At 64.8% G+C, this 55257-nt stretch carries 58 protein-coding genes (2 of these 58 cut by a window edge); 27 read left to right on the plus strand and 31 right to left on the minus strand.

What is annotated here, in order from left to right:
• The 4 genes in view from SynA15127_RS09695 to SynA15127_RS09710 are tightly spaced (at most 44 nt apart) and all read left to right on the plus strand, a layout consistent with a single transcriptional unit that may run on beyond the window.
• Positions 1-352: the 3' portion of a 2-deoxyribose-5-phosphate aldolase gene (locus SynA15127_RS09695; RefSeq protein WP_186483886.1), read on the plus strand. It extends 326 nt beyond the left edge of the window; 352 of the gene's 678 nt are visible here — the last part of the coding sequence; its start codon lies beyond the left edge, outside the window; its stop codon occupies positions 350-352.
• Between the two features lie 4 nt (positions 353-356).
• On the plus strand, positions 357-1166 hold the full coding sequence (gene recO / locus SynA15127_RS09700; RefSeq protein WP_186483887.1) for a DNA repair protein RecO: 810 nt from the start codon (positions 357-359) through the stop codon (positions 1164-1166).
• 44 nt (positions 1167-1210) lie between these two features.
• Positions 1211-2518, plus strand: coding sequence for an MFS transporter (locus SynA15127_RS09705; protein ID WP_186485684.1), 1308 nt, complete (start codon positions 1211-1213; stop codon positions 2516-2518).
• Between the two features lie 34 nt (positions 2519-2552).
• On the plus strand, positions 2553-3722 hold the full coding sequence (locus SynA15127_RS09710; RefSeq protein ID WP_186483888.1) for a glycosyltransferase family 4 protein: 1170 nt from the start codon (positions 2553-2555) through the stop codon (positions 3720-3722).
• 2 nt (positions 3723-3724) lie between these two features.
• Here SynA15127_RS09710 and proC read toward each other — a convergent pair whose 3' ends face one another.
• The 6 genes from proC to der form a co-directional block, all read right to left on the minus strand.
• The gene (gene proC / locus SynA15127_RS09715) at positions 3725-4537 is read right to left on the minus strand and encodes a pyrroline-5-carboxylate reductase (RefSeq protein ID WP_186483890.1); all 813 of its coding nucleotides are present in this window, start codon (positions 4535-4537) and stop codon (positions 3725-3727) included.
• Between the two features lie 11 nt (positions 4538-4548).
• Complete coding sequence (locus SynA15127_RS09720; protein ID WP_186483892.1) at positions 4549-5112, minus strand: cell division protein SepF; 564 nt, start codon at positions 5110-5112, stop codon at positions 4549-4551.
• A gap of 106 nt (positions 5113-5218) precedes the next feature.
• Entirely contained in the window at positions 5219-5881 is a 663-nt protein-coding gene (locus SynA15127_RS09725) for a YggS family pyridoxal phosphate-dependent enzyme (protein WP_186483893.1), read from the minus strand.
• 4 nt (positions 5882-5885) lie between these two features.
• Positions 5886-6152, minus strand: coding sequence for a PipX family protein (locus SynA15127_RS09730; protein WP_043692244.1), 267 nt, complete (start codon positions 6150-6152; stop codon positions 5886-5888).
• Between the two features lie 15 nt (positions 6153-6167).
• A complete protein-coding gene (locus tag SynA15127_RS09735; protein ID WP_186483895.1) occupies positions 6168-7076 on the minus strand; it encodes an energy-coupling factor transporter transmembrane component T in 909 nt (302 codons plus the stop codon).
• 3 nt (positions 7077-7079) lie between these two features.
• A complete protein-coding gene (der, locus tag SynA15127_RS09740; RefSeq protein WP_186483896.1) occupies positions 7080-8447 on the minus strand; it encodes a ribosome biogenesis GTPase Der in 1368 nt (455 codons plus the stop codon).
• A 118-nt stretch (positions 8448-8565) separates the two neighbouring features.
• On the opposite strand from der, the gene SynA15127_RS09745 reads away from it, so the two are divergent.
• Positions 8566-8949, plus strand: coding sequence for a L,D-transpeptidase (locus tag SynA15127_RS09745; RefSeq protein WP_186483898.1), 384 nt, complete (start codon positions 8566-8568; stop codon positions 8947-8949).
• A gap of 10 nt (positions 8950-8959) precedes the next feature.
• Here the strand turns inward: SynA15127_RS09745 and SynA15127_RS09750 are convergent, their stop codons facing one another.
• The gene (locus SynA15127_RS09750; protein ID WP_186483900.1) at positions 8960-9427 is read right to left on the minus strand and encodes a DUF1823 family protein; all 468 of its coding nucleotides are present in this window, start codon (positions 9425-9427) and stop codon (positions 8960-8962) included.
• A gap of 6 nt (positions 9428-9433) precedes the next feature.
• Here SynA15127_RS09750 and dusB point away from each other — a divergent pair, with 6 nt between their 5' ends.
• On the plus strand, positions 9434-10426 hold the full coding sequence (dusB, locus tag SynA15127_RS09755; RefSeq protein ID WP_186483901.1) for a tRNA dihydrouridine synthase DusB: 993 nt from the start codon (positions 9434-9436) through the stop codon (positions 10424-10426).
• The gene (locus tag SynA15127_RS09760) at positions 10423-12429 is read left to right on the plus strand and encodes a glycosyltransferase (protein WP_186483903.1); all 2007 of its coding nucleotides are present in this window, start codon (positions 10423-10425) and stop codon (positions 12427-12429) included. The genes dusB and SynA15127_RS09760 overlap by 4 nt, the downstream gene beginning before the upstream one ends.
• On the opposite strand, the gene cobI is transcribed toward SynA15127_RS09760, so the two are convergent.
• Positions 12402-13112, minus strand: a complete 711-nt coding sequence (cobI, locus tag SynA15127_RS09765; protein WP_186483904.1) for a precorrin-2 C(20)-methyltransferase — start codon at positions 13110-13112, stop codon at positions 12402-12404. The two genes, SynA15127_RS09760 and cobI, sit on opposite strands and share 28 nt — an antisense overlap.
• A gap of 68 nt (positions 13113-13180) precedes the next feature.
• Between cobI and SynA15127_RS09770 the strand changes: the two genes are divergently transcribed.
• From SynA15127_RS09770 to SynA15127_RS09810, 9 genes are all read left to right on the plus strand, one after another.
• Entirely contained in the window at positions 13181-13741 is a 561-nt protein-coding gene (locus SynA15127_RS09770; protein WP_186483906.1) for an acireductone dioxygenase, read from the plus strand.
• A gap of 20 nt (positions 13742-13761) precedes the next feature.
• A complete protein-coding gene (locus tag SynA15127_RS09775) occupies positions 13762-14142 on the plus strand; it encodes a glutamyl-tRNA amidotransferase (RefSeq protein WP_186483908.1) in 381 nt (126 codons plus the stop codon).
• A gap of 100 nt (positions 14143-14242) precedes the next feature.
• Positions 14243-14770: a L,D-transpeptidase gene (locus tag SynA15127_RS09780; RefSeq protein ID WP_186483909.1), complete on the plus strand. Its 528-nt coding sequence runs from the start codon at positions 14243-14245 to the stop codon at positions 14768-14770.
• On the plus strand, positions 14770-15291 hold the full coding sequence (locus SynA15127_RS09785) for an isoprenylcysteine carboxylmethyltransferase family protein (RefSeq protein ID WP_186483910.1): 522 nt from the start codon (positions 14770-14772) through the stop codon (positions 15289-15291). Before SynA15127_RS09780 ends, SynA15127_RS09785 begins: the two co-directional genes overlap by 1 nt.
• A 47-nt stretch (positions 15292-15338) precedes the next feature.
• Positions 15339-16283: a glucose-1-phosphate thymidylyltransferase RfbA gene (gene rfbA / locus SynA15127_RS09790; protein ID WP_186483912.1), complete on the plus strand. Its 945-nt coding sequence runs from the start codon at positions 15339-15341 to the stop codon at positions 16281-16283.
• Positions 16273-16863 carry a dTDP-4-dehydrorhamnose 3,5-epimerase gene (rfbC, locus tag SynA15127_RS09795; protein ID WP_186483914.1) on the plus strand — a complete coding sequence of 197 codons (591 nt, stop codon included), beginning with the start codon at positions 16273-16275 and terminating at the stop codon, positions 16861-16863. The genes rfbA and rfbC overlap by 11 nt, the downstream gene beginning before the upstream one ends.
• Positions 16860-17738 (plus strand): dTDP-4-dehydrorhamnose reductase, encoded by an 879-nt coding sequence (gene rfbD / locus SynA15127_RS09800; protein WP_186483915.1) that lies wholly within the window; start codon positions 16860-16862, stop codon positions 17736-17738. Before rfbC ends, rfbD begins: the two co-directional genes overlap by 4 nt.
• A 5-nt stretch (positions 17739-17743) precedes the next feature.
• Positions 17744-18862 carry a dTDP-glucose 4,6-dehydratase gene (gene rfbB, locus SynA15127_RS09805; RefSeq protein WP_186483916.1) on the plus strand — a complete coding sequence of 373 codons (1119 nt, stop codon included), beginning with the start codon at positions 17744-17746 and terminating at the stop codon, positions 18860-18862.
• Positions 18862-21435, plus strand: coding sequence for a glycosyltransferase (locus tag SynA15127_RS09810; protein WP_186483917.1), 2574 nt, complete (start codon positions 18862-18864; stop codon positions 21433-21435). Before rfbB ends, SynA15127_RS09810 begins: the two co-directional genes overlap by 1 nt.
• Here SynA15127_RS09810 and SynA15127_RS09815 read toward each other — a convergent pair.
• On the minus strand, positions 21407-22690 hold the full coding sequence (locus tag SynA15127_RS09815) for a sulfotransferase family protein (protein ID WP_186483918.1): 1284 nt from the start codon (positions 22688-22690) through the stop codon (positions 21407-21409). The genes SynA15127_RS09810 and SynA15127_RS09815 overlap by 29 nt on opposite strands.
• Positions 22687-23484, minus strand: coding sequence for a hypothetical protein (locus SynA15127_RS09820; protein ID WP_186483919.1), 798 nt, complete (start codon positions 23482-23484; stop codon positions 22687-22689). Before SynA15127_RS09820 ends, SynA15127_RS09815 begins: the two co-directional genes overlap by 4 nt.
• A gap of 53 nt (positions 23485-23537) precedes the next feature.
• Between SynA15127_RS09820 and SynA15127_RS09825 the strand changes: the two genes are divergently transcribed.
• Positions 23538-24218 carry a hypothetical protein gene (locus SynA15127_RS09825; protein WP_186483920.1) on the plus strand — a complete coding sequence of 227 codons (681 nt, stop codon included), beginning with the start codon at positions 23538-23540 and terminating at the stop codon, positions 24216-24218.
• Positions 24219-24336: 118 nt separating this feature from the next.
• Here SynA15127_RS09825 and SynA15127_RS09830 read toward each other — a convergent pair whose 3' ends face one another.
• The gene (locus tag SynA15127_RS09830) at positions 24337-24894 is read right to left on the minus strand and encodes a hypothetical protein (protein WP_186483921.1); all 558 of its coding nucleotides are present in this window, start codon (positions 24892-24894) and stop codon (positions 24337-24339) included.
• A gap of 79 nt (positions 24895-24973) precedes the next feature.
• On the opposite strand from SynA15127_RS09830, the gene SynA15127_RS09835 reads away from it, so the two are divergent.
• Positions 24974-27886: a rhamnan synthesis F family protein gene (locus SynA15127_RS09835; protein ID WP_186483923.1), complete on the plus strand. Its 2913-nt coding sequence runs from the start codon at positions 24974-24976 to the stop codon at positions 27884-27886.
• Here the strand turns inward: SynA15127_RS09835 and SynA15127_RS09840 are convergent.
• From SynA15127_RS09840 to SynA15127_RS09855, 4 genes are read right to left on the minus strand one after another with little or no spacing between them, the layout of a single operon-like run.
• Positions 27866-29107, minus strand: a complete 1242-nt coding sequence (locus SynA15127_RS09840) for a sugar ABC transporter (RefSeq protein WP_186483925.1) — start codon at positions 29105-29107, stop codon at positions 27866-27868. The two genes, SynA15127_RS09835 and SynA15127_RS09840, sit on opposite strands and share 21 nt — an antisense overlap.
• Positions 29100-29921 carry an ABC transporter permease gene (locus SynA15127_RS09845; RefSeq protein ID WP_186483926.1) on the minus strand — a complete coding sequence of 274 codons (822 nt, stop codon included), beginning with the start codon at positions 29919-29921 and terminating at the stop codon, positions 29100-29102. The genes SynA15127_RS09840 and SynA15127_RS09845 overlap by 8 nt, the downstream gene beginning before the upstream one ends.
• On the minus strand, positions 29915-30694 hold the full coding sequence (locus SynA15127_RS09850) for an ABC transporter ATP-binding protein (RefSeq protein ID WP_186483928.1): 780 nt from the start codon (positions 30692-30694) through the stop codon (positions 29915-29917). Before SynA15127_RS09850 ends, SynA15127_RS09845 begins: the two co-directional genes overlap by 7 nt.
• Complete coding sequence (locus SynA15127_RS09855) at positions 30675-31298, minus strand: DUF1997 domain-containing protein (RefSeq protein ID WP_186483930.1); 624 nt, start codon at positions 31296-31298, stop codon at positions 30675-30677. The genes SynA15127_RS09850 and SynA15127_RS09855 overlap by 20 nt, the downstream gene beginning before the upstream one ends.
• Before the next feature lie 41 nt (positions 31299-31339).
• On the opposite strand from SynA15127_RS09855, the gene SynA15127_RS09860 reads away from it, so the two are divergent.
• Complete coding sequence (locus SynA15127_RS09860; RefSeq protein WP_186483931.1) at positions 31340-32737, plus strand: class II fumarate hydratase; 1398 nt, start codon at positions 31340-31342, stop codon at positions 32735-32737.
• 2 nt (positions 32738-32739) lie between these two features.
• Here SynA15127_RS09860 and SynA15127_RS09865 read toward each other — a convergent pair whose 3' ends face one another.
• Entirely contained in the window at positions 32740-35508 is a 2769-nt protein-coding gene (locus tag SynA15127_RS09865; RefSeq protein ID WP_186483933.1) for an RNA helicase, read from the minus strand.
• A 306-nt stretch (positions 35509-35814) separates the two neighbouring features.
• Between SynA15127_RS09865 and SynA15127_RS09870 the strand changes: the two genes are divergently transcribed.
• Positions 35815-36135, plus strand: coding sequence for a DUF3303 domain-containing protein (locus tag SynA15127_RS09870; RefSeq protein WP_186483934.1), 321 nt, complete (start codon positions 35815-35817; stop codon positions 36133-36135).
• A 1-nt stretch (position 36136) separates the two neighbouring features.
• On the opposite strand, the gene SynA15127_RS09875 is transcribed toward SynA15127_RS09870, so the two are convergent.
• Complete coding sequence (locus SynA15127_RS09875) at positions 36137-37066, minus strand: bile acid:sodium symporter family protein (RefSeq protein WP_186483936.1); 930 nt, start codon at positions 37064-37066, stop codon at positions 36137-36139.
• Positions 37067-37120: 54 nt separating this feature from the next.
• Between SynA15127_RS09875 and SynA15127_RS09880 the strand changes: the two genes are divergently transcribed.
• The 5 genes from SynA15127_RS09880 to SynA15127_RS09900 are packed head-to-tail and all read left to right on the plus strand — an operon-like array spanning position 37121 to position 40494.
• A complete protein-coding gene (locus SynA15127_RS09880; RefSeq protein WP_186483937.1) occupies positions 37121-38248 on the plus strand; it encodes an 8-amino-7-oxononanoate synthase in 1128 nt (375 codons plus the stop codon).
• A complete protein-coding gene (locus tag SynA15127_RS09885) occupies positions 38245-38937 on the plus strand; it encodes an alpha/beta hydrolase (protein ID WP_186483939.1) in 693 nt (230 codons plus the stop codon). The genes SynA15127_RS09880 and SynA15127_RS09885 overlap by 4 nt, the downstream gene beginning before the upstream one ends.
• Entirely contained in the window at positions 38934-39686 is a 753-nt protein-coding gene (locus SynA15127_RS09890; RefSeq protein ID WP_186483941.1) for a methyltransferase domain-containing protein, read from the plus strand. Before SynA15127_RS09885 ends, SynA15127_RS09890 begins: the two co-directional genes overlap by 4 nt.
• Positions 39683-40342 carry a dethiobiotin synthase gene (gene bioD / locus SynA15127_RS09895; RefSeq protein WP_186483943.1) on the plus strand — a complete coding sequence of 220 codons (660 nt, stop codon included), beginning with the start codon at positions 39683-39685 and terminating at the stop codon, positions 40340-40342. The genes SynA15127_RS09890 and bioD overlap by 4 nt, the downstream gene beginning before the upstream one ends.
• On the plus strand, positions 40339-40494 hold the full coding sequence (locus tag SynA15127_RS09900) for a hypothetical protein (protein WP_186483944.1): 156 nt from the start codon (positions 40339-40341) through the stop codon (positions 40492-40494). The genes bioD and SynA15127_RS09900 overlap by 4 nt, the downstream gene beginning before the upstream one ends.
• Before the next feature lie 19 nt (positions 40495-40513).
• Here the strand turns inward: SynA15127_RS09900 and SynA15127_RS09905 are convergent, their stop codons facing one another.
• Entirely contained in the window at positions 40514-40789 is a 276-nt protein-coding gene (locus tag SynA15127_RS09905; protein WP_186483946.1) for a hypothetical protein, read from the minus strand.
• 29 nt (positions 40790-40818) lie between these two features.
• On the opposite strand from SynA15127_RS09905, the gene bioA reads away from it, so the two are divergent.
• Positions 40819-42129, plus strand: coding sequence for an adenosylmethionine--8-amino-7-oxononanoate transaminase (bioA, locus tag SynA15127_RS09910; protein WP_186483948.1), 1311 nt, complete (start codon positions 40819-40821; stop codon positions 42127-42129).
• A gap of 1 nt (position 42130) precedes the next feature.
• On the opposite strand, the gene SynA15127_RS09915 is transcribed toward bioA, so the two are convergent.
• Positions 42131-42400 carry a DUF3143 domain-containing protein gene (locus SynA15127_RS09915; protein ID WP_186483949.1) on the minus strand — a complete coding sequence of 90 codons (270 nt, stop codon included), beginning with the start codon at positions 42398-42400 and terminating at the stop codon, positions 42131-42133.
• The gene (locus SynA15127_RS09920) at positions 42342-42863 is read right to left on the minus strand and encodes a J domain-containing protein (RefSeq protein ID WP_255475465.1); all 522 of its coding nucleotides are present in this window, start codon (positions 42861-42863) and stop codon (positions 42342-42344) included. Before SynA15127_RS09920 ends, SynA15127_RS09915 begins: the two co-directional genes overlap by 59 nt.
• A 48-nt stretch (positions 42864-42911) precedes the next feature.
• Between SynA15127_RS09920 and rsmG the strand changes: the two genes are divergently transcribed.
• A complete protein-coding gene (gene rsmG / locus SynA15127_RS09925; protein WP_186483951.1) occupies positions 42912-43646 on the plus strand; it encodes a 16S rRNA (guanine(527)-N(7))-methyltransferase RsmG in 735 nt (244 codons plus the stop codon).
• 10 nt (positions 43647-43656) lie between these two features.
• On the opposite strand, the gene SynA15127_RS09930 is transcribed toward rsmG, so the two are convergent.
• The 11 genes from SynA15127_RS09930 to SynA15127_RS09975 all read right to left on the minus strand — a co-directional run.
• Complete coding sequence (locus SynA15127_RS09930; protein WP_186485686.1) at positions 43657-44814, minus strand: aldo/keto reductase; 1158 nt, start codon at positions 44812-44814, stop codon at positions 43657-43659.
• Positions 44815-44858: 44 nt separating this feature from the next.
• Positions 44859-45248: a ferredoxin gene (locus tag SynA15127_RS09935; RefSeq protein WP_255475659.1), complete on the minus strand. Its 390-nt coding sequence runs from the start codon at positions 45246-45248 to the stop codon at positions 44859-44861.
• Positions 45249-45250: 2 nt separating this feature from the next.
• Positions 45251-45643 (minus strand): DUF1257 domain-containing protein, encoded by a 393-nt coding sequence (locus tag SynA15127_RS09940; protein ID WP_186483955.1) that lies wholly within the window; start codon positions 45641-45643, stop codon positions 45251-45253.
• Positions 45643-45846: a DUF2997 domain-containing protein gene (locus SynA15127_RS09945; RefSeq protein WP_043692349.1), complete on the minus strand. Its 204-nt coding sequence runs from the start codon at positions 45844-45846 to the stop codon at positions 45643-45645. Before SynA15127_RS09945 ends, SynA15127_RS09940 begins: the two co-directional genes overlap by 1 nt.
• 83 nt (positions 45847-45929) lie before the next feature.
• Entirely contained in the window at positions 45930-46733 is an 804-nt protein-coding gene (locus SynA15127_RS09950) for a HEAT repeat domain-containing protein (protein WP_186483956.1), read from the minus strand.
• Between the two features lie 31 nt (positions 46734-46764).
• On the minus strand, positions 46765-46890 hold the full coding sequence (locus SynA15127_RS13580) for a hypothetical protein (protein WP_255475466.1): 126 nt from the start codon (positions 46888-46890) through the stop codon (positions 46765-46767).
• A gap of 3 nt (positions 46891-46893) precedes the next feature.
• Positions 46894-48657: a sodium:solute symporter family protein gene (locus SynA15127_RS09955; RefSeq protein WP_186483957.1), complete on the minus strand. Its 1764-nt coding sequence runs from the start codon at positions 48655-48657 to the stop codon at positions 46894-46896.
• Positions 48658-48666: 9 nt separating this feature from the next.
• Positions 48667-49719 (minus strand): 23S rRNA (adenine(2503)-C(2))-methyltransferase RlmN, encoded by a 1053-nt coding sequence (rlmN, locus tag SynA15127_RS09960; protein ID WP_186483959.1) that lies wholly within the window; start codon positions 49717-49719, stop codon positions 48667-48669.
• On the minus strand, positions 49716-49868 hold the full coding sequence (locus tag SynA15127_RS09965) for a high light inducible protein (protein WP_043692364.1): 153 nt from the start codon (positions 49866-49868) through the stop codon (positions 49716-49718). The genes rlmN and SynA15127_RS09965 overlap by 4 nt, the downstream gene beginning before the upstream one ends.
• Positions 49869-49902: 34 nt before the next feature.
• Complete coding sequence (locus SynA15127_RS09970; protein ID WP_186483961.1) at positions 49903-53985, minus strand: DNA-directed RNA polymerase subunit beta'; 4083 nt, start codon at positions 53983-53985, stop codon at positions 49903-49905.
• Between the two features lie 46 nt (positions 53986-54031).
• Positions 54032-55257: the 3' portion of a DNA-directed RNA polymerase subunit gamma gene (locus tag SynA15127_RS09975; protein WP_186483962.1), read on the minus strand. 679 nt of this gene lie beyond the right edge of the window; 1226 of the gene's 1905 nt are visible here — the last part of the coding sequence; its start codon lies off the right edge, out of view; it ends in the stop codon at positions 54032-54034.

Consider the following 55257-nt stretch of genomic DNA (forward strand, 5'->3'; position numbering starts at 1 on the left):
CGACTCCGGCCGCTTCGCCGAGGACCTGGCCGCTCTATGTGATCTAGGCCTGCCCCTGCGGGTGGTGCTCGACATGGCCAGGCTCAGCGACGCGCAGCTGGAACTGGCGGTGGAAGCGGCGATCGATGCCGGGGCCAGCGGTGTGCTCACGGGAAACGGTTTCGGTCCCGCCTGCCATCCGGATCAGGTGAGCCAGCTGAAACAGCTCTGTCGCGGCCGCTGCGCGATCAAGGCCGCTGGCGGGATCCACAGCCTGGAGCTGGTGCACGATCTGGTAGCAGCCGGCGCCAACCTGCTCGGCACCAGCAGTGCTCCTCAACTGCTCCAGGCCCAGCGACAGCCCATCGGTTGACCCCATGGCGGAACGACGGCTGGAAGGGCTCGTCCTGAAGGTGGGTCCCCTGGGGGAGCACGACCGGCTGCTCACTCTGCTCAGCGAGGCGGAGGGGGTGAGCCGGCTGGCGGTCCCTGGGGCGCGACGTCCGAAGAGCAGCCTGGCCGCCGCTGCTCCGCTCACCCTCCTGGAGCTTCAGGTGGGAGGCCGCAGCGGACTGGCCCGGGTGCGGCAACTGCGCGTCCAGCGCAGTTTCAGCGGCCTGGGCCGGCGGCTGGAGACCCTGGCTGCCGCTCAGGCCCTAAGTGATCTCTGCCTGCTGATGGGCGCCGATGACGATCCGATCACCGGAATGCTGGCGACCCTGATGCTGCATCTGGAGCGGCTCGAGCAACGGGCCGAGGCCCCGACCATGGTGCTGGCGAGCACCGTTCAGGGCTGTGTCCACCTGCTGAGCCTCGGGGGCTACGGGCTGCCGCTGCAGAGCTGCTGCCGCAGCGGCGCCCCGCTGGATCCACCCATCGGTCAGTGGGACTGGCGTTGCAGCCTTCTGCCCGAGGACGGCTTCGCGATCGGGGCGGAACCCACGGCGCGGCTGATGCTGAATCCATCGGAGCTGGCCCTGCTGCAGCGGCTGCCCCGCCCGGATCTGCCCTGCCGACGCTCCGGGGAGCTGATGGGCCCCGAACCGGTTTGGCTCAGGCTGCTCTCCGTCGTGGAGCTCTGGATCCGCAGCCATCTGCCGAGAGGCAGCCGGGCGTTGCCGATGCTGCGGGAATCTCTGGCTCACCCTGCGGTGAGCGATCATGTGCCCGACGCGGGCGGATCTTGAGCGGCACGGTTTCCAGCGCGCAGGATGAGGGACGCCAGGGTCTGATGGCCGTTGTGCGGCTCGAGGACTTCCGCCGGCTCTGGATCGGCCAGATCTTCTCCCAGCTGGCGGACAAGTTCTACATCGTGCTGATGGTGTTCCTGATCGCCCAGCACTGGGTGAGTCAGGACGCTCAGAGCAGCGGCGCCATGGCGGAGGTCGCCTCCGCCATCCGCATGGACATCGAGACCAGAGCTCAGCGCATCACCCTGCTGGCGACAGGCATCTACGTGGCCAACACCGTGCCCGCCGTGCTGCTGGGAATGCTGGCGGGGGTCTGGGCCGACCGCTGGCCGAAACGGCGGGTGATGGTGGCCTCCAACGCCATGCGGGCCCTGCTGGTGCTGCTGGCCCCTGTCTGCCTTCTGCCGGGTCCTGAACTGCTCGGGCTCAGCTGGGGGTACTGGGCCCTGCTGCTGATGACCTTCCTGGAGTCGGTGCTCACCCAGTTCTTCGCCCCGGCGGAACAGGCGGCCATTCCGCTGCTGGTGCCGAACAAACTGCTGCTGGCGGCCAATTCGCTGTATCAGGCCACCAGCATGGCGGCCACCATCGTGGGCTTCGCCCTCGGTCAACCGATCCTGCGACTGCTCAATCAGAGCCTCGCCAGCCTGGGACTGTCGGGAGGTGAATTCCTGCTGCTGCCGTTCTGCTATGGCATGGCGGCTCTTAGCCTCAGCACCATCCGTCTGCGCGAGACCCCCTCGCGGCCGAACAACATCGGCATCGGGGAAGAGATCCGTGAAGGACTGCAGGTGCTGGTGAAACGGCCGACCGTGCGGCGGGCCATGCGCAATCTGGTGCTGCTGTACAGCCTGCTAGCCGCGATGTACGTGCTCGCCATCAGCCTGGCGGGTTCGATCAGCAGCCTGGGGCCCACGGGATTCGGCAGCCTGCTGGCCATGAGTGGCCTGGGTATGGCGATCGGAGCGGTGCTGACCGCCCAGCTCGGGCATCGCATCAGCCGCCACCATCTCGGAGCCGCCGGACTGGCTGCCATCACCTGCTGCCTGGTGCTGCTCGGCCAGCTCCAGGGGCGCCTGCTGATCACACTGAGCCTCTGCATCCTGCTCGGCATCGGTGCCGCCCTGGTGGCGATCCCAGCCCAGACGACACTGCAGGAGGACACCCCGGAACGGGAACGGGGCCGCGTGTTCGGCCTGCAGAACAACCTGATCAACATCGCCCTCAGCCTGCCGCTGGTGCTGGCGGGGACCCTCGTGAGCAGCGTCGGACTCAGGCCGGTGCTGCTGCTGCTGGCGACCCTGGCCCTCGGCGCGGCAGTGCTGGAGAGACCCTGGAAGCGCTGCTAACTTGCTGCCTTGCCAGAGGAGGACCGCAGAGCGCTTGGTGCAGATTGCCTGGCTGGGTAAAAAATCTCCGTTCTGCGGCAATGTCTCCTACGGCCTGAGCACCACGCAGGCCCTGCGTGAACGCGGTCACCAGACTCACTTCATTCATTTCGACAATCCCCGCAGCCCGGAAAGCGGTTCCACCTCACTGCTGGCCAATGATCCGGATGTGAGCCTGCCCTACCTGGTGAAATCGCAGGTTTACACCATCCCTTCTCCAGGCGCCCAGAGGGAACTGAGGGACTCCCTGGAACGGATCAGGCCGGACATCGTCCACGCCAGCCTGACTCTCTCGCCGCTGGATTTCCGCTTACCCGACCTCTGTCAGCAGCTGGGGGTCCCCCTCGTCGCCACGTTCCATCCCCCCTTCGACGCGGGGATGCGCAACCTCACCGCCGGGACCCAGCAGCTCTCCTACCAGCTCTATGCCCCGGCGCTTGCCCGTTACGACCGGGTGATCGTGTTCTCCCAGCTGCAGGCGGAAGTGCTGATCCGCCTCGGGGTGCCGGCCGACCGCCTGGCCGTGATCCCCAACGGCGTGGACACCGATCGCTGGGCACCGTCCCGTCACGGTGGTGATGCCGTGCTGTTGCAACGGGTTCGGCAGCGCCTCGGATCGGAGCGCACGTTCCTCTACATGGGCCGCCTTGCCACGGAGAAGAACGTGGAGGCGCTGCTACGGGCCTGGCGCCTGGTGTCACCCCAGGGATGCCGACTGGTGATCGTCGGTGACGGTCCGCTGCGCGGCACCCTCCAAAACAGCTTCAACGAGTCAGGGATCCTCTGGTGGGGATACGAAGCGGACCTGAACACCCGCATCGCCCTGATGCAGTGCGCCGAAGTCTTCCTGCTGCCCAGCCTGGTGGAAGGACTGTCTTTGGCGCTGCTGGAGGCCATGGCCACCGGCACGGCCTGCATCGCCACCGACGCGGGTGCCGATGGCGAAGTGCTGGAAGGTGGGGCCGGAATCGTGTTGAGCAGCCAGGGAGTGGCCACCCAGCTGCGCACCCTGCTGCCGGTGCTGCGCGATCAACCGGTGCTCACCGCGGAACTCGGACGCCGGGCACGGCAGCGGGCGCTTGAGCGCTACCGACTGAGCCGCAACATCGACGCGATCGAGCAGCTGTACGGCACCCTTCTGGCCACCAGGCCACTGGCGGCCTGAGTTCAGGCGAGTTCCCGACTCCGCTCAGCCGCCGCCAGCACGGCTTCGATCAGGGCGGAGCGGACCCCGGCCTGCTCCAGACGACGCAGACCGGCGATTGTTGTGCCCGCGGGCGAACTCACCATGTCCTTCAGCTGAGCCGGGTGCAGCTGTCGCTCCTGCAGCAGAGCGGCACTGCCCGCCAGGGTGCGATGGGTCAGATGCAGAGCCTGATCTCTGGGAAGTCCAGCCGCCACCGCTCCATCCGCCATCGCCTCGGCCACCACCGCCACAAAGGCGGGACCGGAGGAAGTGAGGGCCAGAAAAGCGTCCAGCTTGGGCTCCGGCAGCTCCAGCACTTCACTGACGGATGCGAAGAGATGGCGCACCCGGGTCCGTGATTCGGGGTTGATGTCGTCTCCCCAGGCCAGAGCCGTCAACCCGGCCCCCACAAGGGCCGGCGTGTTCGGCACAGCCCGGATGCAGCGATGTCCTGGGAACAGCCGCTGCAATCGCGACAGGCTGACCCCGGCGAGCACCGAAATGAGCAGAGGCTGCCCTACGACGGCGGGCGCCTCGGCCGCCACCGCATCCAGTTGCTGGGGTTTGATCGCCAGAAGCTGGAGCGGCGCTGTCCAGACCTCACGGGCGGTCGCTGCATCTGCAGAAAACAGCCGCACGCCGGAAGGCAGCTCATGGGAGAGGGGCTCGATCGAAGCGGCACGTCCGACCACGGCCATCAGGCCCCCAGGATCAAGCTCGCCACGCTGGAGCAAGGGTTCAACAAGGGCCCGGGCCATGCGGCCCAGGCCGATCACACCCACGTCGGGAGTCAAGACCTCGGATCTCAGAGAGCGGTCGCCCCCCAGGCGGGGGAGGGCGCTGAACTGCTCTCCTCCTCCTTGGAGTCGCTTTCGCGGCTGACGACGGTGGGGGCGGAGGTCTCCTCGTGATTGGTGTTGGTGACCGTGACGCAACTGGGGGCGAACAGGAAGATGCTCTCGCCGACGCGCTCCTGATGTCCGTCGATGGCGAAGGTGCCTCCCGCGACGAAATCGACCGCGCGCTGAGCCTGATCCGGTTCCATCATCGTGAGATTGAGGATGACGGTCTTGCGCTCGCGCAGAGCCTGGATGGCGCGGGGCATTTCATCGAAGCTGCGCGGCTCCATCAGATTCACCTCCGCGGCGGCGGTGCTGATGCCCGGCATGCCGATCACATTGGATCCGGGCAGGCTGTCGCCGAGATCGAAGGGGTTGCTGTCGGCAATGGTCGCCAGCGCACCCCCATCGGCATGGGTAGCCCGCTGGTCCTGCTCGTGCTGCTCGTCTTCATAGACGAGATCGTCAAGATCGCCATCGAGATAGTCGTCTCCGGCGACGACGGCACGTAGGCGGGAAATCAGCGACACCTTGGATTCCTCTCAGGCTGAGACGTGGATGAGCAGGCAGGTTCGAAGTCCGGGGCGAGCCGAACAACCTTGTCCCTGGATAGCGTTTTAGCCCCGCTCAAGCAAGTCACTCAGCCCCATCCTGTGACGTTGGCCTCGGACCGAACAGGGCCGAACCGATGCGCAACCAGGTGCCGCCCTGCTGCACCGCCAGGGGCCAGTCACCACTCATGCCCATAGAACAGTCCGCCAGCTCCAGCCTGTCGGCCAGGGCGCGGCAGTCCGAGAACAAGGCACTGCGGTCCGCCTCCCGGGCCTCGAGCGGCGCCATGGTCATCAGGCCGGTGATCGAGAGATGTGGGAGCGCGGCGAGAGCCGACCAGGCCTCCAGCAGGCCCTCCGCCGAGAAACCACCCTTGCTGGGATCCGGGAGCAACTTCACCTGCAGCAGCACCTGCGGATGACAGGCCTCCTCCCCTGCGATCCGGGACACCCGTTCAGCCAGGGCCAGGGAATCGATCGAATGGATCACGGAAAAAGCCCGCACCACCCCCCGCACCTTGTTGCTCTGCAGGCGACCGATGAAATGCCACTCCAGAGCAAGGTCCTCCAGCTGCTCCTGCTTCGGAAGCGCTTCCTGCAGTCGGCTCTCCCCGAAAGCCCGCTGACCCAGCCCGGCCAGAGCCCGCACCGCCTCGGCGGGATGCCCCTTGCTTACCGCCAGCAGCCGGGCCGATCCAGACAGCTGCTCCTGCAGCTCCCGCCAGCGATCGACCGCAGAGGCTGTCATCAATTCAGATGAAGGTCTGATCAAACAGCTGCCGCCAATCCTCCAGATCGGGCGACCCATCGCGGCGGCAACGGCTCAGGTGCACATCCGCATGATGGCGCGCGTCTTGATATGGGATCACCTCGAACTGAGCCCCGCGCGGCTGAAGCGTCACTAGAAAGAACATCCGCTGCGCGTAGAGGGTTGCGTAGACGTCACGGCCTTCGCCGGCCGGTGCCACCCGGTAGAGCATCCCGAAGGTGGGGTGATTGAGATACCGCTCAGCTGCCATCACCCGGATCGCAAGTCAGAACGCACCGTACCTGCTGCGTAGAAACAGCACGATCAACAGCGACAAGGCCGCTGCGCCGTTGAGCAGTCGCGCCGGCGATTCCACTGGCAGTCGCAGCCGCGCCGGACTGAGGATCCTGCCGCCGCGGGCGACCAGAGCATCCGCCCCCTGCTCCGCCCTCAACAGGATGTTGGCCAGCAGTCGTTCGCCGACGGAGAGCACCAGGCCGAAGGAAGCCTTGAATCCCAGGAGACGGAAACTCACGGCCCGGCTGGCGAGGGCCCGCAGCAGGTTCTGCAGCTCCTCCTGCACCAGAGGAAGAAACCGCAACGCCAGCAGCAGCTGGAATCCCAGCCGCTGCATCGGCAATCCCAGCTTCTCCAGCGGCATCAGGCACCAGGTCAGAGCCCAGACCAGGTCCTCCGGCATCGTGGTGAGCAGCACCAGATTGACGCTGTGGATCACGGTGAAGATCAGCGTCGAGGTGCGCAGGCCCAGCAGCGCCGAAGCCCGATCCACCACCAAAGGCCCCAGGGTCAGCGGACCCAGCTGGACAGGGCCGAGGCGCAGCAGATCCCAGCTTGGCCAGTCCGTGCCGAGACCCGGCAGCTCTTGCGGATCGCGCAGATTCAGAGGTGACGGAGGGTCCACCGCCGGCAGCAGCAGGGAGAGCAGACCCACGGCGATCGAGAGCAGGGTCAGCAGCAGCAAGGACCTCCACCAGAGGCGAACCGGCAGACCGCTGATCAGAGTGATCAGCAGCAGTCCAAGCACCAGGGCGAGGCGCCACAGGGGGCCGGCCAGCACAGGGGTCAGCAGGAACACCAGGGACCAGGCCAGCTTCAGGCGCGGATCGAGCCGTCGCGGCCAGCCCTCGGCGCCGTCGACGTACTGCCCCATGGGGATCTGACGCAGCCAGTCCATGGCTCAGCTGGATCGTTGCTGCTGGCGTGCCAGATCCCGTTCCGCATCGCGCTGCTGCTTGCCACGCCAGAACAGCTTCACCGGGGTTCCATCGAAGCCGAGTCCTTCCCGGATCTGACGCTCCACGTAACGGCGGTAGGTCTCTCCGAACAGTTTCGGATCATTGACGAACAGGGTGAAGCTCGGCGGACGGGTCGACACCTGCGTGCCGTAGTAAAGCCGCCCTTGGCGTCCACCACGGGTTGTGGGTGGGCTTCGCCAGCTCAGCGCCTCCTTGAGCACCTCGTTCACAACGGAGGTGCTGACCCGGCGCCGGTGCTGCTCGACCGCCAGGGCCGCCAGGGCGAAAATGCTGTCCACCCGCTGTCCGGTTAGCGCTGATGTGAACAGCATCGGCGCCCAGTCGAGGAAGTAGAGCTTGGCGCGCAGCTCCTTCTCCATCGCCGGCAAGGTGTGGCTGTCCTTTTCAACGGCGTCCCACTTGTTGACGACCACCACACAGGCCCGTCCGTCCTCCTCGATCCGACCCGCCAGCCGTTGATCCTGCTCGGTGACCCCATCCAGGGCATCGATCACCAGAACGCAGACATCACTGCGCTCGATCGCCTTGAAGCTGCGGTTGATGCCGAAGTATTCCGGGCCGTAATTGACGCTGCGGCGGCGGCGGATGCCGGCGGTGTCCACCAGTCGCCAGGAGCGGTTCTCCCGTTCGAGGCTGGTGTCGATGGTGTCGCGGGTGGTACCCCGGATCGGGCTGACAATCGCCCGCTGCTCACCGCAGATGGCGTTCAGAAGACTGGATTTACCGACATTCGGCCTTCCGATGATCGCCATCTGAATCGGCTCCTCCTCCTCCCCCTCTTGATCCTTCGGCGGGAGAAACGTGAGCACCTGATCCAGCAGTTCGCCGGTGCCGGCCCCGTGAATGGCTGAGATCGGATGGGGCTCCCCCAGCCCAAGACTCCAGAACTCGCCGGCCATGGCCAGACCCTGCTCGGGGGACTCGCACTTGTTCACCGCCAACAGGGTGGGGCAGGTGTGCGTGCGCAGAAACTCGGCGATGGATTCGTCGGCAGCGGTGATGCCCTGCTGACCGTCGACGATCACGAGGGCGACGCTGGCCTCCTCGAGCGCCAGGTTGGCCTGCTCCCGGATCTCAGGCAGAAACTCACTGTCGTCGTCGAACACCAGACCGCCGGTGTCCACGACCTTGAAAACCCGGTCTCCCCAGAACCCGTCCTGATAAGTGCGATCCCGCGTCACTCCGGGTTCGTCATGGACGATCGCCTCACGGCTGCGGCACAGACGATTGACCAGCGTGGACTTGCCGACGTTGGGACGTCCGATGATCGCAACGACGGGACGCGCCACGGGGCGGGACTCCGATCAATTCCTGACCCTACAGACCCGCGGAAACGGAAACCTTTCGAAACGAGACCAATCAGACTCTAGCGAGACAGCTAGTCCGGGTAAAGCGTTGTTCAGCGCCATGCTCGATCTTGTCGCCAGCCTCGTCGTCGACCTCTCCGACCAGAAGATCACCGTCTACAACAGCAATCACGATGTGGTGCGGGTGATCCCCGTGAGCACCGGCAAGGCCTCGACACCGACACCGATCTTCGACACCAAGGTGTTCACCAAATACCGCGCGGTCACCCTGCGAGGCCGCACCTACACGATGCCTGGGGTTCCGTACACCATGTGCGTCTCCTCCAACGAAGCCATCTGCATGCATGCAGCCCCGTGGCAGGAGAACGCCGGTAAGGCCTTCGGTGTGCCGCGCAGCAACGGCTGTGTGCGCATGCCCCTGGCCCACGCCCGCTGGCTGTTCGAGAACACCCCCAAAGGCACCCCCGTCTCGATTCAGGCCTGAGCCGCCAGCCTCAGCTCACAGGCAGGTCCCCGGGATGCCCCTGCACCGGATTCTCCGGGGGCGGCAATTCCGGCGCCATCGGCCCCTGCTCCGCAAGGGGCTCCCCCCGGTCCGCTAGCCAGGCGAGCAACCAGTTCACGGCGGTGGCCCGCCTGGTTCGACGGGGATAGAGCTCTCCGATCCGGTAGCCGCTGAAGGCCAGCTGCTGCTTGAGCAGCTGCTTGTGGGGCTTGGCGATCGAGCGCGTCAGACGCACCGAGGCGGGGCGCAGGGCAATCACCTCCGGGCCCAGCGGGAAGGCCTCTGCCCAGTCCGGCGGTGTCTGCACGCCGGCCCGCCAGCCGGCCTCGCTGGCGTCGTAACCGAGTCGCTCCCAGATCCGCTCACAGACGAAGCGGTCACTGCAGCGGTCCTCGAGCATCTGATGCAGCAGAGGACGGCTCAGGGGCCAGAACGCGGTCACATCGATCGGCAGCATGGACCCATGGTGGCGTCCTCCCCGCTTCAGCTTCCCGGCCGTGGCACTCCGCGCGAGCTGACCTGCCGCGTGCTGCAGTCCCCCCTGGCGGGAGTGAGCGATCGCATCTTCCGAGGCCTGGTGCGGCGCTGGGCACCGGAGGCGCTGCTGTTCACGGAGATGGTCAATGCCACCAGCCTGGAACTGGGGCATGGCCGCGGCAAGGTCGAGGAGCTGTCGGAGGAGAACGGCCCGATCGGAGTCCAGCTGTTCGATCACCGTCCTGAGGCGATGGCCGATGCCGCCCGCCGCGCCGAGGACGCGGGCGCCTTTCTGATCGACATCAACATGGGATGTCCGGTCCGCAAAATCGCCCGAAAAGGAGGAGGTTCCGGACTGATCCGGGACCCGGATCTGGCGGCGAAGATCATCGATGCGGTGGTCCGGGCCGTTCGCCTGCCCGTCACCGTCAAGACACGACTGGGCTGGTGCGGCAACGACGCCGATCCCGTCACCTGGTGCCGCCAGCTCCAGGACGCCGGCGCTCAGTTGCTCACCCTGCATGGACGCACCCGCGAGCAGGGCTTCAAAGGGAAGGCGGACTGGCAGGCCATCGGCGAGGTCAGGCAGGCTCTGACCATCCCAGTGATCGCCAACGGGGACATCAACACACCAGAAGAGGCCTTGCGCTGTCTGGCGTTGACCGGCGCCGAAGGGGTGATGGTGGGACGCGGCACGATGGGAGCCCCATGGCTGGTCGGTCAAATCGATTCCGCCCTGACGGGGCGGCCGGTGCCGGCGACGCCGGAGCCGCTTGAGCGGCTGGAACTGGCCAGGGAACAGCTGATCGCCCTCGTGGAGGCTCGCGGTGACCATGGCCTGCTGATTGCCAGAAAGCACATGGGCTGGACCTGCACCGGCTTCGCCGGCGCTCCCCGACTGCGCCATGCGCTGATGCGCGCACCCACCCCTGCAGACGCCCTAGCTTTGCTTGACGCCCAACGTATGAGCCTGGGGTGAGCCTGCTGCTGCTGCTCTGGCCCCTCTGGCTGACCCGTCGCCCGGAAGCGGACTCTCCGCTCTGGGCCCGCCGCAGCCTTATTCTGCTGATCAGCCTGCTGACGCTGCGCTACCTGTCCTGGCGCTGCACGGACAGCCTCAACCTCGACTCGGGGCTCTCCACCGCCCTGAGTCTGCTGATGCTCTTGGCCGAGGGCTGGTTGCTGGTCACCGGGCTCCTGCCCCTCTGGCTGGCCTGGAGAGCCTTCCCGGATCGACGAACCCAGGTGGCGGATCTGGCACGCCAACGGAGAGCCAGCCGCTGGCAACCGAAGGTCGCGATTCTTGTGCCCAGCTACGGCGAACCGCTCCACGTTCTCGAACGCACCCTGCAGGGCTGCCTGGCTCAGTCGTACGACCATTGCACTGTCTGGCTGCTGGATGACAGCGGCCGGGACGAGATGCGCCGACTGGCCCGGAGGCTGGGATGCCGCTACCGCCACCGGCCGCAGCGCTCCAATGCCAAAGCGGGCAACCTCAACGACGGACTGCGTCAGATCGACGCCGAACTGGTTGCGGTCTTCGATGCCGATTTCATCCCGCAGACGGTCTTTCTGGAGCGCTGCGTCGGATTTCTGCAGGACCCGGAGGTGGCCCTGGTCCAGACCCCCCAGAGCTTCCTCAACGCCGATCCGGTGATGCGCAATCTGGGCATGGAACGGTGGCTGCTGCCGGATGAGGAGAGCTTCTACCGCTGGATCGAACCGGTGCGGGACGGATGGGGGGCCGTGGTCTGCGCCGGCACGTCCTTCGTGGTGCGTCGTGCAGCCCTCGATCAGGTGGGGGGCTTCGTGGAGCAGGCCCTCTCGGAGGATTTCGTCACCGGCATCGCCCTGCGTCAGCAGGGATGGCGACTGGTCTACCTGCAGGAGAAGCTGAGCGCCGGCCTGGCGGCGGAGACAATGGCCGACTTCGTGCGGCAGCGCCAACGGTGGGCCGCCGGCACTCTGCAGAGCCTCCGCCTGCCGAGCGGACCGCTCCGGGCCGGCGGCCTCAGCCTGGGCCAGCGCCTCGCCTATCTCGAAGGCGTGATCCATTGGATCAACAACCTGCCCAGGCTGGTGTTGATGCTGATGCCGCTCAGCTACGGCCTGCTCAACATCCTGCCGATCCATCTCACCGGCAGGGCCATCCTCGAGCTGGTGCTGCCGATCTGGGCCACGGTGCTGCTCAGCATCGGCTGGCTCAACAGAGGAAGCCGAGCCGCCCTGCTGAGCGAGCTCACCGGCTGGGTGCTCACCGTTCCCCTGACCTCCACCCAGTTCAGCACTGCTCTCAGGCGCCGTCTCGGCTTCCGCGTCACCCCCAAGCACCAGAGCCGCGGCCAGGGGGGCTGGTGCTGGGCCCTGGCCCTGCCTCTGCTTGTGCTCACGGCCCTCAACGCCGCCAACCTGGCAGGGCTGCTGCAGCAACTCGGCAATGGCGAGACCTGGGGAGATGACGGACGTTTCGCCGGTCTGGCCTGGGCTGTTCTGAATCTGCTGGGCACACTCACGGCTCTACGGGCCTGCTGGGATCCACCGATGCGGGACCCTGCCCCCTGGCTGGCGGTGGACATGGAGGGCGAGGTGCTCGATGTGGGCGGGCACCGGCATCCCTGCCGGATCAAGGCCATCAGCGAAACCGGCGCCGAACTCCACTTCCGAAACCACGTCCCACCCCTGGTGAGCAGCAGCACACTCCGCTGGAGCACGGCCGTGCCGCCGCTTCCGATCGAGATCTCAGCGGAACGGCCCCTGGCCCGGGCGGTCGCCTGGGGCAAGACCACAGCGAGGCAGCAGCATGCTCTGATGCAATGGCTTTACGGCCGGTCCGGCTGCTGGCGTGATCGGCTGGCACCTCAGGAGTGCAGAGCCCTGCTGGCCCTGCTCAAACGGGTTCTGTTCGGAACGCCGGCACCCGCAGCCTTCCGCCGCAGCCTGGTTCCGCTCGCCGCTCAGGGAAGCACCTCCGGCCAACTCTGACGGATCAGCAGCAGGGAGAAATATGGGCGTGCTCCCCCCGGTACGTCCTGGGCTTTCTCGAGTGTCTGATCCGGCCAGCCGACCCGTTCGGCGAACAGAGACGACTCCAGCAGCTGCCGGCGTTCCAGCACCTGCCGCACCCAGAGCCAGCGTCGACCCAGTTTGAGCAGAGCCAGCACCCTGGCCTGTTCAGCCGCATGGTCCAGAGCCTCCGACAGCTGGTCCTCCCGCTCCGGGCATGGCGTCATGAGGAGCTGATCCTGCTGAAGCGCCAGGGGCCAGTTCGCCGCCGCCGCCGCCGCCGAGACGGCCGTGATGCCGGGGATCACCCGGCATGGGCAATCTGGATGCCGTTGCTGCAGGGCCAGCAGCACGTAGCTGCCCGTGGCGAACAGTGAGGCATCCCCCTCACAGAGCAGCACGACGCGCTGACCAATGGCCACCTCCGCCGCGAGGGTGTCCGCGGCTTGGTGCCAGGCAAGACGACGCGGCTCCGCCGCATCCACCATCGGGAACAGCAGGGGAACGATCCGCTGATGCGGCTGGATCCATCGTGCGGCGATCGCAGCCGCCATGCTCTCCGCTCCGTTGCGAGCCACCGGGCAGGCGATCAGGTCAGCCGCTTCAATCGCCCCCACGGCGGCGAGGGTGAGCAGGTCGGGATCCCCGGGGCCAACCCCCACAAGGGTGAGTCCACCCGCGGGTGACTGGTTGAGGATGGGCAGCGGTTCTGTCGCCCGGAAACCAGACGATGAGTCGTCTCAGCATCTTTCCAGAGCGCTCCGATGCAGCCCGGCCCCTTTCACCGCTTCCGCTGCTGGTCAGCAACGACCCGGCGATCATCCGATCGGAACTGGACCGACGCGGCATCCGCTTCGACCAGTGGCCGACGCCTATGCATCTGTCGCCGGGAGCCGGCGACGCGGAGATCCTGGCGGCTTACGGCACTGCCATCACCCGTCTGCAGCAGGAGAGCGGCTGCCGCATCGTCGACACGATGCGGATCACACCGGAGCATCCCGAGCGGGAGGTGCGACGCAAGCAGTTTCTGGCGGAACACCGCCACGACAACGATGAGGTGCGCTTCTTCGTGGAGGGGCAGGGGCTGTTCTGCTTCCACATCGACCAGGAGGTACTGCTGACGCTCTGCGTGCGCGGCGATCTGATCAGCGTTCCCGCCGGCACCCGCCACTGGTTCGACATGGGTTCCAAGCCCGCCTTCTGCGTGCTGCGCTTCTTCCGCGACAACGAAGGCTGGGTCCCCCGTTACACCGGTGCCCCCATCGCTGCACGCTTTCCCGGGCTTGACTGACGCAGCGACCGATGCAAGTGATGTCTGGCTCCTGGAGAACTCTTCCGTTGCTGGTCGCCCTGCTGGTGACAATCGGACCGACATGGAGCAAGGAGCAGGCACCTGACCCCGCGACCAGCCGCCGGGTGGCCCGCCTCGAACTGGCGCGCAGCATCCGAGCCTTTGCCACAGCCACCCTGGTCCATGGCGAATGCCAGGTGGCCCGCGGGCGGCTCGAGCGGCGTCAAGCGGATCAGGCGATGGCCATCGCCCTGCAGGAGTTGGGCATCAGCCCCGCCGTGCTGGCCAACCCCCAGGTCCGCAAGGCTGCCGCCGTGCTCGAGAACCAACTGGACGAGGCCTGCCAGCTCACAGGGCTGGATGCAGCAGCTGCAGACAAACTCGTCCGAGAGGAACTCTGAATCCCGCTCTGTGTCCAGCGGGAGACGCCTGAGCAACCGACTCTTTTTCTCCTGAAGGGAAAAACCGCTCCATAGGGTGCCGCTCAGCCCTGTTCCGTCGATGTCGCCGGCCCGTCTGCTTGCCAGCTGCCTGCTCTGCAGCGCCACAGCTGCGCCGGTCTGCGCCACGGAACTGGCTGCTCTGCCTTCCAGGGACTCCCTGCTGGTTCTTGAACGGACATCGCGACAGCTCTCGCGCACGAAGGATCCGATCTGGGATCTGCGGCTGATCGCCGCAGGCGAACAGATCCAGCGCTTCGACGCCGTCACCGGCCGTGCCCATCGGCAGACCGCTGACCGCCACCGCACCGGAACAAGGGCCCCGCTGCCCATCGGCCGTTACAGCCTTGGGCCGATAGAACCGCTTGGCCCTGGCGACCCCGCAGAACTGGGGCCGATCTGGATCGGCATCGAACCGCTCTTTCCAACAGGACGTGGCCACCTCGGCATCCACCTCGATCCCAGTGCCAATCGCAACGCCAACAGCGGCACCCTCGGCTGCGTCGGACTGGTGCATCGAGACGACATGCTGCTGCTGGCGGAGCTGATCCGGCGCCATCAGGTGACCGCCCTTGTGGTGAACGAGTGATGCCATCGGGCTGGGGGCTGAGCTGGGGAGGCTGGCTGGACAACCGCCGCGGAGAGTGGTGGCTGCTGGCTCAGCTGCTGCTGATCACGGCCCATCTGTTGCCTGCCGCCCCACCGGTCACTGCCTGGGGACTGACAGCCTGGCCAGCGCCGCTTCAGCTGACAGGTGTGCTGATCCTGCTGACCGCTCTGTTGCTCGCCGCCCGCTCGCTGCTGTCGCTGGGAGCCAGCCTCTCCCCGCTGCCCGCACCCCGTGATGACAACCAACTGATCCGGAACGGGGCCTACAGCCACTGCCGACACCCCCTGTATCAGGCGGTGCTGATGGCATCCCTGGGGGTCGTGATCGCCACCGGCAGCCTGTTGCACCTGAGCCTGCTGCTGGCTCTGGCGGCGGTGCTCCGTGGCAAGGCGCGACGCGAGGAACAGGGACTGGCTGAGCGCCATCCGGATTACCCCTCGTACATGGCGAGCACACCTGCCATCGTTCCCCGGCTGCCCGGCCTCGACTGGCGCCACTGATTCACAGGAAGCCCCATGCTGAAATAACTCGACCTGTCGCGGGCCGGATGGCGATCAATCCCAGCCATCGCAGGGGAATCATCCTCGCGGGCGGCAGCGGCACCCGCCTGCATCCGATCACCCAGGCGGTGAGCAAGCAGCTGCTGCCCGTCTACGACAAACCGATGATCTACTACCCGCTCAGCACGCTGATGCTGGCGGGCATCCGCGAGGTGTTGATCATCACCACCCCCCACGACCAGCCGTCCTTCGAGCGGCTACTCGGGGACGGCAGCCGCTGGGGAATGGAGATCCACTACGCGATCCAGCCCAGCCCCGACGGCCTGGCCCAGGCGTTTCTGATCGGTGCTGACTTCCTGGACGGCCGTCCGGCCTCCCTGGTGCTCGGCGACAACCTCTTCCACGGCCACGACCTGGTGCCGCAGCTGATTGGAAGCAATCAAGCCCCGGAGGGGGCGACGGTGTTCGCCTATCCGGTGAGTGACCCTGAGCGGTACGGGGTGGCTGAGTTCGATGCCAGCGGCAAGGTCCTCAGCCTGGAAGAGAAACCCAAACAGCCCAAGAGTCGGTATGCGGTCACCGGCCTGTATTTCTATGACGCCTCAGTGGTCGAGCGGGCACGGCAGGTGAAGCCCTCCGCCCGTGGAGAACTGGAGATCACCGATCTCAACCGGATGTATCTCGATGAGGGCCTGCTGCGGGTGGAGCTGATGGGGCGCGGCATGGCCTGGCTGGACACCGGCACCTGCGATTCCCTCAATGACGCCGGCGGCTACATCCGCACCCTCGAACACCGGCAGGGCCTGAAGGTGGGGTGTCCCGAGGAGGTGGCCTGGCGGCAGGGCTGGATCGGAGACAATCAGCTGGAGACGCTGGCTCAACCTCTGAAGAAAAGCGGCTACGGCACCTATCTGCTGCAGCTGCTCTCCGAGAGCGTCAGCGACCATGCGGCGCTGCAGACCAGCCTTGAGATGCCCGCCCATGCAGGTTGAACAGCTCTCCAGCCGGCAGGGTCAGCGGCTGGACGGTCCGCTGCTGATCACCCCCAGAGTGTTCGGAGACGAGCGTGGCTGGTTCTTTGAGAGCTGGAACCAGCTCCGCTTCGATGAGGCCGTCGGTGACGCCGTCGTCTTCTCCCAGGACAACCACTCCCGCTCCCAGCGCGGCGTGCTGAGGGGTCTGCACTACCAACTGCCGCCGGAGCCCCAGGCCAAGCTGGTGCGGGCGAGTGCCGGTGCAATCTTTGATGTCGCCGTGGACATCCGCCGGGGATCGCCGACGTTTGGCCAGTGGGTGGGGGCTGAGCTGAGCGGGGAGAACCACTGTCAGCTCTGGGTACCGGAGGGCTTCGCCCATGGCTTCCTCACCCTGAGCGAGCAGGCCGAAGTTCAGTACAAGGCCCGCGGCTTCTGGAACCGCGACTGTGAACGGGCGATCCGCTGGGACGACCCTGATCTGGCCATCGCCTGGCCGCTCGAACGCCTCGAGGGCGTCAGCGTGAGCCTGTCGGAGAAGGATGCCGGAGCCGCCGGCATCCGGCAGAACCTGGAGAACGGAGCCCTGTTCCGATGAAAGTGCTGCTCACCGGTGCCGCCGGCCAGCTGGGTCAGGCTCTGCGCAGCAGCTGCCCACCGGACCTGGAGCTGATCGCCACCAGCCGGGACGAGCTGGATCTGAGCAAGGTGGAAGCCTGCAGGGCGGCGGTGGAACGCCATCGTCCCGACTGGGTGCTGAATGCCGGCGCTTACACCGCCGTGGACAGGGCCGAGGAGGAGCCGGACCTGGCGCATGCCGTGAATGGAGGAGCTCCCCGCGCCTTTGCCGAAGCGATCCAGCAGCAGGGGGGGCGGTTGCTGCAGCTGAGCACCGACTTCGTGTTCAACGGCCGCCAGGGCAGCCCCTACCGGGTGGAGCAGCCTCGTGACCCGCTGGGGGTCTACGGCGCCAGCAAGGCCCGCGGCGAGGAAGCGATCGAAGCCGTGCTCGCTGACAACGGACAGGCCACGGTGCTGCGCACCAGCTGGGTGATGGGTCCGGTGGGCCGCAATTTCGCCCTCACCATGCTGCGGCTGCACCGCGAGCGCGATCAGCTGGGGGTGGTCGCCGATCAGGTGGGCTGTCCCAGCAGCACCCTGAATCTGGCCGCTGCCTGCTGGCGGGTGATCAGCAGCAGGGCGGAACAGCCCCCTGTGCTGCACTGGTGCGATTCCGGTGCGGCCAGCTGGTACGACGTCTCTGTCGCCGTCGGGGAACTGGCTGCAGAGCTGGGGATGATCGAGCGGCCGGCCAGCGTCAGGCCGATCCGAACCGAGGACTACCCGACGCCGGCCCAACGCCCCGCCTACTCCCTGCTCGACTGCTGCAGCTCCCGCGAGCAGCTCGAGCTGGATGGCCAACACTGGCGTCAGGCCCTTCGCGCCGTCCTGAGCGCCATCCCTCCCTGCTGACCCTCATGTCCGTCTCGATGCCGACTGCCGCTGAGCTGCTGGAGGGGCGCCGCCGGGTTCTGGTGACCGGTGGCGGCGGCTTCATCGGCGGGGCCGTGGTGCGTCGGCTGCTGCTGGAGAGCGACGCCCTGGTGTTCAACCTCGACAAGATGGGCTACGCCAGCGATCTCACCGGAATCGAGGCCGTGCTGAGCGAGCAGGGAGCAGCGGCGACCAGCCGCCATCAACTGCTGCACGTTGAGCTGGCCGATGCCGACGCCGTGCAGCAGGCCGTCCAGCAGGCGGACCCCGATCTGGTGCTGCACCTGGCGGCGGAAAGCCACGTGGATCGCTCCATCTCCGGTCCCGGGGTGTTCCTGGAAAGCAACGTCACGGGCACCTACAACCTGCTTCAGGCCGTCCGCACGCATTACGAGGGCTTGAGCGGAGACCGCAAGGAGCGCTTCCGGCTGCACCACATCAGCACCGACGAGGTGTTCGGCAGCCTCGGCGCCGAAGGCCGCTTCTCGGAAACCACCCCTTACGACCCGCGCAGTCCCTATTCCGCCAGCAAGGCCGCCAGCGATCACCTTGTTCAGGCCTGGCATCACACCTTCGGGCTGCCGGTGGTGCTGACCAACTGCAGCAACAACTACGGACCCTGGCAGTTCCCCGAAAAGCTGATCCCCGTTGTGATTCTCAAGGCGGCCAACGCTGAGAGCATCCCGCTCTACGGCGACGGCCTCAATGTGAGGGACTGGCTGTACGTGGAGGACCATGTTGATGCTCTGCTTCTGGCCGCCTGCCGCGGCGCTGTCGGACGCAGTTATTGCGTCGGCGGCCACGGGGAACGCACCAACCGCAAGATCGTCGAAGCGATCTGCCATCAGCTGGATCAGCACACACCCTCGGCCGCTCCCCACAGCGCCCTGATCCGCCGAGTCACGGACCGGCCCGGCCATGACCGTCGCTATGCCATCGACCCCGGGCGCATCAGCAGCGAACTGGGCTGGCAGCCGCGTCACAACCTCGAGCAGGGGCTCCAGGCCACCGTGACCTGGTACCTCGAGCATCAGCCCTGGTGCTCCAGCGTTCGCGATCGCGCCCGCTACGACGGCAGCCGTCTGGGCACCCTGAAACCCTGATGGCCGACCGCTATTTCCAGATCCAGCTGCAGGCGCAAAGCACCCTGGCGGCCTATCAGCCCCTTTGCATTCAAGGAGGCGCGGACGCCGGGCTGGACGGAGCGATCCTGTTCCCTGCCGTCGGAGAGCGCTGGATCACCCTGCCGGGAGATCCCGAAACGCTGCAGGTCTCTCTGCTGGCATCGGAGCCAGGCCAGGAGACGCCCTCTCCCGTCGCGGCCGTGCGACGCGATCGCAGCGCGGCCCTGACGCTTCTGGATCTGAGTCATTGGCTGTTCGCCCGCAGTTCCAGGGTCAAGGGAGCACGCAGCTGCGGACAGCTGCGACTGGCCAGCCAACTCAGCACAGAGAAGCTCACCGCCAACCTGCACGGGATCTACCTCCACCACCTGCGGCATCCGGATGCCGAGTTCGAACTGCGCTGCCGCCGTGGCGCGGGGCTTGAGATGGACCTGTCCGCGCTGCGACACAGCTGCCGGCAGCTACACGCCTCAGCCCGCTCTCTGGGGGTGATCGGCAGCGGCGGCCAACCCGTCGACATCATCATTCCCACCTATGGCCAGCCGCTCTACACCCTGCGCTGCATCGCCTCGGTCCTGAGGGATCTGCTCATTCATCGCCGTGTCATCAAGGGGCGGCTGGATGTGCGGCTGATGGTGGTGGACGACGCCCATCCCCAGCAGCAAGGCCAGGCCGTTCTCCAATGGCTGGCGGATCAGGGCTGCCTGGATTTCCGGGTCAACAGCTGCAATCTTGGCTTCCTGGAAAGCTGCAACCAAGCCGTCAGCCGCAGTCGGAACGACAGCCTCATCGTTCTGCTCAACAACGACATCGAAGTGCTCCCAGGCTGGTTGACGGGCCTGGTGGACACCATCGAGCAGGACATCGATGTGGGGCTGGTGGGATCAAAACTGATCTATCCCGACGGACGCCTCCAGGAGGCCGGGGGCATCGTCTGGCAGGACGGTTCCGCCTGGAACTTCGGACGTCTCAAGAATCCGGCACATCCTGATTACAACTACGCCCGCAGCGTCGACTACGTCTCCGGGGCATCGATCATGGTGCCCCGTCGCCACTGGGATGCGGCCGGGGGCTTTGATCAACGCTTCATCCCGGCCTACTACGAAGACACGGACCTGGCGCTGACGCTGCGGGATCGCGGCCTGAAGGTGATCTACCAACCTTCCTCCCAGGCGATCCACCATGAAGGCATCTCCTGCGGCACCGATCTCACCAGTGGCGTGAAGGCCTATCAGGTCACCAACCAGGTGAGCTTCCTGGAGAAGTGGCAGTCTCGGCTTCAGCAGCATCAGCCCGCGGGTGAGTGCCTCGAACGGGCGAAACACCGGGGAGCGCTGGGACGAATTCTGGTGATCGAGAACCAGCTTCTGGATCCTGAAGGCGATGCCGGATCCCTGTTCATGCTCAATTACTGCCTGGCTTTGCGGGAACTGGGCTACACGATCACCTACGTCCCCACCGACAACCTGGCGCATCAGCAGGACAAGGCCGCCCTGATGGGAGCCCGTGGCATTCAGGTTCTCTGCCAGCCCCAGATCACCTCGGTGGACGACATCTTCGAGAGCCGAGCGGAACGCTTCGACCTGATCCTGCTGGCAAGGCCGGGCAATTTTCCGCATCTGAACAGCCTCCGCCGCCTGGCACCGAAGACTCCCGTCGTCTACTTCACCCACGACCTCCACCACCTGCGCACCCAGCGAACGGCAGGGAACATCACCGACAGAAAGGAGCGCCGTCGGCTGCTGCAGCGGGCAGACCGCCTGCGCGATCAGGAAGCGGAGATCTTCCGCCGCGCCGACCTCGTCCTGCACATCAGCGAAGAGGAGAATCGGATCGCACAGGGGCTGCATCCGCATGCGGCCGTGGTGCTGCCACCGGTGGTCACAGCACCGGCCAAATCCCCTCTCGGGACATCGGGCCGCAGGGTTCTGTTCGTGGGCAATTTCGCCCACAGCCCGAACGTCACCGCCGCTCAGTGGCTGACTGAAGCGATCTGGCCCCGCGTGCGGGCGGTGGCCCCCGATATGCAGCTGCTGATCGTGGGCCGCAATCCACCCGACTTCCTGATGGCCGGAGATGGCATCGATGTACTGGGCTACGTCGAGGATCTCTCAGCCCTGATGCAGAGCGTGGACATCGGCATCGCCCCGCTGCAGGAAGGGGCCGGCGTGAAGGGGAAGGTGCTCAGCGCCCTGGCCCATGGTCTGCCGATGGTGACCACCACGATCGGAGCTGAAGGCATCACTGATGCCACCCGGTCCTGCTCGGCGCTGCTGGTGGCGGACACGGCCGATGCTCTGGCTGCTCAGGTGCTGGCGCTTCGGCAACGTCCGGAACAGGAGCGTCGGGCCCTTGCCGAGGACGGCAGGCGTTTCATCCAAAAGCATTTCGGTCCGGAGGCGCTGGTGAGCCGGTTCAGAGAGATGTTCGAGACCCTCGGGCTTCCATTTGATCAGCAGGTGGACCGTTTCCTGCCCTACGCCCCCCGCGGCAATGATCAACGCTTCACCAGCAGCAACAGCTTCACCCAGGGCGTCCACCCGCTGGCCTGAGCCCATCCAGATCCCGTTGCAGCAGCGGATCATCCGCGTCCGGCTGCAACAGCCGGCGTTGAATCCGCAGCGCTGACTCCAGCCAGACGCGTTCCTCGGCATCCAACGCTTCCTCTCGGTGGCGGGCGGTCTGCCGTCGCAGGGCCGGATCGATGAAGGATGAGGCCTGGTCCTGCTCCTGCACCGTCTCCTGGCCAAGGCGATGGCGGCACTGCACCAGCACCGCATCCGGCTGCTGGAGCAGATCCTCGAAGGCGATGATCTGGCGCGGCAGGTCCCGGCTCCAGCGCTCCGCTTCCAGCACATGGGCGATCCAGAGCTGCAGGCCCCGCAGCAGATCGGTGCCCTGGGCAGCCTGAAGAGAGCGCGCCGCTTCCAGCGGGTGTCGGATCGGCAGAAACACCGTGAAGCGCACAGCATCCGACTGAAGCAGCGGTCGCAGGCCCTCGGCCAGCACGCACAGCCTGGGATCCTTGATCACTGGATGCGAGAGCCCTCGGCAACTCTGCTGCCACTGACTGATCAGGCTGCGCCTCCACACCGCAGCCGCTTCGCAATCAGCCCAACCCGATGGAAGCTGATCCGCAGAGGACCAGTGCCGCCCGAGGGAGGAGAACAACTGATCATTCAGCTGCATCAGCCCCTCCGACTCCCAGTAGCCCTTGCGGTTGATCACATCATCCGGACGATCCATCAGATCACCCGGAACATCCAGACCTGAGCTGGCCAGCATGCCGGTGAGGGCAGAGGTCCCGCTGCGGTGCATGCCCAGCACCAGCACGATGCGGCTGGACAAGCCACCGAAGTCCACGGCCCGCTGCAGCGCCAGCTGACTGTCGAGCAGCGCCGGCAGTCGCACCAGCTGCCCCCTGAGGTGATCGCACTCCTGCACGGAGAGCTTCAGTCCAGCCCTTCGGCCGAGGCGCAGCAGGGTCTGCAACCAGTCCTCCAGGCGCCGGCGCGCCTCCATCTCCCGCCCCACCAGCAGCAACCGACAGGCCACGTGAAGTTGCTCGGCTGCCATCAGCAGGCCCAGCCGGATGTGATCAGCCTGATCACGGCACTCCACTGCGACGCAGGGGATGACCTGCGTCGCAGGCAGCCGCATCCCCTGAAGAGCCTGCAGTACAGCGCGCTGGGTCTCCGTGATGCCCTCGGAGAGCGGATGACCGACTAAGGCGTTGACCCTCAGCTCCCGCCATCGAGCTGACACCAGACATCCCAGGACCTGGCCAAAGGCGTCGGAGGCTGTCATGGCTCCTCGAGCCGCGGCTCCAGCAGATCCCTGATCAGGTCGATCCGAGCCACCGATGCCTGCACCATCCCCTCAAGCTGCAGCTTCAGATGGAGCATCTCCTCCTGATGCCGGCGTTCAAGCTCCTCCGTCGCGTCGTGCGCCTCCTGCAGATATCGCTTGAGCTCATCCCTCTCCTCAGCCAAAGCACTGCGCTGAAGCTTCAGCTGTCGAATGCAGAGCCTCTGCATCGCCCCGGTGGTGCGCTTCCACACCAACGCTCCATCCCGCGACCGCTTGAAACCCAGCGGCTGCAAGCGCGCCTCCAGCAGCTGGGCCCAGCTGGCCTCCGCATCAGGTGCCGCCAGTTGCAGCGCTTCGATCCGTTCCAGCCAGTCACCGCCAGCCTCAACCACCGCCAACGGATCTCCCTGACCGACGATCACCGTCAGAAACTGCATCGCATCCACCCGCATCGAGAGGCCATCGAGCAGTGCCGACAGTTCAATCCCCACGCGGATGCTGCGATCCCGCAGCTGGAGATTGGGGCGGCCTTTGCGACAGCAACTGAGCGGCAGGGTTCCATCCCAGCGCCTGTCGTTGAAGCGGTACCAGTCGATCGGTGCATCCACCTGCCTGGCCAGCACGGCGCAGTGCAATTCACAGCCATGGGCGTGGGGCCGCACCACCAGATCCTGCTCCAGACGATCGAGCTGGTCCTGATCCGCATCAATGACACAACACGGGCCCTCCGGCAGGTGATCCACAAGCAGCGGGGCACCGATCAGCACATGGAAACGCCGTTCTGGGTCCATGGAATCGGCATTCGCCAAGCCAACCTAATCTTTCTCACCAACGCTGAAACCCGTTGGACAGCTGGTTCTCCCCCTTCGTCCTGGCCCCTGAGGTCCGGGATCGGCTCAACCGCTGCAACCTGCGCCGGCTCCCTGGAGAGCAGACCGAAACGGATGACCGTGGGTTGCTGCTCGTGTACAGCACCCCGTCGGCGGTTCTCGATCACTGGCGTGGAACCGAGGGGCCGCCGCTTCGCGTTGCCGCACTTCAGAAGAACTTTGAACAGCTGCTCCGGTTGCAGCACCGCGGCCCTCTCGTCGCGGACTGGAGACTCGCAGGACTCGATGACGAGCCGCTGGTGCAGTGGCTGCAGGGCGGGCCGGCACCGCGAACGCTGGCCGAGATTCCACGCCATTCACCGTTAAACGATCTGGTGCTGCTGAATCTGCTGCGCAGCCACCCGGATCTGGAGATCACCTACAGGGAGATCGAGCTGCAGGCCCAGCTGTTCCACAGCGAAGCGGACACCAGGCTGCTGGAGCGGCTGGGGATGCCATTCAATCCTGATGAACTGCTGCGGCACTGGTGCAGCGGGGTTCGCACCAGTGCAGGCTGGGACAACCCTCTGGATCGGATGCAGCGGCTCGAGCAGGACCTGGAGCACTATCTGCTGCTCTGCCGTGAACAGCAGCAGCTGCTGGAAGAGCAGAACGCTCTGAACGCCCGCGCCGTGCAACTGTCCGCTGGCGGATGAGTGCGACACCGCTGCTGAAACGCGCTGCCTGACTGGTCAGGTGTCAATGCAGCTGTTACGTCAACGACTCCCATAAAGAGAATCTTTTGGAAAATTAAAAACCCTCTATGAGTGCAGATCAGCCTTCAGAAGAGCTCTGACGCAGCTCGAGCAACTCGAGCTGCCGGCGATTGATCTCGTGGCCAACGCGAGCATCCAACAGTTCAAGTTTGAACGGATCTCCCTTGGCACGCCGGAAGCGGTCGCGGACACGCTTCTCCAACAGGACGCGGTAGGTCGACGTCCCTGGGTCATCGAGCAAACCCTCCACCAGGAGTGCTTCCGCCCGGTCACGGGAGGAGCGCTTTCCCTGCAGCAGTCGCTGAATCTTGGCCAGGCGGGCTTCGCGCCTCAGCAGCTTTCTGGAACGGGTGAGATTGTTCCTGATCCTGGGATGGTCCAGACCCATGGCCACGGCCGTCTCGCCGAGGCTGATCACCAGATTGTGCTGCCCCTTCTGGCGGCAGAGCTGCATCTCGCGGGCACAGGCCTGATCGAGTGGAAAATCCACGCCTGCCCCGAGCACTTCAGGGGTGTGACCCGCGTCGCGGCACAGCTTCCGCAATCGGCCCTGGCATCGCCAGGATCTCAGCGGGCCTCCCTTCTGCAGGGACGACGTGAGCCAGGCCAGCAGCATCAAGGCAAAAGCTCGACATCTGAGCCTAAGGGCTGCAGCGGTACCCCCCGTAATCTGAGGTCACGCGGGCAGGCCCGGTATGGAGATCCGCTCCACTGCTCTGAAACAGGCACTCGAGCACAGCCTTCTCACCGGGGACGAGGCGCCGCTGATCAATGTTTTAAGGCGGCACCGACGGTTTCGGCTGAGTGCCGATGAGCTGGTGGTCGCTCTGGCCGACCGTCATAAGCACATCGAGGCCCGTTTCCTGCACCCGAAACTGCTGCCCCTGAACCTGCTCCTGGCTCCGGAGCAGTGGATCCCCGATCCCGACGTGTTTGATGGCCCGGCCCTGCTGGCACTGCACCCGGATCTCCGGGACATGAACGAGCTTCTGTGCAGTGGGCTGCTGAACCGCATCCTTCGCGGGGACGTGCCTCTGCTCCCGGATGTCCCGGCCGTGGCGATCGACGCCTACGCCGCGGAACTGCGCCAACCCCATCGGCGGATTTGTCGGTTCGGAGGCATCAGCGCCCTGGAGCACCTGGCCGTGCAGGGTCGTGAATGCTTCCGGCAATCTGAGCCGCTGTCGCACTGCCTGGACCTTTACAACACTGAGCATCCCAACAGGGATGAGCGGCCAGCGGCCCGCTGCCCGCGCCATTCCCCTTGGCTGCTGGTGCTGGATGCCAGTGAACAGGAGGCCCAGCGGCTGGCCGGTCATGCCGGATGGCCCAACGTGCGAACCCTTGCCAGTCACGATCTGGCAGGACTTCGGGAGCTGTGCGCCAGGGTGCACGCCGACACCTGGCTGAGCATCTGCCACTCCAGTGACCGACTGAACCGGCAGGCACTGTGCCTGCTGGCTCGGACGCTGGAAACAGAGGATCTGGACATCTGCAGCAGCGATGAAGCGATCCACTGGTGCAGCAATGAGCCGACCGCCATCGGCAATCCCCAGTGCCGGTCGGCACCAACCCCCTGGCGGCTGATCAGTCGCGGGGACATCGCCGGCCTGATCAGCCTGCGAGCCGCAGCGCTGCGGAACCTCAGGATTCCAGACAACGTCAGCTGCCTGCACGAGCTGCTGGTGGACCTGAGCCTGCAACTGCTGGCCCGGCAGGCCCGGGCAGGCCACTGCCCGCACCAACTGCTCGTGCGTGATCCACAGCGAAACCCGACGGTGCTCGCCGCGGCCTCTCCCATGGAACGACAGCTGTTCAACGCAGAGCAACTGCGCCGCATCGGGCGCATCACCCGGGAGCGCTCCCGCGATCTCCTCAGCGGGGAGGCGGTCCTGGAAGATCAACCCACTCGGCCCGGCTGCCATCGTCTCGTCGGTCAGCGAAGCGATGCCCGCGAGCTGTCGGTGATCGTGCTGGTGAACCAAGGCGATGGTCCTGCCTTGCAGGACTGTCTGAAGTCACTGCAACGGCAGCAGCTCCAGCCAGGGGAGATCCGCGTCGTGACCGACGGAACCATCCCAGACCTGACTGAGGCAGACGAACCGATCGTTCTGGTGCGCTGTCCTCCAGCCGCCACCACACCGGAGCGCTTCAACCTCGCCCGAAAGGGCAGCGGAGCAAGGGTGCTGCTGTTTCTGGAGACCCCACTGCAGTTCGAGACACCGAACGCGCTGGGAGCTCTGATGGCGCCCCTCGATTTCAAGACCACCGCCTGCGTCGGGCCACGGGTGCTACAGCCTGACGGCAGCGTGCACCACCAGGGGTTCATCCTCACGCGCGGTGAACGCCGGGCTTTGCGCTCCGCCGGTGATGGGATCAGTCAGCATGCCGTGCTCGAACGCGTGACGCCGCTCTCAGTGCAGGAGCAGGTGACCGGGGTCTCCTCAGCCTGTCTCTGCATCCAGGCTGAGGCCTTCGATCAGCTGAACGGATTCGATGCGGTCTACCGGGATCGTTACTTCGACATTGACCTGTGCCTGCGGCTGGCGAAGCAGCAACGAATCACCGTGGTCACGCCGGAGTGCACTGCGATTCTTCCAAGAATCGTGGATCACGACGCCCGGCTGCTGAGCAACGCACTCCGCCAGCACCAGATCGACCAGGGTCGCCTGCGCAGCCGCCATGCTGACCTGTTCCGGCACGGTGACCCGCTCACCAGCCCCCATCTGGCACCGCACAGCAGCCGCCACACGATCGTTTCGAAAGCCGACCCACCCGGTCAAGCCGTTGGGGATGAGGCCCTGAGCCTCTGGCGGCGTGGTTTCCAACCGGGTCGACGACCTCTGCTGTTCATGGCGCAGTTCGATGCCCGGGGTGGGATGCGCCCGGATCTGATCGATCTGATCCGGGAGTACAGCCGGTTCTGCGATGTGATTCTGATCGCAGCCACTCCGGCCCTGTGCGATCAGACGGTTCTGCTCCGGCGCTTGCGGCGTCACTGTGTCGGCATCGTGGTTCGCCGCAATGTGGGTTACGACTTCGGGAGCTGGCGGACTGGGCTCAACATCTTCCGTGATGCCGTTGAGACCTCAGAGGAGGTGATTCTCACCAATGACAGCTTCTGGGGACCGGTACGACCACTGCGCAACCTCTTCCAGAAACTGACGCAGACCGATGCCGATGCCGTCGGACTGACGGACGATCTGATGTATGAGCCACATCTGCAATCCGCTTTCATCTCCTACCGGCGACCGGCACTGGACCATCCCAGCTTTCATGCCTTCTGGAATGAACTGAAAGTGTGGGAATCAAAGGCCGATCTGATCAAACAGTGCGAGGTTGCTCTCACAGCAAAGCTCGCCACAGAAGGGCTGAATTTAAAGGCGGTCTACACCGATCAATCAAACGGTAATGTGCTGCATTACGACTGGAAGTCACTGATCATCGATCAGGGATTTCCATTCATTAAGGTGAGTCTGCTGAAGGGAAATCCCACCCAGCAGAATACAGATGGATGGTGGGATCTTGTTCATTCCTACAATCCACAACTGGTCAGAGAGATTCAGCAGCAGCTGAAGAAGTCCGACTCAGTCGCGGTTCACGGCTGAAAGCATAAAGCCGCCGACACCCCAGATCACAATTACAGAGCCGATACAGGAAAGAAACGCCTTCCAACGCCACGTATCGTCAGGGGCAGCTGCCACCTGCGGCTTGCTCAGCATCACAATAAATTTGAGCTGACGCTGACTCTCCATCCGACTGTTGTCTGCCGCAGTCATGGCGGAGTTCAGTGAGTCTCTTGCGAACTCAACATCGCTCTGAAGTCGCGATGCCTGATTGGCAAGCTTGTTGAGATCTCGGCCGCCCGGTCCCACTGCCTTGTCACGTTCTTCCTGGATCTGCCGTTCCAGTTCACGGACCTGGTCTGCGACAAACGCCACTTCCGGCGCATCGGGATCACGATACTGACGGCGCAGGCTCGCTTCCTCAACCTTCAGATCCACCAGGCGTGATTCCAGATTATTGATGAAGGATGTTGTGGCCTGCTGCTCTTCCTCAGGATTGAGCTGTCCGTACTTGTCCTGAAAGGCTTCCAGTTGATCGGAAGCCTTCTTCAGTCTGTCCTTGGCAAAAGCAACCTGTTTCTCGGCGAACAACCTCTGATCAGCACTGATGGACTGATTGACTTCATTGACGAACGACTGCGCCTGATTCAGCAGGGACTGATTCAGATCAAATGCATCCTGGGGAGTGTAGGCATTCGTGGTGAGCACGATCGCGCCGGACATTTCCTGAGGAATGACCTCCAACTGCCTCTGGAAGAAAGCCAATTGATCCTGCTCAACAGCATCGGAAGGGAGACCGCTCCAACCATCAGGAGCAACAGGGGCATACTTGGCTTTGAAAACGTTCGGGTCAGGGAAGACGTTCTGTTTGACGTCGCTGGATTTGAGGTAGGTCTGCAGATACCGGCCATCTTCCAGGGAAGACAACACACTGGAACTCATCGCTGAGCCGCCAAGCAGGATGGAACCGGATGCACTGGGAGGCATCGGCTGCTTGATCACAAACTCAGAGACAGAGGTGTAGCGATCGCGGCCGATCCCGAAGCAGTAGATGGCCGAGCCAACGAGGAAGAGAGACGCCAGGAAACTGCCGCTGAGAAGCGTGCGCCACGACCTGTCAAGACCAGACTTCAACCGTGGCAGGGCCAACGTTGACAACTCGGACGTTTTGTCGCCGACCCAGCTCAAAGAGGGTGCTGACAAGCCGGATTGGGCGCTGCCGATGCGGGTGAGGCGGTCCTGGTGACGGTCCTGTTCAGTCATCAGACAGCAGCAAGGCCTCGTTAGAGAAGTAGAAGATTAAACCAAAACCGCAACTGAGGAAAGCACATGTCAGCAGATAATCGAGACTGATATCTGGAATCGGATAAGCACTGTTGATTGAATGTCTTAAAATTTCAACAGAATGAAGCAGTGGATTCCAGGTCACAAAAGGCCTAGCTGGACCTGGAAGTGTGTACGTGGCGAAAAAGATTCCTGATGTCCACAGCAGAATCCGATTCAAACCGAACTTCGTCAATGTCTTGACAATCGGTATCCTATGTCCGATCACAAGAGCACTAACACCGATACCGATCGCCAGCATCACAGTGACAATGAAATCAATCAGAGCCAACGCCGGATTATCCAATTGAACGCGCCAAAACCAACATGACTCAGAAATAAAAATTAAGACGAGAATAGAAGCATGAAGGCGAGCTTCTAGCAACGCAGAAGCAAGCAAAGTATCCAAGGGACGAATCCTACGGTAAAAGAACATTTTCTGCCCTTTTGCGACACCCGTAAGAGCCTTGATTGCAATTTTCTTAAAAAGATAAAGCATTGTTACGCCGCAGGCCAGCCAGATGAGTGGATTCATCAGGTCCACAGTTTTCATCCGCACCAGAATTCGGAGTGCGAGCAATGTCAACATCAGGGCCAGAGGCTCAAACAGCACCCCCCAGACGCCAAAGGACCCCTTCTCCGCACGCATGAAGAAATCACGGTCTGCCAACGCCAGCACGATCCGGACTTGCAGTGCCAATCCGTTGATGATGCGCGCAACCCTGCGGCCAAAAGCTGTTAGAAGATTCACCATAGCTGCACCTCATCGGGAGACTCTTCGATCAACTCAGGCGATGAATCTTCAACCTCCTGATCCTGGGAATCGTCTTCGATAAGGGACTTGGTAATATTGAGATGGAACCATTTCTGCGCGTCAGGGAAGGAACCTTTGTAAGCAATCTGACAATCGCTGATCACAATCGCCTCATCACAGTAGCGGCCCAGAAACTCTTCATCCTGGTGAAAAAGAAGCAATGTTTTACCAGAAACCCGACGTTCGAAGGCCTCCCTCACCAGGGCTTCAAGCTGAGGCCTTGCCGGCTGACTCCAGGGAAATCTCTTTGAAATGATGTAAACGTCAAAGTCAAAAACTAGAGATACTGCAACATCGAACCGCGCCCTCATCAGAGGCCCCCAGCTCTTCATTCGCTGATCAAAACAACCGGGTTCAAGGGCTGCCAACTCCTCGATCCTGGCGATCTGCTCATACTCTTCCCCGGGCGTTCCATATACCGCCTGCAGGAACTTCGCATTCTGACGACCTGTCATCACACCTTCCAGGGCACCACGCGATGGGAGGGGCCAGCTCACATTGGCCCGGATCTCCACTTTCCCCGACTGCAACGGAGCCACCTCTGAAGCACACTCCAGAAGAGCATTGGCACTTTTGTTGAAGTCGCTGAATACAGCAACTTTCTGCCCCTCCCGCAAAGCAAAGGAGACATCTTTCAACAGGCAGCGTGAGCGCCCCCTGGGCAGAGATTCTTCTCTGCACGCGCTCTTCAATTCAATCAGCGTTCTGCTCATTCTGGTCGACGACATCTCTTCGCGGACCGATGAACGGCAGAGACTGTAACCGGGGATTCCTCGGCCCACCAGCCTGTTCACCTGCGGCGTGGATCCAGCGCTCCACAGCACGACGCAGCCCACCCTGACAACGGCGTTCCAGACGCACAACAACCAGGCCGAGAGCTTTGCTGGCCAGAGCTTCCATCACGGAAAGCGGCAGTCGCTGCAGCGGGTGCCTCTCAGCAATGGCCAGAGCTGCTGTCGCCTCAGCATCCAGCCGTTGATCACGCGGTGTCAGCACAGCTCGGCATTCGAAGCGAACCGCTTCCTGCACAGCGCCAAGCCCCCTTAGCTGACAATCTTCAAAATCGATCCGGAGGCATCTGTGCTGCCAGACCGCCTGGAACACCACCACCGGTCTGATCTCGAACTGCAGCACCCGGAACGGTCTGGATTGGTAGAGGAACCTTCCCTGACCGAGTGGTGTCATGCGCTCACGGCTGAGCAAAGCCGCCATGGTGCGCTTCGGTTTCTGCAGAAACCTCTCCAGACAGTCCAGCTCACCCCCCGGGAGTTCCACCGAGCAGTGATGGCTGCGCTCTGCCAGCGTCTGAAAGCTCATCCCGTCTGCATACGATTGTGAGCTTTGAGCGGCATTCTGCGATGGATGATCGGGTTCGACAGGAGCGGGACAGCCTGGGGCCCGTCAATGTTCCTGCCGGCGCGCTCTGGGGCGCGCAGACCCAGCGCTCCCTCAGAAATTTCGCCATCAGTGATGAACGGATGCCGGCGGAGCTGATCCATGCCCTGGCCCGAATCAAGCAGGCCTGTGCCTTCGTCAATGCCGAGATGAAGGTTCTCGATCCCGCCAAGGCAAGCGCGATCGCTGAGGCCGCGGAAACCATCGCCAGCGGCCAGCACGACGAACAGTTTCCGCTCAGCGTCTGGCAAACGGGAAGTGGAACCCAGACGAACATGAACATGAACGAGGTGATCAGCAACCTGGTGTCCCGCCAGAGCGGCGAGCCGCTGGGCAGCCATCTCCCGGTTCATCCGAATGATCACGTCAATCGATCCCAGTCGACCAACGACGTCTTTCCTGCAGCGATCCATGTGGCAGCCGCCCTACGGCTCCAGCAGGCATTGCTGCCGGAGCTGGATGCGCTGATCGGAGGGCTGGACGACAAGGTCCAGGCCTGGAGCGACATCGTCAAGATCGGGCGCACCCATCTCCAGGATGCGGTTCCGCTGCGACTCGCCGATGAGGTCTCCGCCTGGCGGGATCAGCTGGGGCAGGCACGCCGCTGCCTGGCGGACTGCCTGCCGGAGCTGCAGCAGCTGCCGCTGGGAGGAACCGCCGTGGGCACCGGCTTGAACGCTCCGGCGGGATTCGCCGCCGCGGTGTCGATCGAACTGGGCGGGCTGGTCGATCTGCCGCTCGCTCCGGCGCCGAATCTGCTTGCCGTGATGGCCGGTCACGACGCCCTGCATCAGGCGATGGCCCAGCTGCGACGGCTTGCGTTGGCACTGCTGCGCATCGCCAACGACATCCGCCTGCTGGCCTGCGGGCCGCGGGCCGGTCTTGGGGAACTGCTGCTCCCCGCCAACGAACCAGGAAGCTCGATCATGCCGGGGAAGGTGAATCCCACCCAGTGCGAGGCACTGGCGATGGTCTGCACCCAGGTGATCGGCCTGGACGCTGCCGTCGCAGCCGCGGCCTCGGGAGGACACCTGCAGATGAATGTGTACAAGCCCCTGATCGGCTTCAATCTGCTCAAGGCGATCACCCTGCTGACGGATGCCTGCCACTGCTTCCGGCTGAATCTTGTGGAGGGCATGGAACCGGACAGGGCTCGCATCACCGCCCTGGTGGAGAGCTCCCTGATGCTTGTGACAGCCCTCACCCCAGCGATCGGGTACAGCAAGGCCAGTGCCATCGCCCAGCAGGCCCATCGCGAGGGTCTCAGCCTGCGGCAGGCGGCCCTCGCCTCCGGCCATCTGGATGGCGAGACCTTCGATCGACTGGTGGATCCGGTGGCCATGGCAACGCCGGAGAACTGATCTCAGGCCGCCCGTTCCGTCGCCGGGTTCAGCTCGCCGGCCTGTCGGAGCAGATCATCCGCTTCCGCCACAGGGAAACGGTTGATCGCCCGCAGGGCCTGACGGGCCTTGCTGCGCAGCTGCTCGCTGATCGCCTCGCAGTAGGGAACCTGAGCCAGCAGATCGACGGTTCTGCGCATGATGCGCACCACATCACCCTCATCCAGGGAGGTGTTGGCGATCAGATCGGTCCAGTCGGTCCCCCTCGCCCAGGCCTCCACCAGTCCCATCAGCTCCGGCTCCCACCAGGCGGGGACCACCACGGAACGACGCTCCTGAGCCCGCAGCAGCTCGCGCCGCAGCCCGCTCAGATCATGCAGAGCCTCCTCTGCTGCCGGTGGTGGCGGGAAGCCACTCCAGAGATCCGGTCGGTTCACCTCGGTGCTGATCGCCTCGAACACCGCAGCAAGATCAGGCGGCTCGAGATCATCGAGGTGTCCGCTCATCAGAGCCAGTCCAAGCCAAAGTTCGTTGTCGCCGCGCAGAGCCGCGACGGTGCGTCCGATCTCGGTCGGTTCGAGATCCTCAAGGCAGCCGAACTGCTGCAGGATCTCAAGCAGGGACAGAAAGGTCTCCCAGTGTCGGTTGGCTCGGTGATGCAGCAGCCGCTGTCGTTCCTCGATCTCCTCTTCCAGCTCTTCCATGCGCCGGCGGTGCTTCTTGAGCTGCTTGCGGTCCCCCCACCGATGCGCCGGATGCTGCTCCTGCTCCTGTTCGAGGGCCTGCACGAGCCTGGCCTGCGTGAGCACTTCGCCGGCAAGGTCGTACTGGGGAGTGGTCATGTCATGACGGCCGGCCATGTGAGCCACGGCCAGGGCCAGTCCTCCGCTCTGCTGATCCCCATGACGCAGTTCACCACCACGCTGCAGTTCCGGCACCGTCACGCTGTCCACCTGAAGGCAACTCAGCTCGGCGTGGAGGCTGACCACCGCCTGGCAGGGCACCAGCAGCCACAGATTGTCGTCGGTGAGGCAGAGCAGCAGAGGGAACTGACCCGGACCGTTCACCTTCTCGACGATCACCGCCGGGGTGACCCGGCCGCGCAGCTGGGGTGACTTGAGGCTCACCAGGGTGCCGGTGCTGGCGAACTGCAGCGCCAGGGTGAGCTCATTGGCCAGGGTCTCCTCCGCCTGCTGCTGGAGGATGCGCAACAGGCGCCGCTCCTCCCGCAGCCGGCCCCGCAGCTTTTCGTAATTCTCGAAGTCCTCCCAGGGCACGTCTCCGGCGACCCCCTCCAGCTGACCGAGCTGCAGACGCAGCTGAGAAAGGATGTCCTCCTCCTCCACCAGATCGAGGCTGGCCAGATAGCGACCGAAGCTGCGCTCCACCAGTTCCCGCGCCTTGTCCAGGTCATGGCGCTGGAGCAGGTTGAGGACCATGCCGTAGCTGGGGGTGAACTGGCTGACCAGCGGATCGGCGGGACTGGTGGCCAGGTGTCCCGCTTCGCGGACGCCCTCGAAGCGACTCTGCACGGTCACTACGTAGCCGCGGGAGTCAAGACCGCGCCGCCCGGCCCGACCGGCCATCTGCAGGAACTCACTGCCCATGAGCGGACGATGCCCCCGCTCGGTGCGCTTGGACAAAGCGGAGATCACCGTGCTGCGGGCAGGCATGTTGATGCCCGCCGCCAGGGTCTCGGTGGCGAAGACCACCTTCACCAGGCCCTGCTGGAACAGCTCTTCGATCAACTCCTTCCAGGCCGGCAGAACGCCGGCGTGGTGCGCGGCGATGCCACGCAGCAGGGCATCCGCATGCAGGCCGTCCCGCACAGCCTCGGGATTGGCCTGGCTATAGGCGGTGAACCGCTCGCGGATACGGGCCTGCTCCTCGGGGCTCACCAGACACTGCACCCCCAGATCCCGCACCGCCTTGTCACAGCCCCGGCGACTGAAGATGAAATAGATCGCTGGAAGCATCTCCCGCTCCGCCATCTGAGCGACCACGAAACTGATCGGAGGCGGTTCCGGCTGGGGCGGCTTGGGGGAACGACCCTTGCGTTTCTGCCCCTTGGGAGCCCTCCAGACCTTGCAGTTGGGATGCAGACCGGTTCCCTGTTCATTCAGGAGAGGATGCAAACCCTTGGCACTGCAGAAACTGAACTGCAGCGGCACCGGGCGGTGATCACTGATCACCAGCTGCGTCGGACCGTGAACCTTCTCGATCCAGTCGGTGAGCTGACCGGCATTGGCGACGGTGGCCGAGAGCGCCACCAGTTGCACAGGGGGTGGGCAGTGGATGATCGATTCCTCCCAGACCGTGCCGCGCTGGGAATCGTTCATGTAGTGGCATTCATCCAGAACGACCGCTTCCACATCCGCGAGCGGGTCGTCGTGCTCATCGGCCTCGGCGTAGAGCATGTTCCGGAAGATCTCCGTCGTCATGACGACGATCGATGCCTCGCGGTTCACGCTGAGATCACCGGTCATCAGGCCGACGTTCTGCTCCCCGAACTGATCGCGGAAATCGCGCAGTTTCTGGTTGGAGAGCGCCTTCAGAGGTGTGGTGTAGAAGACCTTCTGGCCGTGAGCCAGGGCCCGATGGATCGCATATTCACCGACCAGGGTCTTGCCCGATCCGGTGGGAGCGCTGACGACAACGGAATGCCCCTGGTTCAGAGCATCGATGGCTTCCAGCTGGAAGCCGTCCAGAGGGAAAGGGAAGATGCCCGCCAGATCGAGTGGGGCTGGCCCTTCAGCGCCGGGGTCAGTCGTAGGCGGCGCCGTGGATGTCATGCGCGGATCCTAAGGAAGGACAACCCCGCGGCCCAGCTGGCACTCAGCGGCTCGAACCGTTAGAAAGGCTCTGTCGCCGTAAAGAATCATGACAACTCTTGATCTGCTAACCGTTCTGCTGTCCTTGAGCTTGGCCTGCAGTGCGCTGTGGCTCTACAAGCTGATCGCCAACGAACCCTCCCGCAACTGAGTTCAAATAGCGCTGACGAGCAAGGTCTTAAATTTTCTTTCAGGAGTTGTATGCATCCTTGCTGATTGATTCAGCAGTGGAACATCATTCTGTTGTCGTGTTCATCACAAAAACCCATGCAACTTTATCTGGCTGACATCCAATTCGATGACATCGACATGCAGAAGGCGGCCTATGCCCAGTTCATCGAACTCTGGGAAAGTGGTGCCATGGCAAAGGAAGACAAGTTCGAAGGTTTTGAACTGCTGTTCCGCGTGCATGCTCCCGGCGAAGGCCGCGTCGTGGTGCTTTGTCGCGCAGAAAGCGACAAACAGCTGTTTGCCCACTTCGCACCCTGGCGTGCTCAGTTCGGCATGGTTGTTGAATTCACACCGGTGATCAGTTGTCAGAACGTCGTTGATTACCACAAGGAACTTTTCGCCAAGCTCGCTGGCTGATTCAGCCGTCTGAAGGCTCCGACCGACGCCAGCTCGCTGCAAGGCCACTGCCGATCAAGCAGTGAATCACCGCTGAAATGGCCCCAGGCAACGCGGTGATCGGGCTGGCGAAACCACCGCTTCGGGCCAGCACCACCGCCAACCCAGAGTTCTGCATCCCCACTTCGATGCTGATGGTGCGTCGCACCGGCAGCGGCTCACCCAGCAGTCGTGGGATCAGTTGCCCGAGCAGAAAACCGCCGCCATGCAGCAGCAGGCAGGCCATCAGCAGCCGCGGCCCCTGCTCGATCAGAGCAGCCCGTTGGCTGCCCACGATGCTTGCCACGATCATCACGATCATCACCACCGCGAGGGGTGGCATCACAGGCTGAACACGCCGGGCCACCCGCGGGAAGCCCTGCTTCAGCACCACCCCCAACGCCACCGGCAACAGCACCACCTGCACCACCTTGAGGAACAGGGTCCATCCATTCACCGGCACGTACTGACTGGCCAGCAGTTCCGTCAGCCGTGGGGTCAGCACCACAGCCGCCAGCGTGCTGAGTGTGGTCATCACCACGGAAAGGGCCACATCAGCACGGGCGATCAGCGCCACCACATTGCTGGCGGTCCCTCCGGGACAGCACCCCACCAGGATCAGCCCGACGGCCAGCGGAGGAGACAGCTGCAGCCCCCAGGCCAGGGTCGCCGCAAGGCTGGGCATCACGAGAAACTGAGCGGCCAATCCGATGAACACCGGCCGTGGCCGGTGACCCACCCGGAGGAAATCCTGGGGCGCCAGTCCGAGGCCCATCCCCAGCATGATCACTCCGAGCCCAAGCGTGATCAGCGGACCGCGGAACCAGATGAACAGCGGAGGCCAGAGCAGGGCGACCACCGCGCCGAGCAGGGTCCAGAGCGGGAACAACAGCGTGAAGCGCTCTGGAGACATCCGACTGAATTCGAAACCACCATCTTCCGGTGGAGCAGCGCGCAGACTGAACCGATGACCCAAGCCGAGCCGGCCAGACGTCGTCGCCTGCGCACCTGGTGTCCCGGGGAGGAAAGCTGGCAGCTGCGCCACGCGGCCGAGGGGGGTGAACCGCTGCTCGATCTGGCGAGCAACGACTACCTCGGCCTCAGCCGTCATCCGGATCTGATCCAAGCGGCCAGCGCCGCCCTGCGGACGGAAGGGGTGGGAAGCGGAGGCTCACGGCTGGTCACCGGCAGCCGACCCGGCCATGACGACCTTGAGCAGGCCCTGGCCGACTGGCTCGGCCGCGATCGGGTGTTGCTGTTCCCAAGCGGCTTCCAGGCCAACATCGCCGCTGTCGGTGCCCTGGCGAACCGACGCAGCACCGTCCTGGCGGATCGGCTGATTCACCACTCCCTACTGGTGGGAGTTCAGGCCTCCGGAGCTCGACTGCAGCGCTTCGCTCACAACGACCTGGCAGATCTCGAACGCCGTCTGGTCAACCTCAGCGGCGATGAAGCACCGCTGGTGATCAGCGAGAGCCTGTTCAGCATGGAAGGCACAAGCCCCGATGTGGAGGCGCTGGCCCGACTCTGCTCCCACCACGGAGCCCGGCTGCTGATCGATGAAGCCCATGCCCTCGGCGTGCTCGGGATCGGCGGGCGTGGCCTTTGCCACGCCATGGGGCAACCGGTGGATCTGATCAGCGGCACCTTCGGCAAGGCCTTCGGCAGCGGCGGTGCCTTTCTGGCCGGTGATGCCGCCATGGGCGAACGCCTGCTGCAGACCAGTGGAGCCTTCCGCTACACCACGGCCCTGGCGCCGCCGCTGGTAGCCGGAGCCCGCGCAGCCCTGGATCTGCTGCAGAGGCATCCGAACTGGGGACAGGAGCTGCTGCAACGCTCCCGGCGCTGGCGGGATGCCCTGCAACAAGCCGGCTGGTGCCGCCCCCGTGGAGACGGCCCGGTGCTGCCGCTGCTCATCGGTGATGACGCCTCAACCCTGCAGCATCAGGAGCAGCTGGAGGCACAGGGACTACTGAGTATCGCGATCCGTCCCCCCACAGTTCCGGAGGGAACCGCGCGACTGCGGCTTGTGCTGCGCAGGGATCTGCCGCAGGGAAGCCTGGAGCGACTGCTGGCGGCCCTTCCCAGCCCATGAACCAGGCCATCACGATGCACGGTTGGGCCGGTGACGCCTCGAACTGGCGCCACTGGCGTGAGGAGCTGATGGCTCTGGGCTGGCACTGGAGTGATGGAGAACGGGGCTACGGCAACCTGCCCCCCCGATCCCCGAGCTGGCAGACGGAGCCCGGGCGCCGTCTGCTGATCGCCCATTCGCTCGGTCTGCATCTGCTGCACAGCTCCGTCCTGGAGACGGCGACCGACGTGGTGCTGCTGGGCAGTTTCGGACGTTTCGTGCCGAGCGACCGTGCTGGACGAGCCATCCGGGCAGGTCTGGCCGGCATGGCATCGGCCCTCGGCAACAGCGAGGAGAGAGGAATGCTGGAACGCTTTCTGGCTCGGGCCGCCCAGCCTCTGCCGCTCTCGGCCCTGCCGCCGTCATCCCTGCTCGAGGGAGTGACCGCCGCCGGTCGCCACAGGCTGGCGGAGGATCTGACTCTGCTTCAGGAGTGTTCAGCGCTGCCGGGCACCTTCCCTGCCAACGCCAGAGTGCTGGTGGTGCAGGGGAATCTGGATGCCATCGTGCCGGCCATCAGTCAGCAGCGGCTGACCGCTGCTCTGCCGGGAGACCGGATCGAGATCATGGCGCTGCCGGACTGGGGACATGCCCTGATCAACCTGCCGGTGCTGGCGAGGGTGCGGGCCTGGCTGGAGCAGGGCCCATGAACGCTGCCTGGAGCCGCAGGGTGCTGGAGACATTCGACGCCTCAGCACGCCGGTACGACGCTCTGGCGACATTGCAGCAGGCCATGGCCCTGCGCCTGGCGGAACATTGCCGACGCACCGACATCGTCAGCGGCTTCTGGGTGGATCTGGGCAGCGGCACCGGTCAGCTGGCCGAGGCTCTCGAAGCGATCCGACCGGGCCAGACCGTGCTGCGGGTGGACGGCAGCGCCGCCATGCTGCGCCAGCATCCCGCCACCGCTGCCACCGAACGGTTTGACCTGAGTGCAGGGCTGCCAGTCTGGTCACGACCACCGACGCTGCTGGCCTCCAGTTTTGTCCTGCACTGGCTGCCCGAGCCGGAACGACAGCTGCGGCGGTGGTGGAACGCTCTGGCTCCAGGGGGTGTCCTGGCCCTGAGCGTTCCGATCCGAGGCAGCTTCCCGCAATGGCATGCCGCAGCGACGGCAGCAGGGGTGCCCTGTACGGCGCTGCCGTTACCGGACGGTGAGCAACTCCTGGAAGCCATTCCTGACTCGGCAATCCATCTCCAGCGTCAGTTGCTGTTCACGCAGAGTGCAGCCGATCCCTTGCGACTGCTGCGACCGATGGCGGAGCTCGGTGCCGGCACCACCTCCGCCCCGCAGCTTTCGGCCACAGCCTGGCGGCGCCTGCTGAGGGCCTGGCCGGAGGCCAACGGACGATCGTTCAGGCTGAGCTGGCGGATCCTGCTGGTGCTGCTGCGCCGATGACGTCTTCCCCCATGCGGATCGTGGTCTGCGGCACAGACACCGACGTCGGCAAAACGGTGGTGAGCGCCTGGCTGGTGCAGGGGCTTCAGGCCACCTACTGGAAACCTGTGCAGAGCGGACTGGACGAAGGAGGTGACCGGGATCGGATCTGTCAGCTGCTGAACCTCCCACCCGAGCGATGGCTGCGCGAGGCGTATGCGTTCCGCCGGCCCCTGTCTCCCCACTGGGCGGCCGAATGCGACGGCGCGGAGCTCGATCCCGCCTGTCTCGGCCTGCCGACCTGCAACGGCCCCCTGGTGGTGGAGACCGCCGGAGGGCTGATGGTGCCGCTCAACCGCTCCTGGCTGCAGATCGATCAGCTGCAGCGCTGGCAGCTGCCGGTGGTGCTCGTCGCCCGCAGTGGCCTGGGAACGCTCAATCACACCCTGCTGAGCCTGGAGGCCCTGCGGCACCGGGGCATTGCCGTTCTCGGACTGATCCTCAACGGCCCTCCCCATGCCGACAATCCCGGCACCCTGGAGCAGTTCGGTGGAATCCCGGTGCTGGCGCAGCTGCCACCCCTGAAGCCGCTCGATGCACACGCTCTGGACCGCCAGTGGCGGCAGCAAGGCCTCAGCACTAAATTCCGACAGCTTCTTGATCCCGCTCGCTCATGAACGGTCGTCAGTCCTTGGTGAGTGGGGTGGTGCTTCTCCTCTGCGTCGGTGTGCTCGTGCTGTTCACGGATATCGAAGTTCAGGTCATCCGCTGGCTGAACTGCGGACCGTTCGCCACCGAGAGTGAGCGCTCCACGACCCTCTGCCGCTGAACAGCCTGCCGCTGAACCCTCAGCCGAGCGAGCGCGATCGCATCGGACAGGTCCCCATGCGGATCGAGACGTGGCGGACCGCCGTCGACAGGGGCCATCCCTGACGCAGCTGTTCATGGATCTGCTCGATGTGCATCGGAGACCAGCCGCGCATTTCCAGCAGTACGCGGATGGACGGCCAGTCGCCTTCCGCGAACACCTGATTGCGAGGAGATTGCGCCCCTCTCAGTCCGGAACAAGGCCCGGCGGCAGAGACGAATCGGTTGGATTGCCGTCGAATCCGCGTCGTGGCCATCGGCAACCACCAGCGCACTGGGTCTCAATATGACAAAAGCTGAGCAAATGGCCATGACATCGGCGGGTCCACACACACGGCATCCCAACCTCTGGCCTCCCTTCACTCAGCTCGCCCGCAGCGAACCGCCGCGACGGGTTTCCAGCGCCGATGGAGCCCTGCTGCATCTCGAGTCCGGAGAACCACTGATCGATGCGATCAGCAGCTGGTGGGTGACGTTGCACGGCCATGCCCATCCCGACCTGGCGGCCGCCGTCCACGACCAGGCCAGGACACTTGAGCAAGTCATTTTCGCCGATTTCACCCACGCGCCGGCCGAACGGCTGGCGGAACGGCTGAGCGCGATCACCGGCCTGCAACGGCTCTTCTTCTCCGACAACGGCTCCACGGCCGTGGAGGTGGCGCTCAAGATCGCCTGTCAGTGGTGGGCCAATCGCGGCGAGGCGCGCCATCAGATCGTGGCCTTCGATGGGGCGTATCACGGCGACACCTTCGGGGCGATGGCCGTGGGAGAGCGCAATCTGTTCAGTGCACCGTTCGAGGACAAGCTCTTCCCCGTCGCCCGTGTGCCCTGGCCGGCCACCTGGTGGGACGACCATGCGGTGGAAGCGCGCGAAGCCGAGGCGCTGGCGGTGCTCAGCCGCACCCTGGAAACACCCACTGCAGCGGTGATTCTCGAGCCGTTGCTGCAGGGGGCCGGCGGCATGGCTGTAGTCCGTCCTCAGTTTCTCAAGGCGGTGCAGAGGCTGGTCCATGACGCCCGGGCGCTGCTGATCGCCGATGAGGTGCTGACCGGCTTCGGGCGATGCGGCGACTGGTTCGCCAGCCGGCGGGCCGGGCTGCAACCCGATCTGATGGCCCTGTCCAAGGGACTCACCGGCGGCTGCCTGCCGATGGGGGTGACCATGGCCAGCGAACGGATCTTCTCGGCCTTCATCGGCAGTGATCCTTCACTCACCCTCTGGCACGGCCACAGCTTCACCGCCAACCCTCTGGGCTGCGCGGTGGCCAATGCCAGCCTCGATCTGCTGGAGGCGGAACCGCAGCGCTTCCTTGGATTCGAGGCCCGCCATCGCCCGCATCTGCAGGCAATGAGCCGGCACCCACGCGTGGACCACTGCCGCCTGATCGGCACCCTGGCGGCCTTCGACCTTGCCGTGGAGGGAACAGCGGGCTACCTCAATCCCGCCGGGCCAACCGTCAAGCGCATCGCCATGCAGGAGGGCGTCTTCCTGCGGCCGCTCGGACAGGTGGTGTACCTGCTGCCTCCGCTGTGCATCACGGATGCGCAGTTGGAGCAGTGCTATGCAGCGATCGGCAAGGCCCTCGATCAGCTCTGACTCAGGGCCCGGCCTGGATCGCCGCCTCCACATCCGCTCGCGACAGGCCGTAGGGGAGGGAGCAGACGCGATCGGCCTGATCCGGGCGCTGCCAGGCCACCCGCAGATCCTCCCTCTCCAGCTGCAGCTCTGCGGTCCATTCAGGCGTGACCAACGACCAGAGACAGGGATCGCCATCAACCCTCGAGGCCCCCAGGGAATCCAGCCACTGCTCAAGCGCCCGGATGGAGTGCTGATTCAGCGGTGTGCTCTGCGTTGGCAGGTCTGACATGCGATGGCGGGGCTGCGGCGTTGTCCCGAGTCTGCTCATCCGTGAGCCAGCCCGGTGAGACCTGCCAGTCACGTCCCTGCAGGGCCGCCACACCGAGTCCGAACACCAGGCACACCAGCAGCGCCAGCGTCAGCAGCACCAGCGAGAACCATTCACCTCCGGAGAGGGGACGCCGCTCCCCGATCCCCTGCCAGCTGTCCCGACGGTCCGGAGCGGCCGCCAGCGGAGCGATGGTCCGTTTCAGCCGCTGTTCGTCGTACAGGCGACGTCGCGCGGGATCCGCCAGCAGCTCATACGACTCACGCAACTGCTGAAAGCGCTGCGCGGCCAACTCGGCGGGAAGCGCTGTGGTGTCCGGATGCAGAGTCTTGCTCTGACGACGGAAGGCCTGACGCAACTGTTCCGGATCGGCCCGGACGGACACCCCGAGCCGTGCGTAGTGACAGGAGGGCGTCTCCGGCACGGTGGGTTCGGCGGCAATTCAATCTAGGAACAGTCGTGCTGACGGTTGATGCCTGACCCCTCCAACCCGGGAGCGGAGCTCTGGCAGGTTCTGGACTGGACCCCCACACCAGAGCAACAGCAGCAGTTCCTGACGCTGCAGGAGCTGCTGCGGGAATGGAACGACCGCGTCAATCTGACCCGGCTTGTGGAAGGCGATGACTTCTGGATCAACCAGATCTTCGACAGCCTCTGGCCACTGGGCAGGGAGCTGCAGCGAGCCGACCGGCCGCTGCAGTGCATCGATGTGGGCACCGGCGGAGGCTTCCCCGGCCTCGCCGTGGCGATCGCCCTTCCCCATGCGCGACTCACCCTGGTGGATTCGGTCGGGCGCAAGACGGCGGCCGTTGCGGAGATGGCCCGATCCCTCGGACTCTCGGAACGGGTGAGCGTTCGCACCGAGCGGGTCGAAACCACCGGACGAGACAGGCGCTGTCGAGGCATGTTCGACCTGGCCATGGCACGGGCGGTGGCCGCGGCACCGGTGGTGGCGGAGTATCTGGTTCCGCTGCTGCAACCGAGCGGCCAGGCCCTGCTGTACCGCGGTCAGTGGAGCGAGGCTGACGGCCGGGAACTGCAGAGGGCCCTGCGGGATCTCAAGGCGCGGATCACAGAGGTGCAACAGCAGCAGCTGCCAGGCGATCGGGGCATTCGCCACCTGCTGCGGCTGCAACAGGACGGTCCCTGCCCGTCAGGCTTCCCCCGAGCTGTGGGCGTGCCCGGCAAACTGCCGCTAGGGAGTTGACGTCGGTCGCTCAGACGCTGATCAGACGACGCTGCGGCTCACCGGCGAGGCGATCACGCAGTCGCCGCAGCAACGACGGAATGCGATCACGCCAGGGACTCGTCCCCAGCACGGAGCGCAGGTCCTGCTCGCTGACATCAGCGTCGAGGGGATCGGCGTTGGCGCCGGGGAACCAGTGCCCCCCCTGGCCGAGGAGTCGGTAGCGCGTTCTGGCGTACTGCTCCAGATCCCAGGCCTCAAGCAGGTTATGGAGCCAGAGCAGCACGGGCAGATTGATCTCCCCGGGAGTCTGCTGCCAGCTGGGCAGGCCCACCTGCCAGCTGGAGAGCCAGTGAGCACCCAGACTTGAGAGGGCGGCGGCCTGCAGCCGGGCATGCACCGGCCCGATCAGCTCGGCGGCATCCGGAAGCCTCTGCACCGCTTCGAGGTGCCGATCGAGATCCGAGGGACACGAGGCTCCGACACTGATGGTGTGCACCCGTGGGTCACGGAGGCAGAAGAGGTCGTTGAAGACGATCGGGTGCAGCGGAGCGCAGAGTTCGATTAGGCGATCCGAGGGGCTGTGCAGATGGCCGCCCTTGTCGGTGGGGCTGATGATGAACACCCCCATGTCCTGGCGTCGGGCGGCGTCGAGAGCCGGACTGTTGTCCTGACGGATGTAATACCAGTGAAGGTTGACGTAATCGAACGCTCCGCTGTCGCAGGCGGTCGCGATCAGATCGACGGGGCCATGGGTGGAGAACCCCACATGACCGATGCGCCCGTCCTTCTGCCAGCGGCGCACCACCTCCAGACAGCCCCCGGAACGCAGAGCCAGATCAAGATGCCGCGGTTGATTGATGCCATGGATGGCCAGCAGCTCCAGACGATCGCGACCCAGCCGTTCGAAGGTGAGCGAGAGCAGATCCTCGAACTCTTTGGGATCGTCGCGCGGTGGAACCTTGCTCTGCAGGATGCGGTGCGGATCGGAAATGTCCGGCAAGGCCCAGCCGAGCTGCCGTTCCGAGCTGCCGTAATGACGGGCGGTCTCCACATGGTGAAAACCGTGGTCCACGGCCCGCTGAAGCGTGCGCAGCAGATTGGTCTGGGAGGCATCGGTGATCTGTTCAGCAGGCAGATCACTCCAGCTCTGCTGAAACCGCATGCCACCGAGGGAGAGCACGGGCATCGGCAGCTCGGTTCGCCCGAAACGCCTGGTGGGCAGCGGGGTGCTCACGCGGTGTGTCTCGGCTTGATGCGACGCTTGCGCACCGCTGAAGGCATGCCCAGCGGCTGGAGGTGCTGACAGGCCAGCTGGTCACGCAGCTCATCGAGTTCCTCGAAGGGAACCCAATGGATGCAGTCCACCGGACAGGTGTCGATCGCCTCCTGAATCCGCTCACTGCTGTCACCGTCCTGACGGATGGCACGGGAGCGCCCGAAACTCTGTTCCACCACGAAGGTGTTAGTGGCGACATGGGCGCAGTAGCGGCACCCGATGCACACCGCCTCATCCACCCAGACCGCCCGCTCCCTCAACGCTCCACCCAGCATCGGTTCGCGACCGCTGGGGGCGTCCGGAAGCTTGGACGGTGCCTCAAAGGCGAGAGATGGATCAGTCAGGATCAGGCGTCCCAGCGCGTGACAACCAGCTCGATGGAGCCGTCCTGGGCGTTGGTCTGCTCGGCCACCTGAAACCCTTCGCGCAGGGAAGCTGCCAGCACGGTGTTGAGGGCATAGCGCTGGGTGAGCTGAGCCAGGAAGCGTTCAACAGGAATCCGCTGCTTCCAGAGATCCAGATCGGTCACCAGCTCGAAGGCTCCGGTCGAAGCATTCCATTGGAAGCCGAGGTCGCCCCCCTGATCCATGGTCACCGCGAGATCCGTTGTGACGGTCTGGCCCCGGTAGCCGCGCACTGGACGTTGACCCTTCTCAGGAGACAGACCCAGATCCTCAAGGGCCTGAACCAGGGGCTCGATCTGACGCAATTCGGTCTTGACGGTGCTGAAGTGCGACATCAGTGGAGGTGTGCGGGAAGGGTCTGGGACTGAACTTCGGGCTGGAGAAAAGCCTCACCTGTTGGTTCCTGCCGTTCGACAGTCCCGAGGGCAGCCTCCAGGCTTTCGGTGAGCTGCTGACACGCTTCTCCTGCCACCCCTTCGACCCGCTCTTCGACCCGACCGTCAGGCCGGATGGTGAAGCGGAGCGTGCGTTGGGGCATGCTGAAGCCGTGTTGAGGCACGCATGCTAGTTGGGTTGTTACGGGTCTGTTGGCTCAGACGTAACAGACCGATGGATCGCTGATCAGTGGAGAAATCCTTCTTCGATCAGGGCCTGAAGCCGCTCGATGACACCCGGGTCCTCCAGCTGTTCGAGCGCCGTGCGGGCTTCGTCCCGCACGGACGCCTCGCTGTCCTGCAAGAGGGATTCAACGATGGCCTCAACGATCTCCTGCTGACGGGGAGGCACCAGCTGCTCATGGAGTCTCCCGAGAGCCCAGATGCAGTTGCTGCGGACTACGGGTTCGCTATCGATGCGCAGACTGCTGAGCAACTGACCGGCGGCGGGATCAGCCTTGGATGCCGAGCGACTGCCGGCCTCGGCCAGGGATCCCGGACACCAGAGACGGACCGCGGCCACATCGGTCTGCAGCGCCTGCATCAGTGGATTCAGCACCGGCGCGTCGGGGTAATTGCCCAGGCTCCAGGCCGCCGCCTTGCGGACATAGGCGTTGCTGTCGATCTGAAGCAGTTGCAGCAGCGGCTGCACAGCCGGAGGCGAAGGGTTGCGTCCTAAGGAATAGACGGCGCTCATCCGCTCAACCGGGCAGGGACGTTGCAACAGGGGCAGCAGCAGCGGCACGGCCCTCGGGTCGCGGTGCTCACAGAACACCTGCAAGCCCTGCAGCCGCTGATCGTGACTCTGCGTGAGCAGGATCAGGCCCTGATCACAGGCCCTGGCCACATCGAGCGAATGTTCCTCTCCGTCATCGATGGCGATCGCATCCAACGGGTCTCCGTCCTGTTCCGCCGCCAGCTCCCTGGCCAGCAGCTCCGGATCGAGCGACAGGCCTGCGAGGCCCTGATCCCGTGGTGAGGCGTCGGTCATGGCAGCGATCGTAGGGCGGGTCTGCTCCGGCTCAGCCGACCGGCGCCGGGGCCAGCATGTCTCCGGGCAGCCAGATGCGGGCACTCACCGCCACCAGAGCCAGGGCGAAGAGGAGCACGATCAGGACCGGCAACAGAGTGGATCGGAAAAAGGCCAAGGCTTACGGGCTGGTGGCGGCATTCTGCTGATTCGAGCGCCGAAGCAGCAGCACACAGAGCACCAGAAGGGCAAGCCCGCTCCAGCCGGCCAAGTGCTGATGCAGCAGAAAGGCGCCGGTGCCCAGCAGACCACCGAACAGCACCCCATTGGCCAGAAGGAATCGCCGCAGCAGCGCCGGCAGAGTCTCGAGCGGGGTGACCCCGACCCGCTGCCGCAACCGGGCCCAGCCCGGACCGGGAGGACGCACCTGGCGGACGAAGCGCTCGAGCACCTCGTCCGATTCGGGCGGTGCGAGCAGAAGAGCCGTCAGCCAGACCACTGCGGAGACTCCGGTGATCACCGTCAGGCGAATGCCGTAGTCGTCGATGCGCACCAGGGGGATGACCGAGGTGAGCAGACCGACCCCGAAACCGCAGAGCATGGCCGCCAGCTCCGCCGCCGCATTCACACGCCACCAGAACCAACGCAGCACCAGCACCACCCCAGGCCCGGATCCGATGGCGATCACCAGGCGGAACACCGAGCCGATGCTGTCGCTCACCAGAGCGGTGATCACACCGAGCAGCAGCAGCAGCACGGTGGTCAGCTGACCGATCAGCAACAGTTCACGGGAGCCGGCACGGGGCCTCAGGAACCGCTGGTAGAGGTCATGAGTGAGGTAGCTGGCTCCCCAGTTCACCGATGTACTGACCGTGCTCATGAAGGCCGCCACCAGGGAGACCACCACAAGGCCGAGGGCCACCGGCGGCAGCAGCTGAACAGCCAGCGCGGGGTAGCTCAGCTCGCTGTCGGCCTGCTCGGGCAGCAGCACCACGGCGGCCAGCGCCACCACCACCCAGAGCCAGCTCCGGATCAGGTAGTTGACCACCAGAAACACCCAGCCGGCCAGCCGGGCCTGTTGCTCATCACGGGTGGCGAGCATGCGTTGGATGAATTCACCGCCACCGTCGCTGCGACGGAAACTCCACCACTGCACCGCGAGGTAGGCGGTGAACATCGGCACGCTGATGCCGGCACCCTCCAGCCAGCGGATGCCGCCGTCCTGCCAGCTCCAGGGCACCAGGCTCAGCAGCTCCGGGCGACCGAGATCCTGCAGCTGACTGAGCAGAGCATCCATACCGCCGGCAGCCCGCAGCGCCGCCACCGCGACGACCAGAGCACCGACGAGGGCCAGCAGCAACTGAATCAGATCCGTGACCACCACCGCCCAGAGCCCGCCGGCGACGGTGTAACTGATCACAAGCAGGGCCACCACCGCGAGCAGCCAGACGGTGTCGGTGATGCCCAGAGCAGCCGGCTGGCCGGACACGATGCCGAGCGCTTCAACAACCTTGCGCAGCGCAAGAAAGGCGTAACCGATGCCGATGCAGTTCACCGGCAAAGCCAGCAGGAAGGCCTTGATGCCCCGCAGCCATGCGGCAGCGGCCCCGCCGTAGCGCAGTTCCGTGAAGGCGGCGTCGGTGAGCACACCGCTGCGACGCCAGAGCGGAGCGAAGACCACCGCCATCGCGACGTGGGCCAGCCCGAAACTCCACCACTCCCAGTTACCGGCAAGGCCGCGGGACCCCACCAGCCCGGCGACATAGAGCGGCGTGTCGATCGAGAAGGTGGTGGCGGCCATGGAGGCACCAGCCAGCCAGCCGCTGAGCCGACGCCCGGCAACGAAGTAATCGTCCTCGCCGCGATTGCGACGCGCCAGCCACAACCCGAGCACGAGGGTCATGACCAGATAGGCGATCAGCAGGACCCAATCGATCGCCGCCATGAACAGGTCTCAGCTCGCAGAAGTTTCCCGCATCTGTCGCCTGAGCTGACCACAGGCGGCGTTCTGATCCAGACCTCGGCTGGCCCGCAGGCTCACCGCCACTCCGCGGCGCTCGAGAACGCGACGGAACGCATGGATCCGCTGAGGGGTGGGGCGCTGGAACTCCTCCTCCACGATCGGGTTGTAAGCGATCAGATTCACGTGGCTCTGAAAGCCGCCGACCCGATCGGCCAGCTCTTCGGCGTGCTCAGGTCGGTCGTTGAGCGTCCCGAGCAGAATGTATTCGAAGCTGACGCGACGGCCGGTCACCGCCAGATAGTGACGGCAATCCTCCAGCAGAGCGTCGTAGGGGTAGGTGCTCGCGGTGGGGATCAGCTCCTCGCGCAGCTGTTGATTGGGGGCATGCAGGCTGACGGCGAGGGTGAACTGGGCGCGACCCAGCCGCTCGAGGGCCAGTTCCGCCAGCTGCGGCAGGGTGCGGGGCACACCAACGGTGCTGACGGTGATGCGGCGTTGTCCGATGCCGAGGTCATCGTTGAGGCAACGGATCGCATCAAGCACCGCAGGGCTGTTGAGCAGCGGTTCCCCCATGCCCATGAACACGATGTGGGAGGGGCGGCGATCCATGGCCTCGCGCACGCTCAGCACCTGATCGACGATCTCGTGGGTCTCGAGGGATCGCTGCAGCCCCCCTTTGCCGGTGGCGCAGAACCGGCAGGCCATCGGACAGCCCACCTGGCTGGAGACGCAGACCGTCAGGCGCTGGTCGGTGGGAATCCCAACCGTTTCGATCGTCTCGCCGTCATCGGTGGACAGCAGCAGCTTGGTGGTGGCGTCAGCAGCCACCGAACGGTGAACCTGCCTGAGACGCCCGACCCTGGCACCCGCTTCGCTCAACGATGATCGCCAGGCCTTGGGCAGCACGGTGATGTCTGCCAGGGAATGGGCTCCCTTGGCATAGATCCAGTCGTGCAGCTGCCGCCCACGGAAGGCCGGCTGCCCCTGAGCCACAGCCCAGTCCTCAAGCTCGGCCGCGCTGCGGCCGAGCAGTGCGCTGCTCACCAGACCAGCAGACCGTGGCCGAGTTTGATCTCCACAGCCAGAAGGGCGATGAATCCAAGCATCGCCATGCGACCGTTCAGCCTCTCGGTGTGACCGTGGAAGCCGTAGCGCGGCAGGCGGCGCTGCGGGATCTCAGTGGGTTGAAGCATGTCGGGTCAGCTTGGAACGGGGTCGTGAGCGGGATCAATCGTCGGAGAGCAGGCCTTCCTCCTGAAGACCTTCGACGGCTTCGGCATCAACAACCTGCTCCTCCTTCAGCTCATTGTCGGCGTCGGGGCGAGCGAACGCGGCGAAGTTGCTGGTGGAGGGATCGATGTTGTGGCGGGTGCGGGTGGCCTCGAGATCCTCTTCGCTGGGGTCATCCAGAACCGCCGTGGAGCTGGCTGCCGGAGGCATGTCCACGGTGTAGTCGGGACGAAGGTTCTGCATGCGGCGGTAGCCGCTGGGATCTTCCGAAAGGATGTCCGGATGAGGACCGGCCTCTTTCTGCAGCTCCTCCTCGAAACCGCTGAAGCCTGTACCGGCAGGGATCAGGCGACCGATGATCACGTTCTCCTTGAGGCCGCGCAGCCAGTCGCTCTTGCCTTCGATGGCGGCTTCGGTGAGCACCCGGGTGGTCTCCTGGAAGGAAGCCGCGGAGATGAAGCTGTCGGTGTTCAGGGACGCCTTGGTGATGCCCAGAAGCACCGGCGTGAACTCCGCAGGGGCGCCACCGGTGATGGCCATCGCCTGGTTGGTGTCCTCCACCTGACGCAACTCGATCAGTTCGCCGGGCAGCAGGGTGGTGTCGCCGGCATCCTCGACCCGCACCTTGCTGGTCATCTGACGCACGATCACCTCGATGTGCTTGTCATCGATGGAGACGCCCTGGGACTTGTAGACGTTCTGCACCTCGGTCACCAGGCGGTGCTGCAGGTTGGCGATCGCCTCCTGAGCCCCTTCCATCAGCGGTTTGCGGCTGCGCAGATCCTCGAAGAAGCACTCCAGCAACTCGTGTGGATTGATCGGACCATCGGTTAGCAGCTCACCGGCGGTCACCTGCTGGCCGTTGCTGACCATCACGTTGCGGCCCAGCAAGATCGGGTACTCACCGATGGCGTCATCGGCCTCGATCACCGTGACCGTGATCGACTCGTCGTCCTGCTTGATCTCCACGGTGCCGGGCTTCTTGCAGAGCACGGCGGATTCCCTGGGGCGACGGGCTTCGAGCAGTTCCTCGATCCGGGGCAGACCCTGAACGATGTCGCCGGTCTTCTGACGTTCGAACACCAGCAGAGCCAAACCGTCGCCGCGCTGCACCAGTTCGCTGTCGCGCACGTGAAGCAGGGAATCCGGCGACACCATGTACGGACGGCCCAGTCGCAGGGTGATGGCCTTGCCCTCCACCTTTTCGACTTCGCCGCAGCAGCTGGCGGGTTCCCCGTCGGCGAGCAGATCACCGTCGACGATGCGCTGACCGACGCTCACCAGAGGTGTGCCGCTGGTGGTGAGGGTGGTGGTGTCTTCAGGACGCTCGACGATCATGCGTCGTACCGGCTCGGCTTCGGTGGCTTCGGGGAGCTGAGCCACACCCGCCTGCTTGCAGAGGATCTGCGTGGTGGCGACCACGTCGCCGGCCTTCACGGAAATGCCATCCTCCACCTGAAGCTCCGTGTGGGTGGAGCCGTGGCTGGAGTCGGACATCGTGTCGCGACGCACGAGGATCGACTCAAGGATCACCAGGCGCAGCCTTGAGATGGTCTTGGCCCGTTTGTCCGGGGCCTTCTCCACATCCACCGTCATCTGCGGTGTGGTGTCGAAGGTCTCGAGCAGCAGCTGGGTCTTGAGCAGTTCAACGCCCTCGACGGACTTGATCAGTTCGCCGTCCTTGAAGGCGAGGCGCTGGGTAGCCTTGATGCCGAGATGCGGGCCGTTGGCCTGCTTCACATGAGACAGCTCGGGCAGCTGGGCTTCGTTGGGGATGGTGTATTCCTCCACCGGACGCAGCAGCAGGCCCTTGCCTTCAGGGGTCTCGACGGTCTGGACGAAGCGCATCTCTTCAGAGCTGAGCCCCTTGGAGATCTCCTCGCCGGGGTTGACCATCTGGCCATCGCCCTCGAAACGCTCCAGTGCCTTGCTGTCGCTGGAGAGGTGGAATTCACCGCCGCGGACGATGATCTCGCGCAGGATGTCGTTCTTCTGGGTGACGGTGACGATGCCGGCGGTCTGGCTGAAGATGTCCTTCACCACTTCGGTGCCGGCCTCGATCCACTGACCGTCCGTGATCATCAACAGAGAAATGTCCTTGTTGATCTCATGGGTCTCCTGGGGGATCCAGAGCAGGGTGCCGCCTTTGTTCACCTCGTAGCCGTTCTTGGCGGAGCGGGCCTTCTTGATCGCCAGACCGGGCGCGAAGCGCACCAGACCACCGGTCTGGGTGCGGAACCGGTCATCCGCCAGCTCGGCGATCACCTCACCGGAGCCGATCTTGCTGCCGGGGATGGTGTTGAGGCGATAACGGGTGCCGTCCTTGGCTTCCAGATTCCAGATCTCACCGGAGTGCGTGGATTCCTCCAGCAGCTTGAAGTCCTTAAGGGTCATCGCCGTGGTGACGATCTGAACCTCACGGGAGTCACCGATGGAATCGCGCAGACGCACCTCGCCGCCGTACTCACTGCGCTGGCTGGCTTCCGCCAGCACCTGGCCTTCGACGACGGAGCTCTGACTGCCGACAACGGGCTGCGCGTTGGGAGGCAGGTTGTAGACATCGCCAGCCAGCACCCACATCCGGCCCAGCCGCTGGGCCTTGACGGTGATGTTGCCCTGGCGGTCGGTGACCTCCTTCGGCTGGATCTTGTCCTCGTAGCGGACCTGACCAGCCAGATCGCAGATCACATCCTTGGTCGCCTTCTCCACGCTCTTCTTCACCGCAGCCGCGGCGATCTGAGCGACGGTCACGTCCGTGTCGATGGTCTGGCCGTTGTCAACGAACAGCAGGGAACCGTTGGTGACTTCGATCTTCTGGGCCTTGCCCTTGCCCGAAGGCTTGATGGTGAGGTTGAAATCCACCTCCGCCTGCTGAGCCTCGACCCCATGGGGCGTGCGGTAGGGACGCACCCTGGCTTTGGCGGAGAAATCAACGGTTCCGGCGATGGTGGAGCGCACCACACCCGTTTCCGCCGTGGACACACCCCCGGTGTGGAAGGTGCGCATCGTCAGCTGCGTGCCGGGCTCACCGATGGACTGGGCGGCGATGATGCCGACGGCTTCGCCGAGGTCGACCAGTTCGTTGTGGGCCAGTGCCCAGCCGTAGCACTTGCGGCAAACCGAGCGGTTGGCCTCGCAGGTGAGCGGGGAACGGACGCTGACGGCGGTGATGCCGGCCTTCTCGAACTTTGAGGAGAGGGGTGGATCGATCTCGGTGTTGCGCTCCGCGAGCACCTCACCGTCGGCGCTCACCACCTGCGCGGCGGTGAGGCGACCGACCAGGCGCTTGCCGTAGCGACCGTCCTCGGCCTCCACCACGATGTGACGCATCGTGCCGCAGTCGTCCTCACGGACGATCACATCCTGAGCCACGTCCACCAGACGACGGGTGAGGTAGCCGGAGTCAGCCGTCCGCAGGGCGGTGTCCACCAGACCCTTGCGAGCTCCGTAGGAGGAGATCACGTACTCGGTGACCGTCAGACCCTCACGGAAATTGGTGCGGATCGGGAGGTCGATGATCTCGCCCTGCGGGTTCGCCATCAGGCCCCGCATGCCCACCAGCTGACGCACCTGGGACATGTTTCCCCGGGCACCGGAGTTGGCCATCATCCAGACCGAGTTCAGCGGCGCGTTCTGGTTGAAGTTCTTCTTCACCGCGTCCACCAGACGCTCGTTGGTCTCCGTCCAGGTGTCGATCACCTTGGTATGGCGTTCCACCTCAGTGATCTCTCCCAGCCGGTAGCGCTCCTCCGTGGCGGTGATCTGCTCCTCCGCCTGACCGAGCAGGTCCTTCTTGGCCTCCGGAACGCGCAGGTCCTCCACGGAAATGGACACGGCCGCCTGGGTGGCATAGCGGAAGCCGAGATCCTTGAGCTTGTCCGCCATCTCGGCGGTCACAGCCGTGCCGTGGTTCTTGTAGGCCCAGGCCACCAGCTGCTTGAGAGCCCGCTTGTCGACGACGTGGTTTCGGAACGGCGGCGGGGTCTTGGCCAGTGGACGGGATGCGCTCTCAGGAGCTGGGGTGGCGTCCTTGGCCGCCTTGGCCGCCTTGGAGGACTTGCGGGACTTGGAAGTGGTCATGGCTGCGCGCAGATCAGGAGAAGGGACGTTCGGGAAGACGGGAGGGTCAGGCGGCGGCCACAGCGCCGATGATGGTGTGATTCATCACCACACGTCCAACGGTGGTGAGCAGATAACGGCTGATCAGAGCGCCGTCCTCGTCAAAGCGATCACGGCGGTAGCTCCATTGCTCGATACGGGTGCCGTCGCCGAGGTCTTCGGCCTTGATCGGCTCCTCGAGCTCGTCCTTGTCCTCGACTTCACCGTTGAAGCGGACCCAGACCCACTCGTGCAGATCGATGCGCTTGTCCTCGAAGGCATGGATGACATCTTCAAGGTCGGCGAAGGTGCGGCTGCGATCCCCGAACTCGGGCTGCTGGGACTCAGGCCGGAGAGCGGTGAGGTAATACGAGCCGAGCACCATGTCCTGGGACGGCGTGATGATCGGTTCTCCCGTGGCGGGCGAGAGGATGTTGTTGCTGGCCAGCATCAGCATGCGCGCCTCGGTCTGCGCTTCGATCGCCAGAGGAACGTGCACGGCCATCTGGTCGCCGTCGAAGTCAGCGTTGAACGCTGGGCAGACGAGCGGATGGAGCTGAATCGCCCGGCCATCCACCAGCTTCGGTTCGAAGGCCTGGATACCGAGGCGGTGCAGCGTCGGTGCCCGGTTCAGCATGATCGGGTGCCCCTCGATCACCTCCTGCAGCACCTGCATCACCTCATCGTCGGCCCGCTGAATCAGCTTCTTGGCCGCCTTGATGTTGTTGACGATGTTCTGACGGATCAGACGGTGAATGACGAACGGCTGGAACAGCTCGATCGCCATCTCCTTGGGCAGACCGCACTGGTGCATCTTCAGCTTCGGCCCGACCACGATCACGGAACGACCGGAGTAATCGACCCGCTTACCGAGCAGGTTCTGACGGAAGCGACCCTGCTTGCCCTCGATGATGTCGCTGAGTGATTTCAGCGGCCGGTTGTTGGCACCCACCACAGTGCGGCCGCGACGGCCGTTGTCGATCAGGGCGTCGACGGCCTCCTGCAGCATCCGCTTCTCGTTGCGGACGATGATTTCAGGGGCCAGGATCTCCTGAAGCCTTGCCAGACGGTTGTTGCGGTTGATCACCCGCCGGTAGAGATCGTTGAGATCACTGGTGGCGAAGCGACCACCGTCGAGCTGCACCATCGGGCGCAGGTCTGGGGGAATCACGGGGATCACATCCAGCACCATCCACTCGGGACGGGCACTGGTCGCAATGAAGTTGTCGATCACCCGCAGGCGCTTGATCAGCT

The organism is Synechococcus sp. A15-127, assembly GCF_014280215.1.
Taxonomy (GTDB): Bacteria; Cyanobacteriota; Cyanobacteriia; order PCC-6307; family Cyanobiaceae; genus Parasynechococcus.

Excerpts from the sequence above, each read along its gene's own strand:
- recO (WP_186483887.1), top strand. The coding sequence starts at position 357 with ATGGCGGAACGACGGCTGGAAGGGCTCGTCCTGAAGGTGGGTCCCCTG.
- SynA15127_RS09705 (WP_186485684.1), top strand. The coding sequence starts at position 1,211 with ATGGCCGTTGTGCGGCTCGAGGACTTCCGCCGGCTCTGGATCGGCCAG.
- SynA15127_RS09725 (WP_186483893.1), bottom strand. The coding sequence starts at position 5,881 with ATGACAGCCTCTGCGGTCGATCGCTGGCGGGAGCTGCAGGAGCAGCTG.
- SynA15127_RS09730 (WP_043692244.1), bottom strand. The coding sequence starts at position 6,152 with ATGGCAGCTGAGCGGTATCTCAATCACCCCACCTTCGGGATGCTCTAC.
- SynA15127_RS09735 (WP_186483895.1), bottom strand. The coding sequence starts at position 7,076 with ATGGACTGGCTGCGTCAGATCCCCATGGGGCAGTACGTCGACGGCGCC.
- SynA15127_RS09745 (WP_186483898.1), top strand. The coding sequence starts at position 8,566 with ATGCTCGATCTTGTCGCCAGCCTCGTCGTCGACCTCTCCGACCAGAAG.
- SynA15127_RS09750 (WP_186483900.1), bottom strand. The coding sequence starts at position 9,427 with ATGCTGCCGATCGATGTGACCGCGTTCTGGCCCCTGAGCCGTCCTCTG.
- dusB (WP_186483901.1), top strand. The coding sequence starts at position 9,434 with ATGGTGGCGTCCTCCCCGCTTCAGCTTCCCGGCCGTGGCACTCCGCGC.
- SynA15127_RS09770 (WP_186483906.1), top strand. The coding sequence starts at position 13,181 with ATGAGTCGTCTCAGCATCTTTCCAGAGCGCTCCGATGCAGCCCGGCCC.
- SynA15127_RS09775 (WP_186483908.1), top strand. The coding sequence starts at position 13,762 with ATGTCTGGCTCCTGGAGAACTCTTCCGTTGCTGGTCGCCCTGCTGGTG.
- SynA15127_RS09780 (WP_186483909.1), top strand. The coding sequence starts at position 14,243 with ATGTCGCCGGCCCGTCTGCTTGCCAGCTGCCTGCTCTGCAGCGCCACA.
- SynA15127_RS09785 (WP_186483910.1), top strand. The coding sequence starts at position 14,770 with ATGCCATCGGGCTGGGGGCTGAGCTGGGGAGGCTGGCTGGACAACCGC.
- rfbA (WP_186483912.1), top strand. The coding sequence starts at position 15,339 with ATGGCGATCAATCCCAGCCATCGCAGGGGAATCATCCTCGCGGGCGGC.
- rfbC (WP_186483914.1), top strand. The coding sequence starts at position 16,273 with ATGCAGGTTGAACAGCTCTCCAGCCGGCAGGGTCAGCGGCTGGACGGT.
- rfbD (WP_186483915.1), top strand. The coding sequence starts at position 16,860 with ATGAAAGTGCTGCTCACCGGTGCCGCCGGCCAGCTGGGTCAGGCTCTG.
- rfbB (WP_186483916.1), top strand. The coding sequence starts at position 17,744 with ATGTCCGTCTCGATGCCGACTGCCGCTGAGCTGCTGGAGGGGCGCCGC.
- SynA15127_RS09810 (WP_186483917.1), top strand. The coding sequence starts at position 18,862 with ATGGCCGACCGCTATTTCCAGATCCAGCTGCAGGCGCAAAGCACCCTG.
- SynA15127_RS09815 (WP_186483918.1), bottom strand. The coding sequence starts at position 22,690 with ATGACAGCCTCCGACGCCTTTGGCCAGGTCCTGGGATGTCTGGTGTCA.
- SynA15127_RS09820 (WP_186483919.1), bottom strand. The coding sequence starts at position 23,484 with ATGGACCCAGAACGGCGTTTCCATGTGCTGATCGGTGCCCCGCTGCTT.
- SynA15127_RS09830 (WP_186483921.1), bottom strand. The coding sequence starts at position 24,894 with ATGCTGCTGGCCTGGCTCACGTCGTCCCTGCAGAAGGGAGGCCCGCTG.
- SynA15127_RS09835 (WP_186483923.1), top strand. The coding sequence starts at position 24,974 with ATGGAGATCCGCTCCACTGCTCTGAAACAGGCACTCGAGCACAGCCTT.
- SynA15127_RS09840 (WP_186483925.1), bottom strand. The coding sequence starts at position 29,107 with ATGACTGAACAGGACCGTCACCAGGACCGCCTCACCCGCATCGGCAGC.
- SynA15127_RS09845 (WP_186483926.1), bottom strand. The coding sequence starts at position 29,921 with ATGGTGAATCTTCTAACAGCTTTTGGCCGCAGGGTTGCGCGCATCATC.
- SynA15127_RS09850 (WP_186483928.1), bottom strand. The coding sequence starts at position 30,694 with ATGAGCAGAACGCTGATTGAATTGAAGAGCGCGTGCAGAGAAGAATCT.
- SynA15127_RS09855 (WP_186483930.1), bottom strand. The coding sequence starts at position 31,298 with ATGAGCTTTCAGACGCTGGCAGAGCGCAGCCATCACTGCTCGGTGGAA.
- SynA15127_RS09860 (WP_186483931.1), top strand. The coding sequence starts at position 31,340 with ATGGATGATCGGGTTCGACAGGAGCGGGACAGCCTGGGGCCCGTCAAT.
- SynA15127_RS09865 (WP_186483933.1), bottom strand. The coding sequence starts at position 35,508 with ATGACATCCACGGCGCCGCCTACGACTGACCCCGGCGCTGAAGGGCCA.
- SynA15127_RS09870 (WP_186483934.1), top strand. The coding sequence starts at position 35,815 with ATGCAACTTTATCTGGCTGACATCCAATTCGATGACATCGACATGCAG.
- SynA15127_RS09875 (WP_186483936.1), bottom strand. The coding sequence starts at position 37,066 with ATGTCTCCAGAGCGCTTCACGCTGTTGTTCCCGCTCTGGACCCTGCTC.
- SynA15127_RS09880 (WP_186483937.1), top strand. The coding sequence starts at position 37,121 with ATGACCCAAGCCGAGCCGGCCAGACGTCGTCGCCTGCGCACCTGGTGT.
- SynA15127_RS09885 (WP_186483939.1), top strand. The coding sequence starts at position 38,245 with ATGAACCAGGCCATCACGATGCACGGTTGGGCCGGTGACGCCTCGAAC.
- SynA15127_RS09890 (WP_186483941.1), top strand. The coding sequence starts at position 38,934 with ATGAACGCTGCCTGGAGCCGCAGGGTGCTGGAGACATTCGACGCCTCA.
- bioD (WP_186483943.1), top strand. The coding sequence starts at position 39,683 with ATGACGTCTTCCCCCATGCGGATCGTGGTCTGCGGCACAGACACCGAC.
- SynA15127_RS09900 (WP_186483944.1), top strand. The coding sequence starts at position 40,339 with ATGAACGGTCGTCAGTCCTTGGTGAGTGGGGTGGTGCTTCTCCTCTGC.
- SynA15127_RS09905 (WP_186483946.1), bottom strand. The coding sequence starts at position 40,789 with ATGGCCACGACGCGGATTCGACGGCAATCCAACCGATTCGTCTCTGCC.
- bioA (WP_186483948.1), top strand. The coding sequence starts at position 40,819 with ATGACAAAAGCTGAGCAAATGGCCATGACATCGGCGGGTCCACACACA.
- SynA15127_RS09915 (WP_186483949.1), bottom strand. The coding sequence starts at position 42,400 with ATGTCAGACCTGCCAACGCAGAGCACACCGCTGAATCAGCACTCCATC.
- rsmG (WP_186483951.1), top strand. The coding sequence starts at position 42,912 with ATGCCTGACCCCTCCAACCCGGGAGCGGAGCTCTGGCAGGTTCTGGAC.
- SynA15127_RS09930 (WP_186485686.1), bottom strand. The coding sequence starts at position 44,814 with ATGCCCGTGCTCTCCCTCGGTGGCATGCGGTTTCAGCAGAGCTGGAGT.
- SynA15127_RS09940 (WP_186483955.1), bottom strand. The coding sequence starts at position 45,643 with ATGTCGCACTTCAGCACCGTCAAGACCGAATTGCGTCAGATCGAGCCC.
- SynA15127_RS09945 (WP_043692349.1), bottom strand. The coding sequence starts at position 45,846 with ATGCCCCAACGCACGCTCCGCTTCACCATCCGGCCTGACGGTCGGGTC.
- SynA15127_RS09950 (WP_186483956.1), bottom strand. The coding sequence starts at position 46,733 with ATGACCGACGCCTCACCACGGGATCAGGGCCTCGCAGGCCTGTCGCTC.
- SynA15127_RS09955 (WP_186483957.1), bottom strand. The coding sequence starts at position 48,657 with ATGGCGGCGATCGATTGGGTCCTGCTGATCGCCTATCTGGTCATGACC.
- SynA15127_RS09965 (WP_043692364.1), bottom strand. The coding sequence starts at position 49,868 with ATGCTTCAACCCACTGAGATCCCGCAGCGCCGCCTGCCGCGCTACGGC.
- SynA15127_RS09970 (WP_186483961.1), bottom strand. The coding sequence starts at position 53,985 with ATGACCACTTCCAAGTCCCGCAAGTCCTCCAAGGCGGCCAAGGCGGCC.